Genomic DNA, 55,440 nt, shown 5'->3' with positions numbered 1-55,440 from the left:
TCGTCAAAAAAATACGCTAACTCATCACTTAACATGCTTTATTTCCTGTAAAAAGAAATAAATATGACACACTCAAAAGATCGTTCAAGTACTATATTTCATCTAAAACGATCAGCATTGGAAACGAGTTCAGGATGACGTGGTTGTGTTCAGGATGACGGTGGAGGTGTCTGCCTGACGGGGTACACAGGTAGAATTACGTAATTCTTTTGTCGTCATGCTGAATTTATTTCAGTATCTAGGTTTTGGTTCTAAGTACAGATCCTGAAACGAGTTCACGATGACAGTTTGTGTTTAGGATGATGGTGATTGTTAAGAGTAAAGGGGGTTGTTAATTATAACGTTGCTCGCTTTACTCTTTTTTCGTCATGCTGAATTTATTTCAGTATCTGGGTTTTGGTTCTAAGTACAGATCCTGAAACGAGTTCAGGATGACGGGGGTGGTGTTCAGGATGACGTTGGAGGGTCTGGCTGACGCAGGCACACAGGTAGAATTACGTAGTTCTTTTGTCGTCATGCTGAATTTATTTCAGTATCTGGGTTTTGTAGAATAAGTTCAGGATGACGGTGGAGAGTCTGGCTGACGGGGGCACACAGGTAGAATTACGTAGTTCTTTTGTCGTCATGCTGAATTCATTTCAGTATCTGGGTTTTGGTTCTAAATACAGATCCTGAAACGAGTTCAGGATGACGGTGGTGGTGTTCAGGATTACGGTGTTGGTGTCTGGCTGAATGGGCACACAGGTAGAATTACGTAGTTCTTCTGTCGTCATGCTGAATTTATTTCAGTATCTGGGTTTTGTAGAGTAAGTACAGGTCCTGAAACAAGTTCAGGATGACGGGTATGTATTCCGGATGGTGGGGTTGTTCTTATTTGCTGAACTGGTTTATGTTTGGGTTTTATTCAACAATGTAAAGTCCGATAAAGATCGGACTTTACATTGTTGTTTTGTTAGAAAATCATCTATTTTTAATTTTCATAAAACAAATATTAAAGTCCACTAATGGCCGCTATGGCAACCGCTGTGTTATACATAATGGTTGTCGCTGTTGTCCACAAGGTTAAGTTGTTCATGTACTCTGAATCAAGTGGTACAACAATTGAATCGCCCGGTTTTAAAGCTGAGTCAGCACCGCCGCTAAACCAATTGCTTTCTTCAAACATTTGGATACTACCGTTTGACGAAATAATATAAATTCTCTCATCATCGGCACGTTTTTTTAAGCCGCCGCTTTGCGTTATATAATCTTCGACACTGCTTGATGAATCAAACATGTGTGAGCTATTCACTTGCACTTGCCCCATAACATTAATTGAACGATTCTGAGTTGGGATGTACAGTACATCGCCGCCCTCTATGGCAATATCATAATCATTTTTGGCTATAACTTGCGGTAAATTAATAACTAAACGCCCTAGCGGTTCTACCTTAGATAGGTCTGCTAATAACGATTGAATTTCACTATATGAAGTTACCCCGCTGTTGCTTGATAAAGACTTAGTTGCCATTTCAATACGTAAGTCGGCACTTACTTTCATTAAGTTTTGTCTTTCAAGTTGTTTTAACTTTGTTCTTGAAAAAACAGAGCCATTGGGATCTGCAAAAGCTGTTAATCCTCCCGCTTTAAGAATAATACTTGATAAGCTGTCTCCACGACGGACTGTATATTTACCCGGAAAAAGCACTTCGCCGCGCAACTCTATAACATGGTTTTCACTCCATGAAGGGATACGGTGAATGTTAAGGCGATCTTTACTTTTTAGCAAAATATTATCTTCATCAATATTATTGAGGGCATTCACTAAATGAATATTTTTAGAGGTTTTTACAGAGTTAATACCACTCATTTCATTACGTGTTAACTCAGCCCTTGATAAATAAGCTGACTCTTTAACGCCACCGGCTGCTAAAATTAAATCGATTACCCGAGCCCCTTTACCTAATGGATAAACCCCTGGAAATTTAACTTCACCATCAATTTCAATTAACTTTACCGCTTCACCAGATCCTGCTTGGTATCGAAGTTTGTTAACAATAGGCACCAGTAGACGTTGGCGAGAAAACAATGCCATTTCTCGAATTGTCACATTTTCGTGCTCTGCACCACTGTTAATATTATTAATAGAGGTATAAATTTTTTCATCTTTGGTCTCAGCCATAACATCATTTTGCTCATGGGTTTCCCAAAACTCTTTTTTCTTACTCGTTTCAATCGCTAAATTTCTTTCTTTCGCTAATAACTCTTCTTGAGTGTAGGCGAGCTCGTCTAATAAGAATTGTTCTTCAGAGAATTTAAAGGCTTTCGAGAAGATGATAATTTTATCATTACTGCTGAGTTGGATATTGCTCTTAGAATTTTTATCAGCAAACACATTGGCTAAATTAAACTGTAAAATTTCAATATTACGGGCACTATCGATTTCTCTAACGACAATGCCGTAATTTAAATCGGCGTAAGGTAATAGGTGAGCGTCAGCATTGGTAATAACATCGGATAACAACATGTTTTGTTGTAACTGGTATTTACCTGGACGTGCTACAGCGCCTATTAAAGTAATTGAATCGACATATAAGTCTGAGCTTTTTAACACTCTAATAAAATCACCCGCTTGAACTTTTTCAGCTTTTTGGGTTTTATCAGATAAATCAATATTTAGGATACTACGTAAATCGCTTTTGTTATAACGCTCTACGATAGTAGATTTTGGGTAAGCCGCGGGTAAAAGTCCGCCAGCCATTTTAATGACATTAGAAAAGTCGTCTGATTGGCTCAATTCATAAATAGCAGGACGTCTTACTTCGCCGGCAATTGACACAGACTTGCCTTGAGGAGGAATAAAAACGACATCGCCTGATTGCAACAAAATATCACTTGATGAATCACCTTCAATTAATAAGTCATATAAATCGACTTGTTGAATTAGCTTCCCTGAACGTTTTACTTGAATATTTCTTAATGAGCCAATATCACTGACACCACCTGCAGCAAAAATGGCATGGGTGACTGAAGATAATGAACTTAACGTATAGGGGCCAGGTTTATAAGCTTCACCTAAAACAAATATACGCATAGAGCGTAATTCAGCTAAGCTAACCACCACATTAACACCAATAATTTTTTGTTGAATTTTATTAACAACAAAAGTCTTTAATTCTGAAAATGTTAATCCTGCAACACTAATGGGGCCCAGGTTAGGAAAAACCAACTCACCTTCACGTGTCACCGTTAATTGCATTTCACGATTTTCTTTACCGAAAACCTGTATTGAAACTGAGTCTCCCGTACCTAAGATATACCCTTCTGGAATGGCAATATCCATAACCGGAGAGAATGTTGTTGGCGAATTTGCAAATACATCTAAACCGAACCGTGGCAAGGTCTTAAAAATAGCTTCAGCTTTCTCTGTTTCTTCGGCATCTTTGGCTTTAAGGTTTTCATTGTTCAGGCTATTTATATCGCGTGGCATTACCTGTGTATTAATAGAAGCGTTTTGTGTATTACTTCCTGATAACTGAGCCTCAATAGCATTTAAATCGACGCCCATACTTTTGGCTAATGCTTGTTGTTGAGATTTAGGTAACTTTTTAAATTGTTCAATTTGCTGAGCAGACACTTGCTGGGCATGTAAATTTAAAGAAAGCGCAAAAAGTAAAAAGGTTGCTATAAGATAGCGAGTAATGTTCATCATTGGGGCAATAAATTTCCTATAAATGCGAGGTATAACATTAGCTCAATACTTATAAACCATAAAAATTAATAATGGCCAAATATATCGACTAAATAAGTTCTAAAATTAACGTTTGGAGTTTATCAGTAACAAGCTATTGAATAAAGTAACTTGCTTACCTTTTATAACGTCAAATAATTAATTTTGGGGAGTCTGTTTATTATTTTTCTTTCTAAAAATATCAAAAGTAACTAAAACATTACATCTGCTTAATCAAATCTCGATGCCAAACTATTGCCTTTCATGGCAAGCACAGGTATAACACACGCTGACTTTCGCAAATAAATTTGACAATAATTACAGCGCAAAGAACTTATTTCAATATTTTAAAATGTTTTTAGCGAATTAAAATAATAATATTTATCTGTAATTTACACTTATCTTAGAGGAATTTTTTATGAGCAAACCTGATTCAGGTTCTTTTTTTGGCCATCCGGCAGGGTTACAAACGCTGTTTGTTACAGAAATGTGGGAGCGCATGAGTTATTACGGTATGCGTATGCTACTTGTATTATTTATGACCGCTACTTTACAAGAAGGAGGCTTAAGTTTAACTGTAGCTTCTGCAGCTGCTATATATGGTTTATATACTGGTAGTGTTTATTTTATGGGCTTACCAGGCGGTTGGATAGCTGACCGATTAATTGGTGGTCAAAAAGCAGTTTGGTACGGCGCAATCATTATTATGATTGGCCATATCATCTTAGCTATTCCGAATGACACCACCTTTTTTATTGGTTTAATCGTCGTCATTTTAGGTACGGGTTTATTAAAACCAAATATTGGCGCTATGGTGGGTCAATTATACTCAGATGAAGATGTTCGCCGTGATAGTGGTTATGCCATTTATTATATGGGCATCAATTTAGGTTCAGTTATTGGCTATGCAGTTTGTGGCTACTTAATGGAAAATGTTGGTTGGCATTGGGCGTTTGGCGCCGCAGCTATTGGTATGGCATTAGGTTTAATTCAATACAAATTGACTACCCCTAAGCTTCAAGGTATTGGAGAAAAGCCAGTATATCCTATGTCAGAGAAAGCACAAAAAACCAGCTGGACAATTATTGGTATTGTTTTAGCGGTTATTGCGTTTGTTACCTATGCTACTTTTCAAGGCATTATTACTATTGTTCCTGTAACTGTCGCTCAATACGTTGCCGTAGCATTCTCTGCAATTTTCGTTATTTATTATGCGGTAATATATTTTGGTAGTAACCTAACGCAAAATGAAAAGAAAAAACTCTGGGCATTATTATTGATCTGTATTGCATCAGCTTGTTTTTGGTCGGGCTTTGAGCAAGCGGGTTCGTCGATGAATTTATTTGCGCGCGATTATACTGACCGCGTCATTGGATCATTTGAAATACCTACGGGTTGGTTTCAATCTGCAAACTCGTTTTTTATCGTTTTACTATCACCCTTTTTTGCTGCTTTATGGATTAACTTAGGTAAAAGACTGGTAAGTCCTTCTTATGGTATAAAGTGTGCTGTTGGACTAATCATCATGGCGAGTGGTTTTATCGTGATGTTTTTTGCTGCACAATATGCTGCTTCAGGAATGAAAGTTGCCCCTTACTGGTTAGTAGCAACTTACTTCCTACATACAGTTGGTGAGCTTTGTTTAAGCCCTGTAGCACTTAGCGCGGTAAGTAAATTATCACCTAAACGCTTTGCAGGACAAATGATGGGCGTATTTGTTTTAACTTATTCAATAGGTAATATAATTTCTGGTTTATTAGCCGGTAATTACGATCCAAATAACGTCGCGCAAATACCTTCGCTTTATATTCAAATTAGCTTATTTAGCATTGGTATTGGTTTAATCATTTTGTTGGTTGGTTTCAAATCTAGATTTTGGGAAAACTTGCCTGATGATTCAGAAGCATCTACGACTAACGCAAATGGTTCAACGGCAACGACTAACGCTTAGTTAACTATCGTTCATCGTTAAAGTGATTTTGAAAAGCCAACATTTATTGTTGGCTTTTTTATAGCTAATTTTTACTGTAACTTACTTGTTGTTAGGCTTATTTTATAAGGGGTTAAATATCATGAAAACAAGAGATGTGCTTCGCAAAGAAATTCGCTATCAACGCAGTTTATTGAGCGCTGACCAGCAAGCGGAACAATCACTTTTATTATCTAAAAGACTCATTAAAGAACAAGTAGTCAAAGGCGTTCAACACATCGCGATTTATTTAGCCAATGATGGCGAGTTAAATACTCAGCCTTTTATTGATTGGTGCTGGCAAAATAACATCACCGTATATTTACCGGTAATACATCCTTTTAGTAAGAATAACTTACTCTTTTTAAAATATGCTGAGACGTCTATTCTCGTCAAAAACAAATATGGTATTTTAGAGCCTAAGCTTAACGTGCAAGATATAATAACGGTCGCTCAGCTTGATATTATTTTTACTCCCTTAGTCGCCTTTGACCGATATGGTAATCGCTTAGGCATGGGCGGTGGCTTTTATGACCGAACACTTTCGGCTTGGCATGCTCAATATCAACAAAATAAACAAGCTAAACCCTTACCAGTTGGCTTAGCTCACGATTGCCAAAAAGTTAACACTATTCCCTTTGAAAGTTGGGATATTCCACTGCCTAAAATTATCACTCCAACCACCAGCTATAACTTCGATATTTAATCATCTGCTGATATACTTCTACCTAATTTCCCCTCGCTAATTAGGATTCACATGACACAAGATGAAATGAAGAAGGCAGCAGCCCTTAAAGCACTAGAATTTATTAAAAACGATACCATTGTTGGCGTAGGCACAGGGTCTACTGTTAATCACTTTATTGACGCCCTAGCAACAATCAAAGACGACATTGAAGGTGCAGTTTCTAGCTCTGAAGCGTCGACTCAAAAATTGAAAGCCCATGGTATCGAAGTGTTTGAATTGAATAATGTCGGTAGCGTTGATGTTTATGTTGATGGCGCTGATGAAATTACTGAATATCTGTCGATGATAAAAGGTGGTGGTGCTGCACTAACCCGAGAGAAAATTGTCGCGGCCGTAGCAAAAACATTTGTCTGTATTGCCGATGAAAGTAAACAAGTAAAAATGCTAGGAAAATTTCCTTTACCGGTAGAAGTTATTCCGATGGCACGAAGCTATGTAGCGCGCGAACTTGTTAAGTTAGGTGGTGACCCGGTCTATCGCCAAGGCGTAATTACCGATAACGGTTGTGTGATTCTCGATGTGCATAACTTAGAGATACTTGATCCTAAAAAACTTGAAAGCGATATTAATGCCATTGTAGGTGTTGTTACTAATGGGTTATTTGCACTACGTGGCGCTGATGTTTTAATTTTAGGCACTCAAGATGGCGCAAAACTCATAAAATAAATCTTTAGAGTTTATACACTATATGCTAGTTTAGAAATCTAGCCATCTAAACACTTTATATTTGGTTAAGGCAATGACCACTATAGTCCTACATGAGATATTAGAAAATGAGCAATAATTCATTAGCAAAAGAAAAAATTAAGATTTTATTACTTGAAGGTGTCCACCCGAGCGCTGTTGAAGAGTTAAAAATGAAAGGCTACAGCAACATTGAATGTATTAGTACATCCCTTGCTGAAGAAGATTTGATCAAAAAAATTGCTAATGTTCACTTTATTGGTATTCGTTCTCGTACTCAGTTAACTGACCATGTACTAAGCCATGCTAAAAAACTCGCGGCTATTGGTTGTTTCTGTATAGGTACTAACCAAGTTGAAATTAAAGCGGCACAAAAACGTGGCATTCCAGTATTTAATGCCCCGTTTTCAAATACACGATCGGTTGCCGAACTAGTATTAGGTGAAACCTTATTATTATTACGTGGTATTCCTGAAAAAAGCGCAAAAGCTCATCGTGGTGAATGGAATAAATCTGCGGCTGGCTCGGTAGAAGCTCGTGGCAAAACTTTAGGTATTATTGGTTACGGCCATATTGGCATGCAATTAGGCATTTTAGCTGAAACCTTAGGTATGCGAGTACGCTTTTATGATATCGAAACCAAACTTCCGTTAGGTAATGCGAGCCAAGCATCAAGTTTAAAAGTTTTATTAAAAGAAGCTGATGTAGTTAGCTTACACGTACCTGAAACGGTTCAAACTCAAAACATGATGGCAGCAAAAGAATTTGCACTCATGAAAGACGGTGTTATTTTTATCAATGCTTCTCGTGGTACTGTCGTTGATATTGACGCATTAGCTGAAGCGCTTAAAAGTAAAAAAGTCGCTGGCGCAGCAATCGATGTTTTCCCTGTTGAACCCAAAGGTAATGATGAAGAGTTTATTTCACCATTACGCGCATTCGACAACGTTATTTTGACACCACATATTGGTGGGAGTACCAAAGAAGCCCAGTCTAATATCGGCTTAGAAGTTGCCAGCAAAATGGCAAAATACTCTGACAACGGTTCAACACTTTCGGCTGTAAACTTCCCTGAAGTTTCTTTGCCTGGTCATACGGGAACAAGCCGCTTATTACATATACACCGTAACCAACCGGGTGTGTTAACCCAAATTAACCAAGCATTTGCTAAGCACAATATTAATATTGCTGCACAGTACTTACAAACAGACGATCAAATTGGTTATGTAGTTATTGATATCGAAGCACAAGATAGTGTATTAGCATTACGTGAATTAAAACAAATTGACGGCACAATACGCGCACGTATTCTTCATTAATTTTTCTGAGTATTTAGCGTAAACAATAAAAAACGAGACTTAATAAGTCTCGTTTTTTTTATTGCCACATTAACGAGCCATCATTTGACCGTTTAAAAAAACCGATTACAGCCCCGATAATAATGAAATGAAAGAACTTGTAGTCATACTGATTTTATTTCAGTATCTGGTCTTTAAGTGGTTAGGTACGAGATCCTGAAACAAGTTCAGGATGACGGCGATTGGGTTCATACTGATGGGGTTTGGGTTCACACTAAACTTGTTTCAGTATCCACTCTCGTCATGCTGAATTTATTTCAGTATCTGGGCTTTGGGTTGTTAAAGACGAGATCCTGAAACGAGTTCAGGATGACGGCGGTTGAGTTCATACTGATGGGGTTTGGGTTCATCCTGATGGAGTTTGGATTCATGCTGAACTTGTTTCTGTTCCACTCCCGTCATGTTGAATTTATTTCAGTATCTGGGCTTTGGGTTGTTAAGGACGAGATCCTGAAACAAGTTCAGGATGACGGCGTTTTGGGTTCATACTGATGGGGTTTGAGTTCATGCTGATGGAGTTTGGATTCATGCTGAACTTGTTTCAGCTTCCATTCCCGTCATGCTGAATTTATTTCAGTATCCATTCCCGTCATGCTGAATTTATTTCAGTATCTGGGCTTTGGGTTGTTAAGAACGAGATCCTGAAACAAGTCCAGGATGACGGCGGTTGAGTTCATACTGATGGGGTTTGGGTTCATCCTGATGGAGTTTGGATTCATGCTGAACTTGTTTCTGTTCCACTCCCGTCATGTTGAATTTATTTCAGTATCTGGTCTTTGGGTTGTTAAGGACGAGATCCTGAAACAAGTTCAGGATGACGGAGTTTGGGTTCATTCTGATGGGGGTTGAGTTCATGCTAATGGTAGGTTGGGTTCACACTGAACTTGTTTCAGTATCCATTCCCGTCATGCTGAATTTATTTCTGTTTCCATTCTCGTCATGCTGAACTTGTTTCAGTATCTGGTCTTCGAGTTTTTAGGTACGAGATCCTGAAACAAGTTCAGGATGACGGCGTTTGGCTTCATTCTGACGAAGTTTGGGTTCATTCTGACGGAGCTTGAATTCATCCTGGTGGAGTTTGAGTTCATCCTGAATTTATTTCAATTTCCACTCTCGTCATGCTGAATTCATTTCAGTATCTGGGCTTTGGGTTGTTAGGGACGAGATCCTGAAACGAGTTCAGGATGACGGCGTTTGGCTTCATTCTGACGAAGTTTGGGTTCATTCTGACGGAGCTTGAATTCATCCTAACGAAGTTTGAGTTCATCCTAACGGAGCTTGAATTCATCCTGAAGAAGTTTGAGTTCATCCTAACGAAGTTCTATTTTACTCTAATTGACAATATCCCTTTAGCTCAATTTAATGATACAACTACACCTTCTGGATTAGCTAGTAGTGAACTCACTTTTTTTAACATTTGAACATCATTACCGATAAAATGTTTTACTGCCTTTGTCATCTCTAATTCAACTTCGGCGCCATCATCGGGTGTTAATGGACGATGTACTTCTATCTTTTTGCCATCCTGTTCATAAGACATTTTAATGGGCTGTTCGAATATGCGAATAGGTGTGCCTACGGGAATATTATTATATAACCATTCGATGTCATCATCGTACATACGAATACAGCCAGAGCTTGCTCGCATACCGATACCAAAGCGCTTATTTGAGCCATGAATTAGGTATTCACTTGTGCCAATACGTAATGCATATTTACCAAAGGGATTATTGGGTCCTGCGGGTACTTCTCTGACCATCTCTTTGCCATGTTCGGCAAAATAACGTGCGCGCATCTCTGCTGTTGGACGCCAACTCGGGTTTTTACGTTTGTCGCCAATAGTACTGGTTAAATGTGGTGTTTCTAGTCCTTCTCTACCAATACCCACAGGGAAAACGTAAACTAATTTCTCTCCTTTCGGGTAGTAGTACAAGCGTAACTCAGCGAGATTAATGACAATACCTTCACGCTTACCGAAGGGTAGAAGCATCTGCTTAGGAATAACTATATTATGGTCAAGAGGCAATAAAAAAGGATCAACACCGGGGTTAGCGGCAAGTAAGGCAAAAAAACCTACGTTATAATTTTCAGCTAAAGCTTGAAAGTAATCACCTTTTACTGCTTTATGGATAATATCTTCGCCCACTAACCTTGAATTGGCGGCAGGGAGGTTATAAACACTCGCCAAACTTACACAAGTAATAAAACTACTTAACAATAAACTTAATTTAACAACCCACTTCATTAATTTATTACCCTACGAATTATCTTCAACATTATTTAAAACCTTTTTCTATTCGAACCAATAAACAGCTATGATTCATCTAACCAGTACGGCTTTGTTAATAACGCCATATTTCTAGAGCTGTCTAATGCGATGAGTAACCCTTCAACTTTGCTTCCTTGCCATAAAACGAGTTTTTTAGGTTTTTCATCTAACGTTTGTAGTTGCTGGTGAATAATCCACAATGTTTGTAATTCACTGATCCCTTGCTGAATGTCCAACCAAGGTGCTCGATATTGTTTACGTTCTTCTTCATCAAACAATAAACCAAACCAAGTCCCTGTCAGTAAACTTCGGTTTAACAGTTTTGCTTGTGATAAGTATTGCTCACTGCTCAGCGACTGCGATGGCGTGCTATCAGCAAATAACACCGCCATACTTTTCGTTAAACTTTGCTGCGCAAAAGGTAATAACAAGTCAATAAACTGTGTATCTTCAGTTAATAGCATTTCCAGCAAATGAGCTTGCAGGGTATTAAAACGCTGGCCATGCAATAATTCGATGACATTTTCGCTCGTTGGAAGACGACGTTTCTCCATTCTTAGTTGTTCTACCAATTGTTCGCTGTAATTTAACTTGCGTCTATAATTACCCGTTTTATTAGTAAGCTCTTGTAGATTAACGGCATTATCAACCCACGAAAGTAAGTGGACAAAATAGCTTAGTTCATCACGAATTTTTACAGCTTCTTCGGGCAGATAGTCTGCAAATAGCCAAAAACCGTGGCGAATTAACGCTAAAGTTTCTGTTATTTTTTCTAACTCGACTAAGCTTGGCGACGTTATATAGTATTCAATATGATCATGTAGGTTAACTAGGCAATAATTGATACCGGTAGAAAAGGCATTAGAAATAGAGTGACTACGGTCGATGGGAAGAGTATCGGTAATATTTTTTTTGTAATTAACGGGGATGTTTTTCCATAAACCATAGCCACGAGCTGCTTTACTTTGGCTACTTGGCCTAACAAGCAGTACAGAAAATAATAACTTGGCAAGCAACAGTAAATCTGAGGTTATGCCACTGACAAGTTCCAATTCGAGTTCACAAATTTTAACACTGCGACCATCACTACTAATATCGCCTTGATCGAAGGCAACTTCTACCACAGTACCCGACGATAAAGTAACTAACCAAATAATACGGGTAAAGTCCGTTGAAAAAAGGGGAATTAACGATTCTTGTAGCTGCTCTACCTTTTGGGTTGACTGCCAAATTTCATTTGGGAACAAGGAAAGTTCAGGGAAGTTATTAACAATATTAACGTTATACTCTGGTCGCTGATGCAAGCCCGCAATTACCACCCCAGCTGTTTTTATGGTTTGCTCTAACTTTCCGTCACAACCTCTAATTCTTAGCCCCATATCATGACGGCGAAAATCTAAATTAGTTGTATCGTAATAGCAGTTCGATAATTGCTTTGTTTCACAGCTAAATGACAGCTGTTTTGTGGTGAATAACTGGGTGATTTTTTCTTGAGTATTATCACTTGTAACAAAATACTTAAGCTCAATTTCGGTAACCATATTCTTCCAATAATTTGTTTTATTATGTCAACATAGTGAGTTTACAACAGCGACATATGAAAACAAATAGCGAATGCAAATTCCCATAAGTTTCTTTCATATAATATAGCGATATACAAAAAATTTAACTGACTGCTGATGCCCTAACAAACTTTTAGTAAAAACTATCATAATGAATTAACTATGTAATATCTTGTTTACAAAATATTGAGAACACTTATTTATTTTATCAATAAAACCTTAATGTTCGTAAACTTAACTTGCTATCAATCCGCCAAACCCCTAGTATTTTGCTATGCATAATTTTATAAAGGTTAATGGTAGTTTCATGAAAATAATAAAAGCTTTATTGGTTGGTTTAGTCCTCAGTTCATCTTCCCCACTTTTTGCAGAAGACAGCCCAACCAACCTTCCTTCTGGCTATATTTCAGACGATTTATTTATTTATATGCATTCAGGAGCGGGTAATAATTATCGAATTCTAGGCAGTATAAACTCAGGCACTGAAGTGAAAGTAACCGGTAAAAATGAAAATGATTACTCTGAAATCATTGATGATAAAAATAGAAATGTCTGGGTTGAAAGTAAGTATCTATCATTAAAACCCGGCTTACGCTTTGTTATTGCCGAGCTGAATGAAAAATTAGCCAATACCAGCAGCAATACTGACAGCATGTCAGAGGAACTTTCCCAGAGTAGAAATACTATTCAAAACCTTAGCAGTGAAAAAGCCCAACTTAACAATGAAATAAGCCAGCTTAATAAAACACTTATAACGATACGAGCCAAATTAAAAGACCAAGATACCAATATCAAAAAAGAATGGTTTTATAATGGCGCTATAGTGTTAGTTATTGGCTTACTTTTAGGTTTGATTCTGCCAAGATTAACTTCTCGCCGCAAAGGCTCAATGGATAATTGGAAGTAACCCCTATTATGTTAGAAAAACTCACGTATAATCACCGCGATTTTTAGATTATATGATGGCTTTTTTTGTGCACAAAACTAAATACTTATTTTTTATCGCTTTATTTATATTATTTTATACAAAACAGGCTAATGCCGATGGTGTTAGCCCTTATTTACCGTTAAAAACTGATGCTCTTATTGAACTTGAAATCGCACGTCTAGCGACAATTTCTCGAATGCCAATGTTGAGTAAACCCTACCATATTGTCACGGTTGTTGATTATCTAAACAAAATTAAAGGTTCTCATCCTGAGCTTTTTTATAGAATTTCTGCTTATATAAAACGTTATAAAAAGCAGAGTGCGATCACTCATTTATCAACCACGCTTTCAACATCTAACAATAAAAACTTCACCATAGCCAATAATCGTGGTGTTGCCATGGACAGCACGGCCCAAGCAAGTGCTTCTGGATTTTATCAGTTCAATCAATACGCCATCGCAAATTTAGGGGGAACCATCGTCGAAGGTAAGAATATTATTCCCCATAACAGCTACTTTTCATTGGGTTATGAATATGCTCAATTTGATATTGGCTACCGCGAACATTGGCTATCACCCTCACAAGAAAGTGCATCATTACTGTCTACTAACGCTGCTCCGACCTTTTCTATTACCATGAGTAATGTAAAACCTATCACCTCTTGGCATGTTAAATACGAATTTTCATTAGGACAGTTAGAGGAAATGGCGGGTATAAAGTATAAGGGTTCTACATCATCAGGAAAGCCATTATTAATGACTATGCATATGAGTTTTCAACCCTTTAGCTGGTGGACGATAGGTGCTAATAGAACCTTTCAATTTGGTGGTGGCGAAAGAAGCACTGGCCTAAGTGATATTTGGAATGCGATTATTGACCCCGTTAACTCAGATAACTGTGGCTCAGGTTTAACAGGTTGTGCCAATTCTGATGAAGAAGTGGGTAATCAAATTGCTTCGTTAACCAATAAATTTGACTTGTCTTACCAGGGTTTCCCTTTTACCTTTTATATGGAATATGCAGGTGAAGATACCAAAGAACACAAGAACACTCAGTTAGGTAACATAAGTCAAACCTACGGGTTATTCTTTCCATATATTAACAAGGACTTTTCATTGTATGCTGAGCATTCTAAATTTCACAAATCATGGTATGTTCACAAAATTTACGGTGAAGGTTACCGTAATGATGATGTTGTTATGGGTCATTGGTGGGGTAATAACAAAGAGCTGGAAGATAGATCAGCCGGGAATTCTTCGTTAATTCGACTAAACTGGGACTTTTCACCCAAGTATCATTTACAAACACTATTTCGAACCGCTGCTATAGATTCTTTGACACAAGATAAGTACTCTAGAGCCCAAGAGATAGAATTAAGTTTAAAACAAGTATATAAAAATGGATTTCTTAATTATTCGTTAACAGCTGGTAGTGATATTTATGGAGAGTCTTTCTACCGTGCAACTTTGGGTTATAACTGGTAATTTATGAATGTTTTTTTTGATATTCAACACCTGTATTATTTACCACAATATTTACCGGTAAAAGATGTGCTTGAAAAAAATTCAGTGTCATGCCACTTTATTTTATACAATCAAAAACAGCTGCAGGATATATTAATAAATTATGTTGAAAGTGAAAAATTAAACTACACCCTTGTAAATAATTCAAATGAAGCAAAAGAATTTTATTTTAATAAAAAACCTGACTGGATAATTTTTGGTAATGCGTTTCATCATCTAGAAAATGTTCATCAATGTTCTAAAACAGCTATGATGAATCACGGGGTTGGCCCAAAGTCGTGTTATTATGATTGGTCAGATTGTGACATTCAGCACCGGTTTGTCGAAGGGAAACACCGATTGAAACGTTTGAAAGAACGATTTCCCTCTAAAAGCTTTATTGATACGGGTTATGCAAAATTAGACCCTATCATTAATAACGAATCTTCTAGTTTAGACTTAAAACAGTTAGGTTTAGATCCAGAAAAAGAAACGATATTATATGCACCGACCTATTACCCAAGCAGTATTGAATGTTTACCTCATGATTTCCCTGAACTTTTAGAAGAATATAACCTTATAATTAAACCTCATTATTTTTCCTTAACTAAAGAGAAATACAAGAATCATCAAACGATTTTTGAATCTTGGTCTCAGTACAATAACGTATATATCTCTTCTATAGAGGAAGCCTGTATTATCCCTTTTATGAATACCGCAAGCTTGTTAATCAGCGATGCATCCTCTACTTTGTTTGAATTTACTGCGCTTAATAAACCAGCTATTTGGTGTGATTTTTTTAAAGTGCGTTGGAGCTACAGAGGTATATTCAAGTGGCGTTTAAATAAGCGTCTTGATGATGATTTAAAATACTTTGCAAAAGTAGCCCAACAAGTAATCAATACTGAGCAATTAGTTCAACAAGTTGAAATTCAACTCAAGAGCCCTCAATTAAAAGAAATGCAGAGGTTTGAATTAACTGAACTTCTTATTGGTAAAGTTGATGGTAATTGTAGTAAGCGAATTGCGGATTATTTGATAAATCATACTGATTAATAAACATTTACTCTGTAGGTTGTACATGTAAAAATATATAATATTTTTTTACTAAGTTAGGTTAATAATATGAGTTCTGTAGTTTACGTTTCTGGCACTTTCGACTTGTTTCATCGCAACCATCTGAAAATGATTGAATATGGAGCAGGTTTGGGCGACACACTAATTGTAGGTGTGAGTACTGATGAATTAGTATGCAGCTACAAAAACCCTCCAGCAATACCTTTTGAAGAACGCATAGCAATTGTTAGTGCCTTAAAATACCCTGATGTCGTTATCCCGCAAAGGTCTCTAGAACATACAGACAGAGTAAAAGATCTTAACATTGATATATTTGTTATTGGTGATGACTGGAAAGGAAAATATGACTACCTCAGAGATCTTGGTGTTAAAGTGTTCTATTTTCCCTATGGCTCCGGTATCAGTAGCTCAAATTTAAAAGCTCAAATTGTTGATCAGTATAAAGAATTAATAACTAATGCCGACAAACATATCAATCCAGATGTGAAAGCATAATGAAATCTATATTAATTACCGGTGGTGCGGGTGACTGGGCACAAAGCTTTTATCAACAGTTCAAAAATGCCTTCAAAATCTCTACACCAAGCAGAACTGAATTAGATATAAGTAATGAATTGAGCGTCAATAATTATTTTAAGAGCCATTCATTTGATATTGTTATAAACAATGCTGGCACAATCCATCCAAAAAGAATATTAGAGAGTGACACACATCTTTGGATTAATGATATTCAAGTCAATTTAATTGGCACTTACCTTACCGCTAAAGCGGCATTAACCAAAAACCCTGACACAGTTATCATTAACATATCATCAACGGCTGCGTTTAATGCCTACCCTGATTGGTCATCTTATTGTGCTTCAAAAGCAGGTGTTGTTACCCTATCTAAATGTTTAGCTAAAGATGGTTTTAATTCTTATTGTTTGTGTCCTGGAGCAATAATGACAAAGTTCAGAGACAAATTCGACTTACCCAACGACAATATTTTAACATGCGAAGATCTTTCAAAACATGTATTAGATATCATTGATGAAAAATACACATCAGGTGATATTTTGTTTGTCCGTAAAGGTGAGTTCATATTAAATCCCAGTTAGTTTATATCAATGAAAGCATCTAAATACCTTTTCTATATTTCACAAAATTATTCTTTTGAAATTTTGCGACCTTTACAGCGAGAAATACTAAGCCAAGGCAGCCAAGTTGCCTGGTTTGTTGCTGGTAGTGATGTTAATCTGAGTAATTTTGCTGCCGATGAAGTGGTGCTTAGCAGTGTTGCTGATGTGATTAGTTTTAACCCTGTCGCTAGCTTTGTGCCGGGTAATATCATCCCACGATTTATTCCCGGTATTAAAGTACAAGTTTTCCATGGTTTAGAGTGGAAGAAAAAAGGCCACTTTGTTATTAGAGACTGCTTTGATCTCTATTGTACTCATGGGGCAGCGACCACCAATCGCTTTAATGAATTAGCTAACCAGCATAAGTTTTTCGATGTTAAAGAAACAGGCTGGCCAAAATTAGATAATTTATTTAATACCCCCAAAGAGCAATATTTTAGTAATAACCTGCCTACAATCCTCTTTGCACCCACTTTTTCACCCGCGTTGACTTGCGCACCTTTTTTATATGAAGAAATTGCCGCTTTAGTGGATGATAAAAAATATAATTGGCTGATTAAGTTTCACCCAAAAATGGATAAAAAGTGGTTAGAGCTTTATGCTCAACTCTCTTCAGAAAACCTAAAAATAATAACATCGTCAAATATAAATAGCTTATTGCAGTCGGCTGATATTATGGTGTCGGATACTTCATCGGTTATTGGTGAGTTTGCTTTACTGGGTAAGCCGGTTATCGCGTTCAATAATAGCCAACCCGGTAATTATTTAATTAACATTACCGATGCAAAAGAATTACCCCAAGCATTAACTGTTGCATTATCGCCTTCAGAAACACTTATATTGGCGATAAATCGTTATGCCCAAGAGTTACATCCTTATAGTGATGGTAAGTCGTCATTTCGGATATTAGAGGCTGTAGAAGATATTAGACTCAAGGGCAAACAGGCAATAAAAACACTACCGCGCAATATCATCAGAAACTTAAAGCAACGCAAAATTCTTAATTATTGGAAGTTTTAAACGCCTTATATTCATTAGCGCCACCATTATACTTTTTAAATATTAATAATTAATTGACATTATTTGAGTAAATACGCTATTAATAGATGACTGTTTGCTCTAGCGAGCTAAACTAACTTAATAAGACGACTTTAATGACAACAACCATTACCATAAAAAATATTATTCGCATTAACCTCCTCCTCACATTATCAATGCGCGGATAGGTTTTTTATTGTTGTAAATTAAAGATAAACATTAAAACCCGCGCATATTACCGCGGGTTTTTTTATACCCGTATTTTATGTAAGTAGCCAATACCCTAAGCACAATAAATATTAAGGAATAAACATGGACAGCAAGGTAATTATTTTCGACACCACCTTACGTGACGGAGAGCAGGCACTAAATGCAAGCCTTTCAGTGCATGAGAAGTTACAAATTGCGCTAGCCATTGAACGCTTAGGAGTCGATGTAATGGAGGTTGGCTTCCCTGTTTCTTCGCCAGGCGATTTTAAGTCAGTGCAACAAATTGCCCGCACCATTAAAAACTCCCGAGTTTGTGCTTTAGCTCGAGCTGTTGAAGGCGATATTCAAGCCTGTGCCGATGCGTTAAAAGTCGCTGACCAATTCCGTATTCATACGTTTATTTCAACGTCAGATGTTCATGTTCAACAAAAATTGAAGAAAGATTTTGCCGATGTTGAAGCAATGGCAATCCATGCAATTAAATTTGCCCGAAAATTTACTGATGATGTCGAGTTTTCTTGTGAAGATGCTGGCCGTACCCCTATCGACAATTTATGTCGCATGGTTGAAAACGCCATAAAAGCCGGTGCCACCACCATTAATATTCCTGATACGGTTGGCTATACCCTACCCAATGAATTTGGCGGCATTATTACCCAATTATTTAATCGTGTGCCTAATATTGATCAAGCAGTAATTTCGGTGCATTGCCATAACGATTTAGGTTTAGCCGTTGCCAACTCAATGACTGCAGTACAGGCAGGCGCTAGACAAATTGAATGTACCATTAATGGTATTGGTGAGCGCGCCGGTAATTGTTCATTAGAAGAAGTCGCGATGATCATGAAAACCCGACATGACTTCTTAAATGTACACACCAATATTAATCATCAAGAAATTGCCCGCACTTCAAAGTTAGTCAGCCAATTATGTAATATGCCCGTGCAATTAAACAAAGCGATTGTTGGCGGTAACGCTTTTAGTCATTCGTCAGGTATACACCAAGACGGCATGTTAAAAGCCAGTAATACTTATGAAATTATGACCCCAGAAAGTGTCGGCATCAGTAAAACAAAATTAAACTTAACCTCACGCAGTGGTCGTCACGTTATTAAGCACCGCATGGCAAGTTTAGGTTATACCGAAGCTGAGTTTGACTTAGAAGAGTTATACAGTGACTTTTTGGCGCTAGCCGATAAAAAAGGTCAAGTCTTTGATGATGATTTAGAAGCGTTGCACTTTAATATTCAACAACAAGGTGAAGAGCAAGAATTTTATCATCTAGAAACATTAAACGTGCAGTGTGGCGGCGGAGAGTTTTCCACGTCAAGTATTAAATTATTAGCCGGTAAAGAAAGCCATATTGTTTCTGAAACCGGTAATGGCCCGGTTGACTCATTATATAGAGCGATTAAAAAAGCGGTTGATATTGACTTTGAAGTCGCTGATTACAAAATATCAAATAAAGGTGAAGGTGAAGACGGTTTAGGTAAAGCTGATTTAGTGGTTACCTGGCAAGACAGAAAATTTCATGGCTACGGCTTAGCGACCGATGTTATCGACGCTTCAGCAAAAGCCTTGATACACGCACTGAATAGTATTCATCGCGCCATCACCATTAATGAAATAAAAAGCGAACTAAAAAACGACGTTCAAGCTTCATTATAATAAATTCAAACATATAAGATTGATTAAAGGTATAAAAGACATGTCGAACATAGCAATATTAGCCGGTGATGGCATCGGACCAGAAGTAATGGTTGAAGCTAAAAAAGTATTAAGTACCATCGCAACAATATTTGATATAAAAATATCGACACAAGATTACGCTATAGGCGGTGCTGCTATTGATAGCCACGGTCACGCCCTTCCTGATGAGACCATGAAAGGTTGTGAACAAGCCGATGCTATTTTATTTGGCTCGGTTGGCGGTCCAAAATGGGCTAACTTACCTCCTACACAACAACCTGAACGTTGTGCATTATTAGGCTTGCGTAGCCGTTTTGATTTATTTTGTAATATGCGCCCAGCGACCTTACAACCGGCTTTATCATCATTATCGACATTGCGCAGTGATATTTCACAGCAAGGCTTCGACGTACTGGTTATTCGCGAGTTAACCGGCGATATCTACTTTGGTGAGCCAAAAGGACGTCGCGGTGAAGGTGAAGAAGAAACAGGCTTTGACTCGATGTTTTATTCTCGTCGAGAAGTTAAACGTATTGCTCACTTGGCGTTTCAAGCGGCGCAAAAACGTAACAATAAGGTAACGTCTGTTGATAAGGCCAATGTTTTAGCGACCAGTCAGTTATGGCGCCAAGTAGTTGAAGAAGTCGCGAGTGAATATCCCGATGTCGCCTTAGAGCATTTATATGTAGATAACGCCGCCATGCAACTTGTTCGCGATCCCAACCAATTTGACGTTTTGTTATGCCCTAATTTATTTGGCGATATTCTTTCCGATATCTGCGCAATGATAACCGGCTCTATGGGGTTATTACCTTCTGCAAGTTTAAATAGCGAAGGTTTTGGTATGTATGAACCTGCCGGTGGCAGTGCGCCTGACATTGCCGGAAAAGGTATCGCTAACCCTATCGCGCAAATTTTATCAGCAGCATTAATGCTACGTTACAGCTTAAATGAAAGTGCAGCGGCACAAGCGATTGAAGATGCCGTAGCAAGCGCATTAGACAATGGCGTGTTAACCGCTGATTTACTGCCCGCAAACCAAAGACACCAGGCTAAAAACACCACTGAAGTGGGTGATTATATTTGCCAACAGATTATTGCGCAACATAGTAGTGCACAAAATAGTGCTAATCAAAAAATAACAGAGGCATAACCGATGAGTCCTAAAAATTCTGCTACCACCTTATATGAAAAATTATGGCAACAGCATGTTGTTGAAGAAAAAGCGGGTGAAACACCTTTGCTTTATGTTGACCGTCATTTGATCCACGAAGTTACCTCACCACAAGCGTTTGCTAACTTAAAGTTTCATAACCGCCCTGTTCGTCATCCTGAGCGTACGATTGCCACGATGGATCACAACATTTCAACCCGTTCAATAGAAATTGATGCTGCGGGTGAAGGCGCAGCCAATCAATTAAGAACATTAGAAAAAAACTGTAAAGAGTTTGGTATTGAACTATTTGGTATGGGTCATAAAAATCAAGGTATTGTTCATGTTATTGGGCCAGAACTTGGCTTAACATTACCGGGTACAACAATTGTCTGTGGTGATTCTCATACCGCAACTCATGGCGCATTTGGCGCATTAGCCTTTGGTATTGGTACTTCTGAAGTTGAACACGTTTTTGCCACGCAAACCTTACGCCAAACAAAAGCAAAAACCATGAAAATTGAAGTTAATGGTCAAGTAGGCGCAGGAATTAGCGCAAAAGATATTATTTTAGCGATTATTGGCAAAACAGGTAGTGCGGGTGCGACCGGCTATGTCGTTGAGTATTGCGGTAGTGCTATCGAAGCACTGAGCATGGAAGAGCGCATGACCGTTTGTAACATGAGCATTGAATTTGGCGCGAAAGCGGGCTTAATCGCTCCTGATAAAACCACCTTCGATTATCTAATAGGTAAAGAATATGCGCCAAAGGGCGACGTATGGCTTGAAGCGTTAAATGATTGGAAAACCTTCAAAACTGATGAAGGCGCTGAGTTTGACACGATATTAACCCTTAAAGCCGAAGAGATTAAAGCGCAAATCACCTGGGGAACCACACCAGGACAGGTTACTTCAGTCGATAGCGTAGTGCCATCGCCCGATGACTTTACCGAGCAAGTAGAAAAAGATTCTTGTGCGGCGGCCTTAACCTACATGGGCTTAACGGCGGGTACAAAAATTACAGATATTACTATTAACAAAGTCTTTATTGGTTCATGTACAAATTCACGTATCGAAGATTTACGCGCAGCCGCAGGTGTTGTTGCAAGTTATCAAGCACAAGGCAAATCAGTCTCTGCAAATGTTGATGCCATCGTTGTTCCCGGTTCATATCGCGTAAAAGCGCAGGCAGAAGCTGAAGGTTTAGACAAAATATTTAGTAATGCCGGCTTTGAATGGCGTTTACCTGGTTGTTCAATGTGTTTAGGCATGAACGATGATGTGCTAACAGAAGGTGACCGCTGTGCTTCAACCAGTAATCGTAACTTTGAAGGCCGACAAGGCCGTGGCAGCCGAACGCACTTAGTGAGCCCTGAGCTAGCTGCTGCGTCTGCAATTACCGGTCATTTTGTTGACTTGAATTCACAAGGAATATAATCATGGAAAAATTTACAACACATACGGGGTTAGTTGTTCCTTTAGATGCAGCAAACGTAGATACCGATCAGATAATCCCAAAACAGTTTTTACAAAAAACAGAGCGAGTAGGCTTTGGGCAGCATTTATTTCATGACTGGCGCTATTTAGACGTATCAGGGAAAGTAAACAACCCTGAATTCATTTTGAATAAACCTCAGTACCAAGGTGCAAGCATTCTACTAACCCGTGAAAATTTTGGCTGTGGTTCAAGTCGAGAACATGCACCATGGGCATTAGAGGAATACGGTTTCAAAGCCATTATTTCACCGAGTTTTGCCGATATCTTTTATGGTAACTGTATTAATATTGGTTTACTGCCAATAAAACTTAGTGATGAAGAAATTGACACGTTATTTAAAATGAGCAGCCAAGAAAACCTCGAGTTAACCGTCGACTTAATCAATAACACAATCACTTGTGGCGAATTAAGTTTCACCTTTAGTTTAGATAAGTTTCATCAATATTGTTTAGAACAAGGCATCGACAGTGTTGGCTGGACATTAAACAAGCTAGACACGATAAAAGCTTTTGAAGCAAAAATGCCAAGCTGGCAATAAGTAAAGTATTACGTCCTAAAGCCTCATCTGCTCTTTACCGATAAATTGTAGATGAAGCTTTATTTTTTCACCCCTCCCCCCTTTCACCCATCAATTGCACTAATGACTAAAATTAATCTAAAGTATTGTTTAGTAATAAGCTATTATCAATTATAGCTTTGTAACTAGCCGCCTAACAATATGTCCAAAATAACAACGAGCGAAATCACCGAAATTATTTCTATCGATCAGCTCAAACCTGGCATGTATGTAAAATCATTTTCCGATAACAATCATCTTTCGATCAAATCTGAAGGTTATATTTCGTGTCTTGAAAGTATTACTCAATTACGTAACGCTGATATTGTTCAGTTCGTTATTGTGCCTGATAAAGAGAAGCAAACCGTTAATGTTGAAAAGGTTTTTGCTGACATTAAAACCAGGCAACTTATTGAACTAAAAAATAATTCGCTAGAAAAGTTAGCTATATCATTTGACAGCGAAATGAAAAAAGCCAGCGACTTGTATAAAAACGCAAAATTACTGCAAGAAAAAATCCTCTCGCAAATTAGACAAAAAAAATCAATTAATATTGCCGAGGTTGAAGAATCAGCTAACGCTATGGTTGACTCTATTTTTCGAAATCAAGATGCCCTAACCTGCATGTCCCGTTTTCAAACTAAAGACTCTTATCTTATTGAACACTCACTCAATGTTTCAATTTTGATGGCTGTTTTTGCTAAACATTTAGGCTTTGACAAACGTTTGATCCAAGAAATAGCGCTGGGTGCCTTTTTGCATGATATTGGTAAAGTATTATTACCTAGCGATATTTTAAATAAACAAGGTACGTTAACCGCTAAAGAGCAAAGTATTATTCGCAGTCACGTTGCGCTTGGCTTAAAGATATTAGAAGACAGTCCTAGCATTTCTCATGTCGCGATGACCATGATACAAGAGCATCATGAACGTTTAGATGGTTCGGGTTATCCTAATAACCTTAAGCGAGATGACATATCAAAATATGGCAAGATGCTTGCTATCATCGACAGCTACGACGCCATGACCTGTGATCGCCCATATAGAAAGAGTGTTCACCCTATTAATGCTTTTAAGAAACTTATTGCTGAGTCCCCCGAATGTTATGACGAAGAATTAGTTGAAAGCTTCATTCAGTGTATGGGCGTTTATCCCGTAGGTACCTTAGTCAAACTTAACAGTGGTAAATTAGGGCTAATTAGCCGCTTAAATAAACAAAAACCCTTACACCCATACGTACGCGTTTTTTATAATATACGCCTCAATCAAGCGATACCGATTAAAGAAGTTAACTTGAGTGAATCAAAATACAAAGATCAAATTGACTGCTGTATTCGACCTGAAGAATTTAACCTTAATTTATTAGGTTTCTTCAAAACCGCCTTTATCGACTAACGTTTAGCGCTTAAAGATAAACATTAGTCAGACCACTTAAAACGATGATATTACCAAGAAGAAAGCGCCGGCAAACTAAACTGCTGGCCTTTAAAGGTTAAAATAACTTTCTGACCATAAATATGATTTAATACTAATTTCTCAGAAATAGTGTCGCCTTCATAGCGATCTCTGCCATTAACTTTTACCCAACTTTCACCTTCACTGGTATAAATATGTTGTTGAAAATTTAATGAAGGTAACTCACTTTGCACCCAAGCAGGCATATCTGATAATGTCGGTGCATTAACCTCAGGTTCGACAGCTTGGTTTGCGCTATTTTTGAATTGTGGGTCTTGCTCGGTATCATCTATTGCGCTTTGAAAAAGCGCCAGCAAATCATCAGAAACACCGTCAACCGCCTTCACCGAAAGCTTTTCTTTAACCTTGTTTATCGCTTTATCTTCAGTTAATTTACTGTCTGCTAATGTAGACAGTTGCTCTGAAGAATTATTGTCCGGCATAAGTACGTTTGCTGTGTTATCGGCTGTTACGATACGCTGCTCAACAGCACGTTTTTTGTCACCATCGCTTTCTATTTCAAACACTTTAGAAGCATTGTCTGTTGTTACTGCAACTAAATTTTCATCCGGTGTTTTTTTATTGTTCGTCGCTAAACTTTCATTAGCCGCAACAATAAGCGCTGGAGCGCTAGTGTCACTTATAAGGTTATTAACCGCAGGCTCAGTAATATTGAGCGCCGACGTTTCGTTAATATCTTCACCAAAGAATTGGCCTAGGAAATACGAGCTACTGACAATAACTGCTAACACTGTACATGCGGCTAGCGCCTTAACCGCTTTGTGTTGCCACCAATAGGTCGCTTGATATTCATCGCCTAATGCTTCTTGTGCAGATAATAAAACAATTTTTTTAGTCACCAAAGCATTATTACTGCAATAGGCGTTGGTCAATGAACGCTCACATAACAAATTAATTATCCGCGGTATACCTTGTGAAATGCGATGAATTTCCGCTACTGCGGCACGTTCAAATAACATACGTTCACATTGTGCTACTGACAAGCGGTGTTGGATATAATGTCCTACTTCGCCCTTAGTTAACGGCAGCAAATGATAGCGAGCAGTAATGCGTTGTGCCAATTGTCGCAAGTCTCGACGTTGCAACAATTGTTTTAATTCAGGCTGACCAATTAAAATGACCTGTAGTAATTTTTTAGTATCTGTTTCTAAGTTTGTTAATAAACGTAACTGCTCTAAAACTTCTGGCGCTAAATGCTGCGCTTCATCAATGATTAATAGCGTATTAAGGTTAGCTTGGTGATTTTTATTGAGTTTTTCATATATTTTATCGGTGAGTGTTTTTAACGTTGCCCCCGTCTTTCGGTAACGAATCTTTAGCTCGTCACAAATAGTAGCCAGTAGCTCTTGGCTTGATAATGTTGGATTAAGAATAAAAGCCGCTTGCGTATTTTCGGGTAACTGCTCCATTAATCGCCGACTGATCGTGGTTTTTCCGGTGCCAACTTCCCCCGTTAACAGTGCAAAGCCTCCTGTTTCACCCAAGCCATAACTTAAATGAGCCAAAGCCTCTTTATGGCGTTCACTCATAAATAAAAAGCGAGGATTAGGTGCGATTGAAAAAGGGCTTTCTTTTAAACCAAAATAACCTTTATACATAATAGATTTAAGTAATTTTTAAAGTCAATAAACTGTCATAGAAACTACCCTGTAGTCCGTCATAAGTCAAAACTAGCTGGTAAATAATTTATATAAATATGCTAAGCTTTCTGAAAATATGTCAGCTTTAATAAATAAAGAGTAATAATGATCAACAATGACCTTTCAGTACTTAACCGCTATTTAGTCGGCGGTGCCGTTCGCGACAAACTTTTAGGACACAAGGTCTATGATCATGATTATGTTGTTGTTGGCGCAACGATTGAACAGATGCTGACATTAGGCTTTACGCAAGTAGGTAAAGACTTTCCGGTATTTCTGCATCCCAAGACTAAAGAAGAGTATGCCTTAGCAAGAACTGAACGTAAGCAAGGCCAAGGCTATACCGGTTTTGTTTGCGATGCCAGTAGCGCTGTTACCCTTGAAGAAGATCTACTTCGCCGCGACCTCACTATTAATGCAATGGCGATGCCCTTTAACGATAGCGTTGATAACACCACTATTATTGACCCTTATAATGGCCAAGTTGATTTAAAAAACCGCATACTGCGACATGTTTCATTAGCTTTTGTTGAAGACCCGCTTCGTGTTCTACGGGTAGCTCGATTTACTGCCCGTTATCATGATTATGGTTTTACCATTGCTCGAGAAACAGTAGACTTGATGACTAAAATCAGTGAAAGCGGAGAATTAGCTACACTGTCAGGTGAACGTATTTGGCAAGAAATGCAGCGCAGTTTGACTGAAAATAACCCCGAAGTATTTTTTCAAGTGTTACGTGAATGTGGTGCATTAGCGAAAATATGGCCTGAACTTAACTCGCTATGGGGGATCCCTAATCCAGAAAAATGGCACCCAGAAATTTGCTCGGGTATTCATACTATGATGGTACTGCAACAAGCGGTTAAGCTTTCCCTTAAAACATCTGTACGGTTCGCGGCACTTTGTCATGACTTGGGTAAGTCTTTAACCTTAGAAGAAAATTGGCCCAGCCACCGGGGTCATGAAAACTCAGGTTTAGCATTAGTTGACAAAATATGTGAGCAATTAAAGGTGCCTAAAGATCACAAAATATTAGCGCGTAAAGTCTGTGAATTTCATTTACATTGCCATAAAGCATTTGAATTAAAAGCCAACACGCTAGTTAAGTTATTTAATAGTTTAGATGTATGGCGCAAGCCTGAAGAGTTTACTGATTTTTTGACCGCCTGTACGGCTGATTTTCGCGGTCGATTGTACAATGAGAACAAACCCTATCCGCAAGTCGATTACTTACGTAGTGCTTTTGAAGCGGCCTTAACGGTAACCGCTAAAGAGTTTATCGAACAAGGAATACAAGGTGCAGATATTAAAGAAGCCATAAATAAAAAACGCATTGAACTTGTTCAGAGCTTTAAAGTAGGTCATGTACAAGCTAACAATCTTTAACCTTTGGCTGAAAAATCAAAAAATCATTCAAGTACCAAGTAAATCTACCCAGCCCGCACGCTAATTTAGCTTCACTGTGAGCAGGTTATTATTCTCGACATAGTTAACTAACCTATTCAACTCCTCAATATTTTTATATAAAAAAGTCAGCTAAATTAGCTGACTTTTTTAAGTAAGACGATTAGTGTTCTAACCGCTATTTACAACTCAATTAAAAGCTATAGGTTGCTTTTACGTAGTAGAAGCCACCGTTAAAGCCAAATGGAGATGTTTCGTAGTACTTACCGCCCCATTGGTTATTAGGTGTGAAGCCATCAGGATGATTACGTGAAGCTTCTTCAAACTCTAACTCTTCAGCTTGTTGATCAAAGATGTTCTGTGCACCAGCTGCTATTGTAAATGAGTCATTAATAAAGTAACTCACTTCAGCATCAAAAGTAATTGCTGCATCAGCATCTTGAGCGGCTAGGTCATAATCTACGTGTACCGCATGGTATTCACCGAAGTAGTTACCACGAACGTACATACTGATATTATCCCAGCTTTGAGAAACAGTGAATGAACCTCTATGCTTTGGTAAACCTTCTTCTAAGCGTTTAACTTTAAAAGCACCTGTAATATCAGAACTACCCGTAACATCGGTTTCATTCCAGTTGTAAGCTAAGCTAAGTTTAGTATCACCTTCAAACAACTGCATACCGTAGTTTGCAACAATATCAACACCTTGTGTTGTGGTATCAAAGTCGTTAGCAAAGAAACTTACTGTACCGACTGAACGAGGGTTAGCTACATTTAATGCTTCTAATTTAGCATAGTCAGCTTCTTCTAATTTTGTACGGTCAGATTGTGTAATACGGTCATCAACTTCAATATGATAGTAATCAGCCGTAAAGAAAAAATCTCCATTTTGATAAACAGCACCAAATGCATAGCTGCTTGACTGCTCTGGCTCTAATTCTTTACCACCAAATAATTTTGAAAATTCACTTGTTGGTGGTAATAACGCTGAATCGGTTAATTCACCATCTTCTAATGCGGTAGAAACGTTACTTACATTAGCTTGACCAACGGTAGGAGCTCTAAAACCAGTACTTACAGAACCACGTATTGATAACTCATCATTAATAGAATATTGAGCCGTTAATTTATAATTTAACGTATCACCAAATGATGAGAAGTCTTCATAACGTAAAGCTGCGCCAAGTAAAAAGTCGTCAGTAATGTATGCTTCAACATCTACGTATGCAGCAACACTGCGTCTAGAGAATACACCGGCTTGTGATGGTTGAAAGCCAGGGAAACCATGTGAGCCTAGGTTAAACCCTTGGTCGATTAATGGACCAGCAAGGAATGAGTATTGATCACCCGCGCCAATTTCAAATGTCTCTTCGCGCCATTCTAAACCACCCGCAACATTCATTGGTGAATCTAGACCAACTTCAACGCCCTTAGATAAATCTAAGTTAAACGTTTTTTCTAATTGTGTGTAATCACCTAAATCAAAATCACGTGGAGATTCAGGACCCATTGAAGAGTTAATGGTATTTACAATACTAAAGCTTGATTTATTACGACCAACAGAACCACTGATATCAAAGAAAACTTCGTCTAGCATTCCGCCGTTAATTTCACCTTCAACACCCATAGTTAATGATGTATCGACTACATTACCACCAAAGTTTGGCGTATAGCCGCCTGGGTATGTTTCGTTAACCGCAAAACAGTTTTTACCTAAAGCCGTACTATTGTCGGCAATAGACTGATAATCAGCTTGGTCTAAAACATTAGCGCCAATAGCTATGGTAGGACAAGTAATACCGTTATCTACGCCATCTAAATCGCCAACAAGTAGTGTGTCACCACCATCATTTGAATAAATGCTTGAACGGTTATGTGGATTTCTCCAGTAGAAGCCACCTTTTACATCACGTTCTGAATAGTTACCGAACATGTAGAATTTTTTATCATTGCCTAAATCAAGGCCAATATTACCAAAAAGTGTGGTGTCATCATTAACTTCTGGAGAGCCCCAAACTTGAGCTTCTTCAGCGATGAATGAGTTACCTGCCGCTGCAATGGTCGCAGCATTGGCTACTTGAACACTGCGGCTTGTCGCATCAGCATTTTTATATTGAAAACTTAAGTTAACGAAACCATCTTTAGTTAATGGCATACCAACGTTACCTGCGTAGGTTGTTGTAGCGCCGTCGCCTTCGTAATATTCACCGTGCTTAACAGAGAAACTACCGCCTTCTGCAGCATCTTTTAAAACAAAGTTCATTACACCAGCGATTGCATCTGAACCGTATTGTGCTGCTGCACCGTCACGTAGTACTTCAACTTGCTTTAACGCTATGCTTGGAATAACAGAAATATCTGGACCTTGTGCACCATCATTAATGCCGCCACCTTGGAATGCAATAACTGAAGCGCGATGACGACGTTTACCATTTAATAACACCAATGTGCTATCTGAAGACAAACCACGTAAGTTTACCGGACGAACTAATGTCGCCGCATCACTAATTGGGTTAGCGTGTACGTTAAATGAAGGAACACTGCCGACAAGTTGATCAAGCATGTCACTTGAACCCATTTTCTCTAAATCTTCACCACCAATAATATCAATTGGAACAGGAGAGTCAGCAACAGAACGAGGCGCTGAACGTGAGCCAACAACCGCTATTCTTTCTACATCTTTTACTTTTACTTTTGAGCTGTTTTCTTCTGCATATGCTGGGGCAGTACCTAGTGCAATACTTACCGCTAACGTTAACGTTGCTGTACGAAATAATTGAGTAGACATGTTACTTCCTTCATAGATTTATGTTTATATTTTTATATTTTTATGTTTTTTTAGACTAGGTAGTCAATAGGTGAAACTACCTAGACTTGCAGGTACTTTATAAAACAGCCTAAAAGTGTTTACAAGGGCGAAATTAATTGAAAATAGCGCGAAAATAGATGTTCTTCATTAAATAACGTTTAATTACGAAAAGAAGTCTAGTAATTGATAAAGAGGTTTTCTCTATAAGGACTATACAGGCTAGTGACTGTGGACTTATTAACCAGAAATTAATATCCGAATATTTTCGTAATCAAATAGACCTAAATAGACCTAAAAGAATTTTCTTATTCCAAATTGACATAAAAATAAATTATAAAAATATTGCACTATTTAGTGAAGTCACAGTCAAAGCACTAAAAATTAACACTAACTTCACAGTGCATACAATATACAAAGTAATCCATCGTCTTTTTTTAGCATTTCGTCGCTTATTTATGCACACTTATTGAATAATTTTGTATTCGCAGGGCTGATTTATAAAAAAGATAATCTAGATCAAAACAAAATTTAATGAGAAGTAGTGGGGAATAAAATAGATTATTACTATTGAAATTTAGTGATAAAAAAAGCGCTGATCATAAACAACCAACGCTTTGCGATTAACTCAATGAGCAATTAGCTAATTTAGCCGTTAACTCGCTGGTAAAATTGTCGCTGATACGGCACCAAAACCAATGCGCACTGCACCTTCTTTTTGACACCAACCTTTCATTATGACGTTGTCACCATCTTCTAAGAAAGTACGTTTTTCACCATTAGGTAAAGTAATAGGATCGGCACCCGCATTTGAAAGCTCTAACATTGAACCGGCTTCTTCAGGCTTAGGTCCAGATTGCGTACCACTGCCAAACATATCACCCGCGCGAAGGTTACAACCATTAACGGTATGATGAGCGACCATTTGTGCCACTGTCCAGTATGAATCTTTAAAGTTAGATTGTGACATTTCAACCGCTTCTTCACTTTTTTCACGCATATTTTGGGTTTCAAGCAAGGCTTGTAACTGGATATCAAATGAACCGACCGCACGATTATTTTCTGACTCTAGGTATGGCATTGGTTGAGGATCTGTCTCAACACGTGTCCAAGCCGAGCGATAAGGTGCTAATGCTTCTGTCGTCACAATCCAAGGTGAGACTGTTGACGCAAAGTTCTTCGACAAAAATGGCCCTAAGGGTTGGTATTCCCAACCTTGAATATCACGCGCAGACCAATCGTTGAATAAACATAAACCAAAGACATGATCTTCGGCGTTATCGATAGAGATAGCATCGCCTAAGTCATTACCTTTACCAATGAATATGCCTACTTCTAATTCATAATCGAGACGCTTACAAGGGCCAAATGATGGTTCAGTTGCTGTCGGCGCTTTAGTTTGTCCAGAAGGACGCTTAAAATCTCGACCAGAAACATCAATAGAAGATGAACGACCGTGGTAACCAATCGGTACCCATTTATAGTTAGGTAATAATGGGTTGTCTGGACGGAACTTCAAACCCACTGACGTAGCATGGTGAATTGAGGTATAAAAATCAGTGTAATCACCAATATTACAAGGTAGTGCATATTCAACGTCAGCTTGAGCAATTAAACAAGCGGCCACTTTATCTTGTAAAGCTGAGCCTTCTTTCAAAGCATTAGAGAGTGCTAAACGTAAAGCGCTCCATGTCGCTTTACCCATCGCCATATAATCATTTAACTGTGGTGCATTACAGGCTTTTACGCCTGCTTGGGCTAGACCGTCAAAAACATTTGCGTTAGCCAAGGCAGCTAAGTCAATAACTTGATCACCAATTGCTACACCACCACGGAATGCTTCTTCGCTATTTGCACGTTTAAAAACCGCAAAAGGTAAGTTCTGAATAGGAAAGTCGGTATCTGCTTTATTCGCAGTGACAAGCCAACTAACTCGGGCTGAATTGTGGGTTTCGTTTAATAAATTCATAGTAGACATTGCTTGAAGAACTCCTGAAATTTATGGCTTACTTTGATAAAACGTCAAAATACGTTTTAAAATACAAGTAAGTATAGAAGATAACGATATAAGATAGCGGCATTATACCAGCGAGAACAATAATTGGTATTAATGATAGCATTGAGTTATTTTTCTGAGGGTTAAGCTGTCAACAAATAGTTGCACTAAAGAGTTTACAGCCCATAATCTGATTAAAAAAGATATCTCGGTAAGTAAATCATCATCACGATACAAAATATAACAATACCCCAGAAGGCTTTGACAAAAAATCGTTGCCGCGCATTTTCACCGTCAGGATGATCTTTTGCTAACGGCATTCCACAATTTTGACAATTTTCCCTATTAATCTCATTTTTTGTTTGGCAATAAAGACAAGGTAACTGTTTCGCAGACATAATTAATGACTCGTTAATTGATGATAAAGTTGCGGCAAACGTATCGGTAATTGTGCTGGTCGTAAAATAACGGTGAAGCCATCACGACCAAATAAATAAGGTAAATACTCTTCTGCTTCTTGGTCAATGGTAATACAAAACGGTTTAATGCCTAACCTATTTGCTTCAGCAATCGCTTGGTGAGTATCCTCGATACCAAAACGCCCTTCATAATGATCTATATCATTAGGTTTTCCATCGGTTAAAATCAGTAGCAATTTTTGCGTACTACGCTGCTCTTGTAAAACCTTGGTTGCTTGGCGAATAGCCGCTCCCATTCGTGTATAAAAACCGGGGCGAATAGATTGAACGCGGCCACGAATTTCATCATTGTATGGTTCATTAAAGTTTTTTAGCATAGTAAGACGAACATTTGAACGTCTTACTGAAGAGAAACCATACATAGCAAAGTTATCACCAACACTATTTAACGCCTCACCAAATAACAGCATACTATCGCGAACCACGTCAATAACACGGTTATCATCATCTAAATAAGCATCAGTAGACATAGATAAATCAGCCAGTAATAAACTAGAAATGTCGCGATTGTTACCTCTAAAACTTTGGTAAAGTCCTTTTTCTTGAGTCGGCGCTATTTTACTTTCTACATAAAAGTCTAACCAAGCAGACAAATCAAGTTCTTCGCCTTGCGGTTGGGCTTTTAGCCAGTAACGTACACTGGTTAATTGTTCAAATTGAGCTTGAATAGCCTTTGCCGTTTTTTGAAGCTTAATAGGCAAAGATTGAGCTGTATAATTTTTTGGCAGCATTGGTTGTAGTAAACAACGGTCGGCTTCTAACTGCTGCGTTCTGTAATTCCATTCGGGTAAAGAAATGCCTTTCCCAAGCGGAATATCATCTTCGGACGCGGAAGGTAAATCTAAATCAATTTTTATATTGGCACTTTTTTGGTCTTGTTGTTGCGATAAAGTAATATTGTCGAGATCTTCTGCTGTACGTAATAAATCTTCTTCATCTTCATCGGTATCGTCAGAGCCTCGATCTAGTTTTGAAAATTCGCTCCATGAAAAAAGGCTTTCTAAACGAAAAATCATCATGCCATCGTTACTTTCATCTGCTTGTTCGCGATCTGCTTTTTTACGGCTAATTTTATTTTTTGTTGATTGCTTACTTTCTTGAGCTTGGTTTTCGTCTTCAGTAATGTCTTGATAATCAGGCAAGAGTAATGGATCAACATGAGCTGAAGGATATAACCAAAGGAATACCGCTTTCGGCGCGTAATTAACCGTAGGAAATATTTTAACAGTGCCCGGTTCTAGAATCGCTTGGACAATCGCCTGCTCCATTATTTTTTCTTGCTCGGGTAGTTTTTTTAACGGGGGTCTGCTTACTAAAAAAGCTTGGGCTAATCGTTGATAACGGGGAGTTAATGCTGGAAATTTTGTTAAGACTTCAACAACGAGTTGCTGATTATCTATCGCCCAATGCTGAAAGCGTCCACTATGATGCGCAGCTAAAATAGCTAGCCAAATATAAAGGTCACGATTGAGTTCAGTCGTTGGAAATACCGCTAAACGTTCAGGTAAACGTAAACTCTCAGGGTCTTGCCACGCAAGACTGATTTGTTGATTTTCACCCGATACTTTTTGCAGAAAGGTGCGACGAACGAGATAATCTCTTGAACTCGCCGCCTCTATACGCTTAACAACGTCGCCACCTAAGGCACGAAAAACCATACCAACAGATTTACTGACCTCACTAAAGCACACGCTTGCTTGCTCATATTCGGTACTGGCTTTACGGGTAATATACTTATGCCAAATCCCACCAACCCATTCTTCCATTATCACTACCGCATTAAAGTATGTCTTTAATTTATAGTAGCAAGTTGAAAAATAAATAGGCTGATATGTATCAAGTAACCCGTCATTTAATCAAGGTTTTAAAAAGAAGTGACCAGACACTAAAACTCGACGTTCTGTGCTATGGATTAAAAGATAAGGTGCATGCAAGCCAGTGCTGCTAAGCCCGCAAGAATATCATCAACCATAATACCTAGACCGCCATGTAAATTTTTATCTACATAGGAAATAGGCCAAGGTTTAAAAATATCAAAAATTCTAAATAAGATAAAACCAACAACAATACTTTGCCATGTCAAAGGAACAAGAAACATAGTGATTAAAAAACCAACAATTTCATCCCAGACAATTGCGCCATGATCAGGTACACCTGCATCTTCTGCGGCTTTTCCACAAATATAGATACCGGCAATGCTCATGATAATAACAATAGCTAAATAAGTACTGACTGAAGTAGGCGCTAACAGCAGGTACAAAGGAATGGCCGCAAGCGTGCCATAAGTACCTGGTGCTTTAGGTAATAAACCACTACCAAACCCTAAAGCAAGAAAATGGATGGGGTTAGTTATACGAAAGTTCTCGGTAGATTTACTCATTACATTTAACTTACATTATTTAGTAGAAGGAGTATCAGAGAAATGTTGATAGCTCTGAACCTTAATATTTACTGCTTTTTTATTTAATGTCGTGGTAATTTTTCCTGAACCATTCAATTGGCCAATACAGGTGATCTTATTGCCTGAGTTAGCTAAGGCTGTTTCCATGCCTACGCGGTTATCTTCAGTAACACTAAATAATAGCTCGTAATCATCGCCACCTTCTAAAGCTATATCGTACGCTGCGTCTATACCAACAGTATCACTTAATGCGGCAGAAAGTGGTAAAGCATCAAGAACAATATTAGCACCAACACCCGAAGCATTACAGATATGAGCTAGGTCTGCGACTAAACCATCAGATAAATCTATCGCAGAAGTCGCATATTTACGTAAAGCTTGTCCAGCCAAAACCCTTGCTTTAGGAAAGTCTAAGCGTTTTTGTATTTCTTGCTGATATTTAGCTGCTACTTTCACTTTACCTTGGATATGTTGTAAAGCGAGGTTCGCTGCACCTATCTCACCGGTAACATATAACCATTCTCCGGCTTTAGCACCTGAACGGGAAATATGTTGTCCAAAAGGAATTTGTCCTTGCGCTGTAATGGTTATACTCAATGGTCCTTGCGTCGTATCACCACCAATAAGCTGGACATTATAAAATTCACAAAGGTCAAAAACACCAAGGCAAAATTCATTGATCCAATTTTCATCAATCTCAGGAAGCGTGATTGCTAAAGAAACCCAACTAGGCTCTGCCCCCATAGCGGCAAGATCAGACAAATTAACCGCTATCGATTTATGACCAATAGCACGTGGCGATGTATTTAAAGGAAAATGAACACCTGCCACTAAGGTATCTGTCGTTACTGCAATGTGTTGGCGTTCACCCGGAGTAACCAGTGCACAATCGTCACCAATACCTAAATAAACGTCTTTGCGCTTCACTACCTGTTCAGTAAAATAACGTCGAATGACTTCAAATTCTTTCATACAACAACCAATCCTTTGCTTTGCTTTGAGAAAATGAACGCAAATTATTCTTCTGGACGAATCAGTTTAACGGCTTTATCAAGCACACCATTAACAAATTTATGACTATCGTCAGCAGCAAAAGATTTTGCTAATTCGATAGCTTCATTAATAACAACTCGGTATGGCACATCTTTACAATCTTTCAATTCATAAATGGCTACACGTAAAATAGCTTTTTCTACTGGGTCAACGTCGTTTAAAGGACGGTCAACATGCGGAGAAATAGCTTCATCGATAGAACCAACTGATTTGGTTACACCGTGGAGTAATTGTTGAAAATATGGAATATCAAAACGGCGCGCACTGTTATCAGTTAAAAAGTTAACTTCGATATCAGTTACTGAGTTTTGGCTAAGCTGCCATGAGTAAATAGCTTGAACAGCTAACTCACGAGCTTTCCTTCTAGGAGTTGGTTTCACAAAAATTCCCGCTTATATTTTATCTAAAACATTAACCATTTCTAAAGCACTTAAAGCCGCTTCTGCGCCTTTATTACCTGCTTTAAGTCCGGCACGATCTATTGCTTGCTCAACGGTATCGGTTGTAATAACACCAAAAGCAACAGGAATAGTGTATTCCATTGAAACTTGCGCTAAGCCTTTATTACATTCGCCCGCAACAAAATCAAAATGTGGAGTTCCGCCACGAATAACGGCGCCAATAGCTATTATGCCATCGAACTCGCCTTTACTTGCAATACGTTTAGCGGCAAGGGGTAATTCATATGCGCCAGGAACACGAACAATAGTAATGTCGTTATCTGCAACATTGCCATGGCGTTTAAGTGCATCAACTGCACCTTCTAATAAATTTTCAACTACAAAACTGTTAAAACGTGAAACAACGATGGCAAACTTTTTACCTGCTGCGTCAAAATTAGCTTCAATGATATTCATTTATATTTCACTCACAAAAAATTTGCCGCAATTCTACCAAACCCAGAGACAATTCGGTACTTGTTTGCTTAATTAAGTGTAAAAATACTGTAGAATACTGCTATTACTCACTAAAAATACGATACCTATGGCTTTTATATTTTCAACAAATAAACTTCCCGAACTCGAAAGCTATACGCTTGGGCAAAGACAGCAGATTTTAACACTCGCTGCCGCTAAATTGACCGCACCAGAGAAGTTCGTATTAAATATTTTGAAGTTAATCATGTTGGTGCCACCTTTTATATTTATGGCACAATTAGATGGGCTGCTCTTTGTGGTATCTTTGTTTAGTTTTCTAGCCGTGTATTTTATTTTACTTCGGCCAGTATCGTTAATTTTTACCCGTAAATATCTCAGTGTTGCGATCAAGCAGTATAATAAATTAGCTTAATCTTTAATTATCACATCAAAAAAACCGCGATTTACATTAACACCACAGCTTTTTTTTAATTAATAGTTTTGTAAAAATGAGTGAAGCTTGAAGTATTCTAAGCTTCACTCTGCAAAGCAAGTTTATTGATCAACGTCTGCCATGTTATCGAGTTCTTCTAAAAAGGCATTAATTTCGTCTTCACTGTCTTCATCAATCACGATGGGCGGGTTACCATCATAAACTTTAAATTCCATATTTTGAAAGTAAGCATTTTTTACAAATTCGTATGAATCAATAGATTCATTAATAATTTGCTCTTGATCAACAAGCGCAGCTCGTTGTTCAAGCCCGAGTACGGCTTGGCGAAGTAAGTTAGGCCAAAAATCAATAATAGCTAATGGCCAGTAGTATTTATCAACATAGTCACCCACTTCTTCACGAACTGAGCTTGGCCCAAGAGCCGGTATAACTAGATAAGGTCCATCTCCAACACCATATGAGCCTAAGACTTCACCAAACTCTTCTTGTGCTCTGATCCATTCGAAGTCACTTGCTGGGTCAAAAAATCCAAATATGCCAATAGTAGAGTTAAGGATAAAACGCCCCGTACTTTTACCCGCTTCACTAAACTTTCCTTGCAGCAGGTTATTTATAACCGTTGATGGCTCGTTTAGGTTTAAGGCAACATTATGTATCCCGGACCTAAAGTCTGTTGGCATATATTCAACATACGCCTGGGCTGTCGGTTTAAGCACATATTTGTCTGCATAATCCCAGGTAAAAGTCCAAAACGGTCGGTTAATTGATTCTAATGGATCTTTAGGATCTGAAACACTAGCACTATTTTCAGCAGGTGTTGATGAACAGGCAGAAATAACTAATGCCAGTAGAATGACAACAATTTTTTTTGTTGGATTATTGAACAAATAAGAAAATATAGCGGCTACTTTCACTTAGCGTCCTTGATATTGAGTAAAAAAATAATGACGCAGTTTACCACGCAAAAATGCAATGCAACATAAAAGCTTTCACTATTTATCTGCGGAAAAACCATAAAATGATTGGTTTTAAGAAGGCGATGTTTTATTTCTGTGGACAGATATTAACATCTCAGCTTCAGCAAGTGGGATGTCACATTCTCGAACGACCTCATCGATCTCTGCGCCTAACTCAACGAGTTTAAAAGCACGTGAATAGAGTTTATCTTGCGGTTGCTGATTTTGAAATTGATCTATTAATTGCTTTTGTAGCCCACTCTCTTGTTGCAGTATTTTAATACGATGTTCAAGTTGTTTACTGACTTGCTCATTTTCTAACTGCAGACTTTCAAGCTTATTATTAAACTCAAGCAATTGTTTATTTACGCTATTTTGCGACGACTGTAGCTCATTTATAAACAACTCTTGCGTTTCAAGTTGTGTTTTCAGCACTTTATTAGTTCGATGAAAATAAGTTTTTTGGCGATAAATATAACCCATTAGCACTATAAAAAGCACAAAACTGCTGACTAAAATCAAAAGTGGCGAGATAATAAACATAAACGCTTCTTAAACCATTACAACTAGATAAAGCCTGATAAGCCAGGCTTTATTTAAAGAGACTCAGCAAACAGCCTAGAACTGTTTAAGTTCATCCCATTCGTCGTCAGAAAGTAACTGATTTAGGTCGACTAAAATCAATAACTCACCTTCTCTGTTTGAAACACCTTGAATGAATCGTGCACTATCGTCATTACCAACATTCGGAGCATCATCTATCTCAGAATTTTTTAAGTAAACAACTTCAGCGACACTATCTACCAAGATACCAATAACTTGTTTTTCGGCTTCAATGATAACAATACGTGTATTATCAGAAATATCCGCAGGTTTAAGCCCAAAGCGTTGTCTGGTATCAATGACAGTAACAACGTTCCCTCGCAGATTAATGATACCTAATACATATGTAGGTGCTCCTGGCACCGGTGCAATTTCACTATAACGCAAAACTTCTTGCACTTGCATTACATTAATACCGTAGGTTTCACTATCAAGCTTAAAGGTTACCCATTGCAACACTTCATCGTTGTCTACGTTTTCATTTGCATTACGTCTATCATCAGCCATACAGCCTGCCTCTTAAATATCTTATTGAAAATCAATCTGTTTGATTATTCGTCTAGTGTACATAGTATAATACTATCTGGAGATCTAGCCATTAATCTTGGTTAATATTTGCGCCTGCGTCAAGTAACTTAATCAAAGACTCGACATCAAGTAGTGCACACATACGTTCTTTGACTAAACCGGCTAACCAAGGTCGTTTGTTCGGTAGGTCTAACCATTTTACATCTTCTTGCTCTAACGTCACTGTATCGACTAATGTTTCAGCCGATAATCCCCAATGACTATTACCTAGCATGACAATATATTGATAGTTTAGCGAATTTATTAACGCTTCGTCACATTTTTCTGGCATTACCCATAAAGCGGTATTCACTACATTAATTTTTTCATCTCGATGTAACATAACACCAGTAAACCATTTAGGCTTACCCATTAGACTCGTTGTCTTGTCTTCGTTATGTATGCCACCCAATTCAATCAACGGCACTGCAATCGTTAAACCCGCAACATTAAAGAACATCGCTTGAAAACTACCCTTTCGATAATTTTTACTCTGATGAACAATTAATGGCTGATCACTTTTTCTTGTCTTAAGCGGTTCATCAAGAGTCAATTGCGTTTTTTCTTCGACTTTGTCCTGAATTTTTTCTTCAACTATTTTAGGTCGTTCATTTTTTACTGAGCTTTTTACAGTATAAACAGGTTCATCTATTGGGTCGGCAATACGTTCAGTAATATCAACTTTTTGTAAAAGTTTTTCTAACGGTTGCTGATATTTTGCTTTTACAGAAATAATTGGCAGGTCCGATTCTTGCTGATCTTCAGTCAACAATTCTGATAAATAATTCTGCATTAATTTCTTACTTGCAGCGAGTGACTTTGCCATTGGACAATTAACCTAATTTTTGCAGTTCTAATAAACTGCTTAGTAGTTTTTTATATGCACTAACACCACGTGTTAACGGTGCGTAATCTGAAGGTACCTGCATTGCATAACTGGCATTTCTAAAATTAGTATCTACCGGTATAACACCGGCCCAAACACTATCATCGTATAGCTCTTGTAACTTTCTATAGGTCAGTAATGATGCTTTAGTACGTTTATCAAACATAGTCGGCACTATGGTATATTTAAACGGCTTATCTTGCTCAACTTGCATAATATCCATTGTTTTCATCATGCGGTCTAAGCCTTTCAAGGCTAAGAACTCAGTCTGCACTGGCACAATAATACGTTGCGATGCCGCCAAAGCATTCACCATCAGCACACCTAAAATCGGTGGGCAATCAATTAAGACATAATCATATTCATCGGCTATTTTTATCATCGCTTTTTTCAACACTAAGCCCATACCACCTTTATTACCGAGTGAACGGTCTAAAGTAGCTAAGCCCATAGTTGCCGGGAGTATATCTATATTGTCGTATTTCGTTGGACATAAACTTTGCATTATTTGTTCTTTCGTTGAAACTTGAACAAATAAATCGTAAACACTTAACTCAAGATCTTCAGATTCGATACCAAAATAATAACTCAAAGAAGCATGGGGATCAGTATCTACCAACAACACTTTATAGCCCTGCTCAGCTAATAAGCCACCTAAGGAGATTGTTGTTGTGGTTTTACCAACGCCACCTTTTTGATTTGCTACGGTCCATACTACCAAGTTGCTAACCTACTTATTTCGTTGTACTAATTATTGTTCTGCTCAGAAGAGGGGTTATCATCTTCTCGTGTTGTAATTCTAATGCCACCATTATCAAGTCTTATGATACGTATTTCATTATCCTCATCATCACCATTATCTATCTGCTTTATGGCTTCGACGTCTTTAATGCTGATGGTAGGGGTCGCAAGTAAATTTGACTTTTCTAAACCATATTTTGATATAGCGATAACAACACGACGGTTTTGCGCGCGGCCTTGTGCTGTTTTATTGTCTTCTCGTGGATAATATTGCCCATACCCCTCAATAGCCATACGAGCAGGATCAAGGGATAAGTCTTCAAGCACTCGTAAAATAGCCGTTGCTCTAAAAACTGATAATTCCCAATTTGAAGAAAATATCTCAGTATTAATCGGTTGGTTATCAGTATAGCCTCTTATGCGAATAAAATTGCTGGATGAACCAATTACATCATAAATAACCGCAAGTATTGTTGTTGCATTGTTGGTTGCTGATGATGAGCCGCTGGGGAAAAGCATACCACTGTTTAATTCTATTTCTAACCAATCACCATCAATCTGCAGTTGCGCATAACCTGATTCGATTAATTCATACAAGGCGGTATGTAATTCTTTTTCTAGTGACGTTAGATTAGTGCCTACCTGACTGTCAGAAACATTAGAAAGTGTTTTCTCACCGTCAAAAAGTTCAGGGCCAGCGACATCTAAAATGCCATTACCATACAAGCGCTTATTAGTTTTTGAGCTGTTAACATCGAGGATATCGTCACCATGCCCCCGATTTTTAGGTAGTTTATTATTGGCTTGAAAAACTTTACCTATTGATTCTGTCGCGGTTTCATAGGGCTCTTCATCAACCATTGCCATTGCATATAAAACAACAAATAACGCAAAGAGCAAGGTCATATAATCGGCGTATGAAACTAACCATCTGTCGACATTATCATTTTCGACTGAATGTCGACGTTTCCTTAAGTGGTTCATTGCTCTAACCGAAAGGCCGACAACTTATTTTCAATGGCATGTGGATTTTCTGCTAATGCAATAGAAATAAGGCCTTCAGCAATCATTTCTCGGTACATGGTTTGCTGGTGAATAATAGCCTTTATTTTATTAGCAACGGGTAGGTATATTAAATTGGCAAAACCAACGCCGTAAATAGTCGCAATAAAAGCCGTTGCAATGCCTTGTCCAAGTAAAGTGGGATCGGTAAGGTTACTCATCGCATGAATGAGGCCAAGTACCGCTCCTAAAATACCTATGGTAGGACTGTAACCGCCCATAGACTCAAAAACATGAGCAGAGCGCAAATTATGCTCGCGATAAAGATCTAAATCTAATTCTAATGAGATACGCAAGTTGTCTACTTCTATACCATCAACTAATAAGTTAAGCGCTTTATTGGTATAAAAATCTTGTTCTTCTTCGGCAATATTTTCCAGTGATAAATATCCAGATTCTCGTGCTTTTTCAGACCAAGAAACTATCGAATCAATGCCTTGGTCAATATCATACTTGGGTGGATAAAATATCCACTTTAATAAAGACAACGCATGAAAAAATTGCGCTGAAGATGACTGTAACATTACAGCCCCTAAAGTACCGCCAAAGACAATGATAAAGGCAGGTAACTCAAATAACGCAGCGAGGGAGCCTCCATCGAGAATAAAACCTAAATATATGGCCGTAATTGCGACAAAAAGCCCGGCAATGGTTAACTTATCCATGGTCCACTTCCTTGATAATACTTTGGCTGATATCTTCTAATGCTAAAGATAAAACAGAAATACCTGCAACGGTAACGGCTTGCGGCATACCATAAACCACACAAGAAGCTTCGTCTTGTGCCCATATTGTCGCCCCTTTACCTTTTAACATGCGAGCACCTTCTCGGCCATCAGAGCCCATACCGGTCAATACAACACCCAATACTGAGCCACCAAATACCTTAGCTGCTGAGCCAAAACTCACATCAACACTTGGTTTAAAAGCAATTTTTTCAGACTTATCTTCTATAATTTTTAACTTGGCTAATTTTGGCGTACCGTCAATAATCATTTGCCTGCCACCAGGCGCTAGGTAAGCACAACCAGGTTTTAAAATATCCCCATCTGCTGCTTCCTTAACATTAATATTGCACAAGGTATTTAAACGATTGGCAAAAGCAAAAGTAAAAGCAGCGGGCATATGCTGTATTAGAATAATGGGTAGCGGAAAGTTTTGCGGCAATTGCGTTAATATTTTTTGTAAGGCAATTGGTCCCCCCGTTGATGTACCTATAGCGAGTAGTTGGTAACTTTTACCTGAGCTTCTTTTAACAACCTGACTGCGAATACTTTCGCTTTGACTCGGTTCAGTTTTAGTTGTTCGCAGCGGAGTTCTCGATTGAATGTCGAATTTATTTACGGGTTTACTCACCGGATTAGTGGCCGTTGAAGATAGGCTAATTCGTGACGCGTGAGCTTTTACTGCCAATTTTCTTTTCAATAAACCGTTAGTCTTCGCTAATTGAACCACTCGTTGACGCAGCAAACTACCTGCATCATCAGTTGTTTTGGCTATTTCACTGAATTTTTTCGGGAGAAAATCAAGTGCTCCGGCTTCTAAGGCCTCGAGGGTAGCATTAGCACCTTGATGAGTGAGCGATGAAAACATTAAGATTGATGTTGGCGCTTTCGCCATTATTTGTTTCACAGCTTCAATACCATTAAGCAATGGCATTTCTATATCCATGGTGATCACATCAGGCTTTAATGACACAGCCTTTTCAACAGCATCTTTACCATTTACAGCAACATCAATAACAGTAAGGTTCGGATCTTTATTTAAAATATCGGTAACTCGACGTCTAAAGAAACTCGAGTCATCAACAACCAACACCTTATAGGGCATTTATTATCTCATTTGTTATTATGAATGAAAAAGCCCTAATAAAATTTAATAGGGCTTTATTATACGTTAAGAGCGTAATTTTTTATTAACAACAGATTTTTTTGCGTAAAACTTCAGCATATTAGGCACATCGATAATTAACGCTATACCACCATCGCTGGTAATTGTTGCGCCGGCCATACCTGGTGTGCCGTGTAATAGACGGTCGAGTGGCTTTATCACCACCTCTTCTTGACCAATTAGACTGTCGACCACAAAGCCAATTTGCTGATTGCCCAATTGAACAATAACCACATGACCTTTTTCTCTTGGCTTCTCAACAAAATCACGTACTAACCACTTATCTAAGTAGAAGAGTGGAATCGCCTTTTTACGAACAATAATGGTTAATTGTCCATCAACAACGTTGGTGGTGGTTAAATCAAGATGAAATATTTCATTCACGCCAGCAAGTGGTAAAGCAAATGTTTGCTTACCAACAATAACCATTAATGTCGGTAAAATAGCTAACGTTAACGGTACTTTAATCTCTAAGATTGTACCTACGCCCATTTCAGAATCTATACTTACCGTACCGTTTAACTGGGTGATCTTAGTCTTGACTACATCCATGCCAACACCACGGCCTGAAACTTCTGAAATTTCAGTCTTGGTAGAGAACCCTGGAGCAAAAATTAAACTAAAGGCTTCTTTATCTGTCATTCTAGCCGCAGAGTCAGCGTCAAGAACACCACGAGTAATCGCGATTTCTTTGAGCTTTTCTGCATTCATGCCTGCACCATCATCTTTGATGGTTAATAATATATGGTCACCCTCTTGAGAAGCAGAAAGCACCACGACACCTTCTCTTGGTTTCCCCAATGCTTCGCGCTTATCAGGCATTTCTATACCGTGATCTACAGAGTTTCTCACTAAATGCACTAATGGATCAGCGAGTGCCTCAACAAGGTTTTTATCTAGATCGGTTTCTTCACCTTTGAGCACTAATTTAATTTCTTTGTCTAAACTGCGCGCTAAATCTCGAACAACTCGAGGAAATCGTCCAAAGACTTTCTTGATTGGCTGCATACGGGTTTTCATTACCGCACCTTGCAAATCAGTCGTTACCGCATCAAGGTTAGAAACAGCTTTCGTTAAATCTTCATCCTCTTTGGTTAAGCCCAAACTTGTTAAGCGATTTCTCACTAAAACAAGCTCACCAACCATATTCATAATTTGATCAAGACGTTTAGTGTCAACCCTAACAGTCGTTTCACCCTGCATTGCTTTAGCGGGCGCTTTTTCTGGCACTGGCGCTTTAGCGACAGGTTTAGCTGCAGGAGCTACCGGTGCTGGCTTCGCGGCTGGTGTTTGAGCAACAGGTGTTGGTGCTGGTGTTGGTGCACTAGGTGCTGGAGTAACAGATAATTTCGGCGCTTGACCTTGACCATGTAATTCGTCTAATAAAGCTTCAAAGTCATCGTCACTTATTTCATCTGATGAACTGCTATTCGATGAAGATGGTTTACTTGAATTATTAGCAGCGACTTCAGGCGAAAAAGCACCTTGACCGTGAAGTTCATCGAGTAAGGATTCAAATTCGTCATCTGAAATATCATTGCTGTCTGAAGACGTTGCTGTTTCTACAGGTGCTGGGGCTGGCGTAGAAGCTGAGCCACCACCATGGAGTTCGTCGAGAAGTCGTTCAAATTCATCTTCTGACATTTCATCGCTAGAAGAACTTTCGCTTTCATGAGTAGCTACTGCTTCAACAACGACTGGCGCAGGCGCTTGCTCTTTGCCTTCTGGTTGGCTTAAACGATGCAATTCTGCAAGTAGTTGAGCATCAGCTTTATCAAGTTTCTCGCCGTTTTGAACTTGTACAAACATTTCATTTACAACATCAAGCGCTTGTAAAATAACATCCATTAAGCTTGCACTAACACTACGTTGGTTGGTACGTAACAGATCGAAAATATTTTCCGCGCCATGACATACGTCAACTAAATTATGTAATGCTAAAAATCCGGCTCCACCTTTAACGGTGTGAAAACCTCTAAAAATAGCATTTAATAATTCGGCATTATCGGGGTCGTTTTCAAGTTCTACGAGTTGTTCCGAAAGCGTTTCAAGTATTTCTCCAGCTTCTATTAAAAAATCCTGAAGAATCTCTTCATCTTGCTCAAATGACATCCAGCAACTCCTATTAAAATCCTAAACTTGATAAAAGGTCATCAACATCATCTTGGTCAGCGACAACATCATCACGTTGTGCTGCATTAACGATCGGGCCTTCAACTAAGTTATCACCTACTTTAGGTTTACTTCGCTCTGCATTACTATCTGTCGTAATACCAAAAGCGGTTAGCATACCAATCAAGCTATCCTCTACTTCACGAACTAGATCAATAACTTTACGAATAACTTGTCCGGTTAAATCTTGAAAATCTTGCGCCATCAAAACATCAGTCATTAAATCATGCATACGCACTGATTCTCTATCTGTCGTTTTTAATAATAAATCTATATCAACACATAAACTTTTAAATTCGGTTAATTCCAATTTGTTATGCATTAATTTTTGCCATAACGGATTAACAGCCTTTATTTGCTTTTGTATCGTATCCACAACGGGAAAAATAGATTCAACAGCATCCATGGTTTTATTAGCGGCTTCTTCCGTTCGCGTTATAACGTAGTTTAGACGTTCTTGAGCATCGGGGATATCTGCTGTCGCTAAATCATTTAACCTGGAATCTAATTGAAAATTATTTAATGAGTCATGTAGTTGGCGAGTCAGCTTGCCTATTTCAGCAAACAATTCAGAATTAATTGGATTTTGAATTTCAGCAATTAATTCATCTGCCTTGTCTTGTTGACCACTTTCTAAATATTCGACCAGTAGCTTTGCTTCTTCCAAAGAAACATGCACATTTGTATTCGCACTCATGCAAAAACCTCACGTTTAGATTAATTAATTATCTATCTAATTAAGGAATTAACCTAAGCGTTGAAATATTTTATCTAATTTGGCGTTTAACGTCGCTGCGGTAAATGGTTTTACAATATAGCCATTAACACCCGCTTGAGCCGCCATCACAATTTGTTCTTTCTTTGCTTCAGCAGTGATCAGCAATACTGGGATATGTGATAATTTCGCATCGGCACGGATGGCTTTGAGCAAATCAATACCTTGCATACCTGGCATATTCCAATCAGTTACAACAAAGTCAAAAGAGCCTTCTTTTAACATCGGTAAAGCAGTGCTACCGTCATCTGCTTCTGAAATGTTAGTGAAACCTAAATCTCGTAACAAGTTTTTGACGATACGTCTCATCGTTGAAAAATCATCAACAACAAGAACTTTCATATTTTTATCCAAGGCACCCTCCGGTGAGAACATTTTAAAATTGTGATTATATGTATATTCTACTCAACTTTGCCAAGATTGCATACGTCCTTTTAACCTATGCATCGCTTGACTGTGAATTTGGCTAACACGCGACTCACTTACATCAAGCACTTGACCAATCTCTCGAAGATTTAATTCTTCGTCGTAATATAGTGACAGTACTAGAGCTTCGCGTTCGGGTAAAGTGGAAATGCATGCTGTTAACGATTTTTTAAAAACTATTTTTTCAAAATTATCATAGGGATCGTTATTATTCACATCTTCCATATTCGATATAGCATCTGTCCCCGTACTTAAGTCTTCAATACCAATTATTTTACCGGTACTTACCTCACTTAGAATATGATGGTAGTCATTTAACGAAATATCAAGTTTTTCAGCAACTTCAATATCAGTTACATCACGACCTAAACTTGCTTCAAGCAATTTTATCGCTTCACTGACCATGCGGCTATTTTTATGAACAGAGCGGGGAGTCCAGTCACCACGGCGTATTTCATCAAGCATAGCACCACGGATACGAATACCAGCAAAGGTTTCAAAACTTGCACCTTTGCCGTGATCAAAATTATTAGACGCTTCAAGCAGGCCTATCATGCCTGACTGAATAAGGTCATCAACCTGCACGCTCGCAGGCAACCTTGCTAATAGGTGATAAGCGATTCTTTTCACTAAAACTGTATGCTGCGAAATTATAGCAGATTTATCAGTTTGAATACTGTAAGCATTTGGTTTTACCACTATCGCTCACTCGCTAAATTATAGGAAAGATATAGAACTTTCAACAAAGTACTCATATCTGATTACTATTGTTATTAATGTTCTAACAATTGTTCAATAAAAAACTCTAAATGACCTGACGCTTGTTTAGGCACCGGCCATTTAATTAAATTACCTGCTAAAGATTTAAAAGCAACCGCTGCAGGCGATTGTGGATAAGCTTCAACAATTGCTTTTTGTTTTCTAACGGAATTTCTTATATTTTCGTCAAATGGAATGACAGCAACGAGTTCAAGTGCAACATCTAAAAATCGATCGGTAACTTTAGAAAGCTTACCAAAGAGTTGCTGTCCTTCTCTTGGCGTTCTCACCATGTTGGCAACAACTTTAAATTTAAATACGCCATGATCTCGACTTAATAATTTCATTAGGGCGTAGCAATCAGTAATAGATGTAGGTTCATCACAGACCACTAACATCACATCTTGTGAGGCACGGCAAAAGCTTAGTACCATGTCGGAAATACCGGCTGCAGTGTCAACAATAAGTACATCAAATTTTGTGTTCATATCACTAAAAGCGCGAATTAAACCCGCATGTTCAGCAGGCGTTAAATCGACCATAGATTGTGAACCTGACGTAGCAGGAATGATATTAATACCAGCGGGACCTTCAATAATTATATCGTCTAATTCACATTCGCCAGAAAGCACATGTGATAAGTTACGTTTTACCCGCAAACCTAGCATAACATCGACATTAGCCAAGCCTAAATCGGCATCTAAAACTAAAACTCGTTGTCCTAATTGTCCAAGTGCAATAGCGGTATTAAGCGAAACGTTAGTTTTACCTACTCCGCCTTTACCGCCAGAGACAGCAATGACTTTTACCGGAGCTGAATTTTGCATTTTTCTTAAGCCACTTGCTTGATCATTCATTTATCGTCTTTCTCTACTTTCTTACGAATAGCCATCAATTAATTTAGTATAACCCTATAATCATTTAATCTGCATATTTTTATAGGGTTAAAATTCACATATTTAGAACAAGTTATGGAAATACAGCTGTATTAGCACTCATCGGTGCTGTTCGCCAATTTATTGGATTATTAATTTGATTTTTCGCGCTCATTTTATCAGCTAGCGTAACGAGTTTTTCAGCATTTGCAACTTTAATATCTTCAGGAACTCTTTGTCCATCCGTTAAGTAGCCTATAGCTAAACCGTTTTGAATCGAAGTGGAAATTATTTCTCCTATGCTAAGGCTTTCATCAAGTTTAGTATAAATACAGCCAGCTAAAGGTACTTTTTTAAAGCGATCAACATTTTCTTGCATAACTCGTTGCTGAGTATTAGCAGCTAACACTAAATAGTTGCGAATTCTGACCCTTGCATTAGAAACTAAAGTAGTTAGGTGTTTAGCTAAACGCATATCACGTTGCCCCATACCTGCAGTATCAATAAGTATCAGTTTCTTTTTGGAGAACTGTTGCAACAATGTATCTAAGGTTTTTGCATCACCAGCAAGCTTTACATCACAACCAATAATTCGGCCGTAAGTGGCTAATTGTTCAAATCCAGCAATACGGTAGTTATCTGTTGAGATCATCACCACTTGGTCTGCGCCATGAATCTGAGCAAACCGCGCCGCGAGTTTAGCTACAGTAGTTGTTTTACCTACGCCGGTAGGTCCCACTAATGAAACCACGCCACCACGATGAATAATGTCATTATTAGTGGTATTAATTTGTTGGCTGATAAATTTCTTCGCTAATAACCAAGTATCTTGGTCATTTTTTTGCGCTGGAATATAACCTGCAATTTGATCTGAAACTTGTTCGCTCATACCCAAAGACATTAGTCGATTAACCAACATCGCACGAGCGGGATCTTTTTGCGCCATATCCTGCCACATTAACCCCGAAATTTGATGTTCTAGTAATTCACGAATAGAAGACATTTCGTGTTTCATTTTCTCTAAGTCGGCGTTATTTACATTTTGTGGCGGTAAGCCATCGCTTACTAAAGACTGTGCTTGGTTCATCACCGGCTGTTGATATGAGTCGCTTGATTGTTCATCACCTTGTTCTTGGCTATTTTGCTCTAAACGGTCGGTGAAGCTTTTAAATTGCTGCTCAATATTGCTTGACGGTGTTGGCGTTGAAACTTGCGCTGAGTTACTAGGGTTATTTAGCTTAGCGGCTGCCTGGACGATTTTATCATGCTGAGCTTGATTAATACCTTGACCAATATTTGCAGGTGCTTGCTGAACTTGACGGCTTAATAAAGCCGCTAAACTGTCTGAGGGTAAGCGGCTATCTTCTGCTGCCGAGTTGTGCGAAACACTAGGACTGGTCAAAGGATTATTTTGTCTAATATTGACCACATCATTGTCAATCGAACGGTCAAAACTGTTTGTTGCTTGCGCTGTTGAGTTGTTTTCAGGAGAATTTTGCATTATGGGTTGTGCTGCCTTAATTTCTACGTTGTTGTCAACCGCAGCCATTAGTTCAACGCCTTCAGGTACGCGTTTATTTGACATAATCACAGCGTCAGCACCTAGCTCGTCTTTGATTTGTGTCAGCGCACTTCTCATATCTTTTGCTACAAAACGTTTAATTTTCAAAACTAACCCCTTATCAACTGCAATCGCTGTTAATGACTTATTCATTTAACCGCAAATATTTTCTGCTGCTCATTACTGATATCGTAATTATTGACCTATGGCGCTTACTATTTTTATCTGCTTATCATCAGGAATTTCTTGGTATGAAATCACCCGCAAGCCTGGAATAGTATATTTAACAAATTTAGCCAGTACCGCTCTTAAAATCCCTGAGGTTAACAATATTGGCGTATCACCCGCCATTTCTTGTTGTTGAGCACCATCAGCTAATGATTTTTGTAACCGTTCTGCTAAACCTGGTTCAATGCCAGCACCATCGTCGCCAGCCATTTGCATAGACTGGTGCAACATCTGTTCCAACTCTGGCGCCAAAGTTATGACAGGTACCTCAGTCACGGGTCCCACTAACTCTTGAACAATGAATTTACGCAAGGTAATACGAACAGCTGCGGTTAAAATCTCAGGGTCTTGGGACTTAGGACCATACTCAACTAACGTTTGAATAATACTGCGCATATCACGAACAGCAACACCTTCATTCATTAGGTTTTGTAGTACTTTAACCAAAGTACCCAGTGATAAAACATCAGGTATGAATCCTTCAATTAATTTAGGATAATTTTTGCCTAGCATATCAAGAAGGTTTTGTACTTCTTCATGACCAAGTAACTGTGCCGCGTTATTTGTTAGTATTTGACTTAAATGAGTGGCAAGGACAGTCGATGCGTCAACCACGGTATAGCCTAAAGACTGAGCATGTTCGCGTTGTGCTGGTTTTATCCATACTGCTTCTAGTCCAAAAGCAGGATCGATTGTTGCCACGCCGTCAAGTTTGCCAAACACTTGCCCTGGATTTATCGCTAATTCATGATCGTGTCTAATTTCAGCTTCACCGATAGTCACGCCCATTAATGATATTTGATAAACATTAGGGTCTAAATCAAGATTATCGCGAATATGTACCGCCGGCACTAGAAAGCCAAACTCTTGGGATAGTTTTTTACGAACACCTTTAATACGGTTAAGGAGTTCCCCACCTTGAGATTTATCTACTAGAGGTATTAGGCGATAACCAATTTCTAAGCCGATAATGTCAACATGGTTAACATCGTCCCAACCTAAGTCTTTTACTTCTGCTTCTTGTTGCTGGGTTTCAACCTGTTCAGCATCTGACTTATCCGCTAATTGTTTTTCTTTGGCAATTTTGTACTTTCCACTTAAAAAGGCGGTTCCAGCGATCATAAAAGCAAAGAATAAAAACGCAAAGTGTGGCATGCCCGGAATAACCCCCATGACAAACATAACGGCAGCAGCAATATACAAAGAACGTTCTTGACCTAATTGGCTGCTGACTTGCTCGCCCATGTCCTGAGAGGTATTTTGTCGCGTAACAACAATCGCCGTACCTACCGATAAAAGTAGACCTGGAATTTGCGCTACTAGGCCGTCTCCAATCGTTAATAAGGTGTATATTTCAACCGCTCTGTCAAAGCTTAAATCGTGTTGTACCATACCGATAACGAGTCCACCGATAATATTAATCAATAAAATTAATATGCCGGCAACCGCATCACCTTTAACAAACTTACTGGCACCATCCATTGAACCATAGAAATCAGCTTCACTGGTGACTTCGATACGTCTTTCTCTTGCTTGGTCAGCGGTAATAAAGCCAGCATTCAAATCAGCATCGATTGCCATTTGCTTACCGGGCATAGCATCGAGGGTAAAACGCGCGGTTACTTCAGCAATACGCCCAGCACCTTTAGTAACAACCACAAAGTTAATAATGATTAAGATAACAAAAACCACTAAACCAACCGCATAGTTACCACCAATAACCACAGAGCCAAAGGCTTCAATAACTTTACCCGCAGCATCAGGCCCTTCATGGCCTTCAAGTAGCACCACTCGTGTACTTGCGACATTTAGTGCTAAGCGTAAAATAGTGGCAATTAACAGTACGGCAGGAAAAGAACCAAATTCAAGAGGTTTTAAGGTATAAACGGTGATCAGTAATACCACCAAAGATAAGGCAATATTAAAAGAAAAAAGTATATCGAGTAAAAATGCCGGCATAGGTAAAATAACCATACCAAGCGCCGCCATAATTAATATTGGCGTACCTAAACCAGAAAATAGGTTTATTTTACTTTTTTTGAACTCTTTAAATGAAGTAATTAACTGCATATTACTCTTATGATATTTTTTTGACGCATACCATGAAATAGCAATAAGTAGACCAACGTCGATTAAATATAATTAGAGTGATGGATAAATCGACAAAAAAACACTTAACTCAATGATTGTAAAGATTATTAATATTTGAATTCATCGGGGATAGGGAGATTTTTTGCAATCGGTGTCGGCCTTTTGGCTTTACCTTTTTTATGTTCGTTAAGTTGAAAAATAAAAGCTAACACTTGAGCAACCGCAGCGAAGAGCTCTTCTGGGATTTCTTGATTGGCGTCTGCGCTATAATATAAAGACCGTGCTAATGCCGGAGAAGCAATAATTTCAACATTATTTTCTTTAGCGATAGTACGAATATGCATCGCCATTTCATCAATACCTTTTGCCACTAACATTGGCGCACCACCGGCGGTGACATCATATTTCAACGCAACCGCATAATGCGTCGGATTGGTGATAACCACATCAGAGTCTGGCACTTCTTGCATCATTTTACGCTGCGACATTTCATATTGAGTACGACGAATACGACCTTTGATTTCAGGACTACCCTCAGAATTTTTCATTTCGTCTTTAATTTCTTGCTTAGTCATTTTTAACTGACGGTTGTGATCCCAAGTTTGATAGGGCGCATCAATCGCAGCAATAATACCTACCGATAAGGCTAATGCTAAAAACATCCATTGTAATAAAGTTACCGAGTGCTCTAAACTCAGTGGGATCAGCTCCAAACTAAGACCTAATATTTCTGGAAACAAACTACTCAACAACAGATACGCGACAATAAAAACCACAAAAAACTTCATTAACGACTTGAATAACTCGACTAAAGCTTTTATGCCAAACATACGCTTTAAACCGGCTAAAGGTGACAATTTACTAGCCTTTGGCGCCATAGCCTCAGCAGAAAAACTCATCCCTCCCAACATAGTATTACCAATAAAAGCGGCGACGATAATAATAGAGAATATCCACAACATTGGTGCCACTAACGTGCCTACCGAGCCCCTAAGCACATTGTATAACGCATGAATGTCCATGACTTCTTCACGGCTCAAGCTAAATGACCGTTTCATAATTCCGGCTAAGCTTTCAGTCAACATACCGCCGACCAGCATTATTGCAACAGCACTCCCCACCAACACAAACATAGTGCCTAAATCTTTTGAACGTGCTATTTGACCTTTTTTTCTCGCATCAGCAATTTTCTTAGCCGTAGGTTCTTCTGTTTTTTCACCGCTACCTGCATCAGCCATTAGTTTGCCTTACAATTTATGAGGTAACAGCTAAAGTCGAGTGCACGTTGCCATTGCAATTCATAATGCGTAAAAAAGTTACCCATAGTTAACCACATAATTAACAAACCAGCACACATAGTTACCGGAAAACCTATCGCAAAAATATTTAATTGTGGAGCTGCTCGCGTCATAACTCCAAAAGAAAAGTTAATCAGTAACATAGCCGTTAGTGGCGCTAATGCTAACGATAACGCAGTAGCAAACATCCATTCGCCCCACTCAACCACTTCTTTAAATTTATCGGCCGTAAACTTGTACTCCCCGATGGGCAAGGTTTCAAAACTGGCAACAATAAATTGTATATAGGCTAAATGTCCGTCCATCGCCCAAAACATCAGGGTAGATAAAATCAAGAAAAACTGGCCAACAGCAGGAACATTCATGCCACTAACCGGGTCAACGAGTGAAGCAAAACCTAAGCCCGTTTGCATGGCAATAATTTGACCCGCTAAGGTAAAAGTATTAAGTACCATAACGGTAACTAGGCCAAGCGCAACACCAATAACCATTTGTTCAAACATAAGCAGCGCTGTTTCAAAAGAAATCAGGCTGCCAACTTGTGTTGGCGGGATTGCCGGCATAACGGCGACTGTTAATGTTACGCACAGAAAAATTTTAACTTTACCTGGAATGATTTTAGAACCAAAGCCAATCATTGCCATAATAAGCGCAGAAATGCGCGCGAAAGGTAAAATAAAGTCAGCAATATATTGCATCACAACTGACTCGGTGAATTCCACTAGCTCACCACACTGGGTATACTTGCAATCAGTCGGATAGTAAAATCCATGAGTTTTTGTACTAACCAATGCCCTCCAAAGATAAGGGCTAAAAGTGTCACGATTAGTCGAGGTAAAAAGCTTAATGTTTGTTCATTAATCGATGTTGCCGCTTGAAATACAGCAACGATTAAGCCGACACACAAACCCGGA

The 55,440-nt window shown here is 38.5% G+C and carries 46 protein-coding genes (1 of these 46 cut by a window edge); 17 read left to right on the top strand and 29 right to left on the bottom strand.

The features are described from left to right. Positions 1 to 991: 991 nt before the first annotated feature. Positions 992 to 3,691 (bottom strand): SLBB domain-containing protein, encoded by a 2,700-nt coding sequence (locus H4J76_RS02625; protein ID WP_182230055.1) that lies wholly within the window; start codon positions 3,689 to 3,691, stop codon positions 992 to 994. 436 nt (positions 3,692 to 4,127) lie between these two features. On the opposite strand from H4J76_RS02625, the gene H4J76_RS02620 reads away from it, so the two are divergent. From H4J76_RS02620 to serA, 4 genes are all read left to right on the top strand, one after another. Next, the gene (locus tag H4J76_RS02620) at positions 4,128 to 5,660 is read left to right on the top strand and encodes a peptide MFS transporter (RefSeq protein WP_182230054.1); all 1,533 of its coding nucleotides are present in this window, start codon (positions 4,128 to 4,130) and stop codon (positions 5,658 to 5,660) included. 121 nt (positions 5,661 to 5,781) lie between these two features. Then, positions 5,782 to 6,384: a 5-formyltetrahydrofolate cyclo-ligase gene (locus H4J76_RS02615; protein WP_182230053.1), complete on the top strand. Its 603-nt coding sequence runs from the start codon at positions 5,782 to 5,784 to the stop codon at positions 6,382 to 6,384. Positions 6,385 to 6,435: 51 nt separating this feature from the next. Next, complete coding sequence (rpiA, locus tag H4J76_RS02610; protein WP_182230052.1) at positions 6,436 to 7,092, top strand: ribose-5-phosphate isomerase RpiA; 657 nt, start codon at positions 6,436 to 6,438, stop codon at positions 7,090 to 7,092. A 107-nt stretch (positions 7,093 to 7,199) separates the two neighbouring features. Next, a complete protein-coding gene (gene serA, locus H4J76_RS02605) occupies positions 7,200 to 8,429 on the top strand; it encodes a phosphoglycerate dehydrogenase (protein ID WP_182218522.1) in 1,230 nt (409 codons plus the stop codon). A 1,393-nt stretch (positions 8,430 to 9,822) separates the two neighbouring features. Here the strand turns inward: serA and H4J76_RS02600 are convergent. Both H4J76_RS02600 and H4J76_RS02595 read right to left on the bottom strand, forming a co-directional pair. After that, complete coding sequence (locus tag H4J76_RS02600; protein WP_182230051.1) at positions 9,823 to 10,713, bottom strand: L,D-transpeptidase family protein; 891 nt, start codon at positions 10,711 to 10,713, stop codon at positions 9,823 to 9,825. A 68-nt stretch (positions 10,714 to 10,781) separates the two neighbouring features. Further along, entirely contained in the window at positions 10,782 to 12,278 is a 1,497-nt protein-coding gene (locus H4J76_RS02595) for a CYTH domain-containing protein (protein WP_182230050.1), read from the bottom strand. Positions 12,279 to 12,606: 328 nt separating this feature from the next. On the opposite strand from H4J76_RS02595, the gene H4J76_RS02590 reads away from it, so the two are divergent. The 11 genes from H4J76_RS02590 to H4J76_RS02540 all read left to right on the top strand — a co-directional run bounded on the left by H4J76_RS02590 (position 12,607) and on the right by H4J76_RS02540 (position 24,465). Continuing rightward, positions 12,607 to 13,206 carry a TIGR04211 family SH3 domain-containing protein gene (locus tag H4J76_RS02590; RefSeq protein WP_070374591.1) on the top strand — a complete coding sequence of 200 codons (600 nt, stop codon included), beginning with the start codon at positions 12,607 to 12,609 and terminating at the stop codon, positions 13,204 to 13,206. A gap of 67 nt (positions 13,207 to 13,273) precedes the next feature. Beyond that, entirely contained in the window at positions 13,274 to 14,713 is a 1,440-nt protein-coding gene (locus tag H4J76_RS02585) for a capsule assembly Wzi family protein (protein ID WP_182230049.1), read from the top strand. Between the two features lie 3 nt (positions 14,714 to 14,716). Beyond that, a complete protein-coding gene (locus tag H4J76_RS02580; RefSeq protein ID WP_182230048.1) occupies positions 14,717 to 15,787 on the top strand; it encodes a CDP-glycerol glycerophosphotransferase family protein in 1,071 nt (356 codons plus the stop codon). A gap of 69 nt (positions 15,788 to 15,856) precedes the next feature. After that, positions 15,857 to 16,303 carry an adenylyltransferase/cytidyltransferase family protein gene (locus H4J76_RS02575; RefSeq protein WP_182213558.1) on the top strand — a complete coding sequence of 149 codons (447 nt, stop codon included), beginning with the start codon at positions 15,857 to 15,859 and terminating at the stop codon, positions 16,301 to 16,303. After that, the gene (locus H4J76_RS02570; protein WP_182213556.1) at positions 16,303 to 16,905 is read left to right on the top strand and encodes an SDR family oxidoreductase; all 603 of its coding nucleotides are present in this window, start codon (positions 16,303 to 16,305) and stop codon (positions 16,903 to 16,905) included. The genes H4J76_RS02575 and H4J76_RS02570 overlap by 1 nt, the downstream gene beginning before the upstream one ends. A 9-nt stretch (positions 16,906 to 16,914) precedes the next feature. After that, entirely contained in the window at positions 16,915 to 17,946 is a 1,032-nt protein-coding gene (locus H4J76_RS02565; RefSeq protein ID WP_182230047.1) for a CDP-glycerol glycerophosphotransferase family protein, read from the top strand. A 330-nt stretch (positions 17,947 to 18,276) separates the two neighbouring features. Then, positions 18,277 to 19,842 carry a 2-isopropylmalate synthase gene (gene leuA / locus H4J76_RS02560; protein ID WP_182213553.1) on the top strand — a complete coding sequence of 522 codons (1,566 nt, stop codon included), beginning with the start codon at positions 18,277 to 18,279 and terminating at the stop codon, positions 19,840 to 19,842. Positions 19,843 to 19,882: 40 nt separating this feature from the next. Continuing rightward, a complete protein-coding gene (gene leuB, locus H4J76_RS02555) occupies positions 19,883 to 21,016 on the top strand; it encodes a 3-isopropylmalate dehydrogenase (RefSeq protein WP_182213551.1) in 1,134 nt (377 codons plus the stop codon). 3 nt (positions 21,017 to 21,019) lie between these two features. Further along, positions 21,020 to 22,453, top strand: a complete 1,434-nt coding sequence (gene leuC, locus H4J76_RS02550; RefSeq protein WP_070374598.1) for a 3-isopropylmalate dehydratase large subunit — start codon at positions 21,020 to 21,022, stop codon at positions 22,451 to 22,453. A gap of 2 nt (positions 22,454 to 22,455) precedes the next feature. Further along, positions 22,456 to 23,052 carry a 3-isopropylmalate dehydratase small subunit gene (gene leuD, locus H4J76_RS02545; RefSeq protein WP_182213549.1) on the top strand — a complete coding sequence of 199 codons (597 nt, stop codon included), beginning with the start codon at positions 22,456 to 22,458 and terminating at the stop codon, positions 23,050 to 23,052. A gap of 180 nt (positions 23,053 to 23,232) precedes the next feature. Further along, entirely contained in the window at positions 23,233 to 24,465 is a 1,233-nt protein-coding gene (locus H4J76_RS02540) for an HD-GYP domain-containing protein (RefSeq protein ID WP_182230046.1), read from the top strand. Between the two features lie 50 nt (positions 24,466 to 24,515). Here H4J76_RS02540 and H4J76_RS02535 read toward each other — a convergent pair whose 3' ends face one another. Continuing rightward, positions 24,516 to 26,144 (bottom strand): AAA family ATPase, encoded by a 1,629-nt coding sequence (locus tag H4J76_RS02535; protein ID WP_182230045.1) that lies wholly within the window; start codon positions 26,142 to 26,144, stop codon positions 24,516 to 24,518. Between the two features lie 147 nt (positions 26,145 to 26,291). Here H4J76_RS02535 and H4J76_RS02530 point away from each other — a divergent pair, with 147 nt between their 5' ends. Continuing rightward, positions 26,292 to 27,572, top strand: a complete 1,281-nt coding sequence (locus tag H4J76_RS02530) for a multifunctional CCA addition/repair protein (RefSeq protein ID WP_182230044.1) — start codon at positions 26,292 to 26,294, stop codon at positions 27,570 to 27,572. A 211-nt stretch (positions 27,573 to 27,783) separates the two neighbouring features. On the opposite strand, the gene H4J76_RS02525 is transcribed toward H4J76_RS02530, so the two are convergent. The 7 genes from H4J76_RS02525 to ribE all read right to left on the bottom strand — a co-directional run bounded on the left by H4J76_RS02525 (position 27,784) and on the right by ribE (position 37,182). After that, entirely contained in the window at positions 27,784 to 30,378 is a 2,595-nt protein-coding gene (locus H4J76_RS02525) for a TonB-dependent siderophore receptor (RefSeq protein ID WP_182213543.1), read from the bottom strand. Between the two features lie 673 nt (positions 30,379 to 31,051). Further along, entirely contained in the window at positions 31,052 to 32,365 is a 1,314-nt protein-coding gene (gene fahA, locus H4J76_RS02520) for a fumarylacetoacetase (protein WP_182230072.1), read from the bottom strand. Positions 32,366 to 32,792: 427 nt separating this feature from the next. Next, a complete protein-coding gene (locus H4J76_RS02515; RefSeq protein ID WP_182230043.1) occupies positions 32,793 to 34,637 on the bottom strand; it encodes a nitric oxide reductase activation protein NorD in 1,845 nt (614 codons plus the stop codon). Positions 34,638 to 34,783: 146 nt separating this feature from the next. Then, positions 34,784 to 35,251, bottom strand: a complete 468-nt coding sequence (locus H4J76_RS02510) for a phosphatidylglycerophosphatase A (protein ID WP_182213539.1) — start codon at positions 35,249 to 35,251, stop codon at positions 34,784 to 34,786. Positions 35,252 to 35,266: 15 nt separating this feature from the next. After that, positions 35,267 to 36,244 (bottom strand): thiamine-phosphate kinase, encoded by a 978-nt coding sequence (gene thiL / locus H4J76_RS02505; RefSeq protein ID WP_182230042.1) that lies wholly within the window; start codon positions 36,242 to 36,244, stop codon positions 35,267 to 35,269. 44 nt (positions 36,245 to 36,288) lie between these two features. Next, entirely contained in the window at positions 36,289 to 36,705 is a 417-nt protein-coding gene (gene nusB / locus H4J76_RS02500) for a transcription antitermination factor NusB (RefSeq protein ID WP_070374606.1), read from the bottom strand. Between the two features lie 12 nt (positions 36,706 to 36,717). Next, entirely contained in the window at positions 36,718 to 37,182 is a 465-nt protein-coding gene (gene ribE / locus H4J76_RS02495; protein ID WP_070374607.1) for a 6,7-dimethyl-8-ribityllumazine synthase, read from the bottom strand. A gap of 127 nt (positions 37,183 to 37,309) precedes the next feature. Between ribE and H4J76_RS02490 the strand changes: the two genes are divergently transcribed. Continuing rightward, entirely contained in the window at positions 37,310 to 37,615 is a 306-nt protein-coding gene (locus tag H4J76_RS02490) for a DUF6170 family protein (protein WP_182213536.1), read from the top strand. A gap of 122 nt (positions 37,616 to 37,737) precedes the next feature. On the opposite strand, the gene H4J76_RS02485 is transcribed toward H4J76_RS02490, so the two are convergent. From H4J76_RS02485 to fliQ, 18 genes are all read right to left on the bottom strand, one after another. Beyond that, a complete protein-coding gene (locus H4J76_RS02485; protein ID WP_310733495.1) occupies positions 37,738 to 38,550 on the bottom strand; it encodes a VacJ family lipoprotein in 813 nt (270 codons plus the stop codon). A 114-nt stretch (positions 38,551 to 38,664) separates the two neighbouring features. Next, positions 38,665 to 39,135: a DUF2802 domain-containing protein gene (locus H4J76_RS02480; RefSeq protein WP_182230041.1), complete on the bottom strand. Its 471-nt coding sequence runs from the start codon at positions 39,133 to 39,135 to the stop codon at positions 38,665 to 38,667. A gap of 75 nt (positions 39,136 to 39,210) precedes the next feature. After that, complete coding sequence (locus H4J76_RS02475) at positions 39,211 to 39,702, bottom strand: chemotaxis protein CheW (protein ID WP_146799106.1); 492 nt, start codon at positions 39,700 to 39,702, stop codon at positions 39,211 to 39,213. Positions 39,703 to 39,793: 91 nt separating this feature from the next. After that, positions 39,794 to 40,588 (bottom strand): chemotaxis protein CheW, encoded by a 795-nt coding sequence (locus tag H4J76_RS02470; protein ID WP_220465978.1) that lies wholly within the window; start codon positions 40,586 to 40,588, stop codon positions 39,794 to 39,796. Between the two features lie 7 nt (positions 40,589 to 40,595). Then, the gene (locus tag H4J76_RS02465; RefSeq protein WP_182176122.1) at positions 40,596 to 41,369 is read right to left on the bottom strand and encodes a ParA family protein; all 774 of its coding nucleotides are present in this window, start codon (positions 41,367 to 41,369) and stop codon (positions 40,596 to 40,598) included. A gap of 26 nt (positions 41,370 to 41,395) precedes the next feature. Continuing rightward, on the bottom strand, positions 41,396 to 42,373 hold the full coding sequence (locus H4J76_RS02460) for a flagellar motor protein MotB (RefSeq protein WP_182213533.1): 978 nt from the start codon (positions 42,371 to 42,373) through the stop codon (positions 41,396 to 41,398). Then, the gene (locus tag H4J76_RS02455; RefSeq protein WP_182213531.1) at positions 42,370 to 43,116 is read right to left on the bottom strand and encodes a flagellar motor protein; all 747 of its coding nucleotides are present in this window, start codon (positions 43,114 to 43,116) and stop codon (positions 42,370 to 42,372) included. Before H4J76_RS02455 ends, H4J76_RS02460 begins: the two co-directional genes overlap by 4 nt. Beyond that, on the bottom strand, positions 43,109 to 44,281 hold the full coding sequence (locus H4J76_RS02450) for a chemotaxis response regulator protein-glutamate methylesterase (RefSeq protein ID WP_182213529.1): 1,173 nt from the start codon (positions 44,279 to 44,281) through the stop codon (positions 43,109 to 43,111). The genes H4J76_RS02455 and H4J76_RS02450 overlap by 8 nt, the downstream gene beginning before the upstream one ends. 66 nt (positions 44,282 to 44,347) lie before the next feature. Next, complete coding sequence (locus tag H4J76_RS02445; protein WP_182230040.1) at positions 44,348 to 46,453, bottom strand: chemotaxis protein CheA; 2,106 nt, start codon at positions 46,451 to 46,453, stop codon at positions 44,348 to 44,350. 13 nt (positions 46,454 to 46,466) lie between these two features. Continuing rightward, entirely contained in the window at positions 46,467 to 47,210 is a 744-nt protein-coding gene (locus H4J76_RS02440) for a protein phosphatase CheZ (protein WP_182213526.1), read from the bottom strand. A 48-nt stretch (positions 47,211 to 47,258) separates the two neighbouring features. Further along, positions 47,259 to 47,642, bottom strand: coding sequence for a chemotaxis response regulator CheY (cheY, locus tag H4J76_RS02435; RefSeq protein ID WP_182176128.1), 384 nt, complete (start codon positions 47,640 to 47,642; stop codon positions 47,259 to 47,261). A 51-nt stretch (positions 47,643 to 47,693) separates the two neighbouring features. Next, positions 47,694 to 48,413, bottom strand: coding sequence for an RNA polymerase sigma factor FliA (locus H4J76_RS02430; RefSeq protein ID WP_182230039.1), 720 nt, complete (start codon positions 48,411 to 48,413; stop codon positions 47,694 to 47,696). 74 nt (positions 48,414 to 48,487) lie between these two features. Continuing rightward, positions 48,488 to 49,330, bottom strand: a complete 843-nt coding sequence (locus H4J76_RS02425) for a MinD/ParA family protein (protein WP_182213525.1) — start codon at positions 49,328 to 49,330, stop codon at positions 48,488 to 48,490. A gap of 112 nt (positions 49,331 to 49,442) precedes the next feature. Then, positions 49,443 to 51,017: a flagellar biosynthesis protein FlhF gene (gene flhF / locus H4J76_RS02420; protein ID WP_182230038.1), complete on the bottom strand. Its 1,575-nt coding sequence runs from the start codon at positions 51,015 to 51,017 to the stop codon at positions 49,443 to 49,445. Positions 51,018 to 51,104: 87 nt separating this feature from the next. After that, the gene (flhA, locus tag H4J76_RS02415; protein ID WP_182213523.1) at positions 51,105 to 53,207 is read right to left on the bottom strand and encodes a flagellar biosynthesis protein FlhA; all 2,103 of its coding nucleotides are present in this window, start codon (positions 53,205 to 53,207) and stop codon (positions 51,105 to 51,107) included. 128 nt (positions 53,208 to 53,335) lie between these two features. Next, positions 53,336 to 54,466 carry a flagellar biosynthesis protein FlhB gene (gene flhB, locus H4J76_RS02410; protein WP_182230037.1) on the bottom strand — a complete coding sequence of 377 codons (1,131 nt, stop codon included), beginning with the start codon at positions 54,464 to 54,466 and terminating at the stop codon, positions 53,336 to 53,338. After that, positions 54,466 to 55,248 (bottom strand): flagellar biosynthetic protein FliR, encoded by a 783-nt coding sequence (gene fliR, locus H4J76_RS02405; RefSeq protein WP_182221065.1) that lies wholly within the window; start codon positions 55,246 to 55,248, stop codon positions 54,466 to 54,468. The genes flhB and fliR overlap by 1 nt, the downstream gene beginning before the upstream one ends. Next, on the bottom strand, positions 55,248 to 55,440 hold the 3' portion of the coding sequence (fliQ, locus tag H4J76_RS02400) for a flagellar biosynthesis protein FliQ (RefSeq protein WP_070374623.1). 77 nt of this gene lie beyond the right edge of the window; the window shows 193 of its 270 coding nt (coding positions 78-270); its start codon lies beyond the right edge, outside the window; its stop codon occupies positions 55,248 to 55,250. Before fliQ ends, fliR begins: the two co-directional genes overlap by 1 nt.

It is taken from the genome of Colwellia sp. BRX9-1 (assembly GCF_014077195.1).
Lineage (GTDB): Bacteria > Pseudomonadota > Gammaproteobacteria > Enterobacterales > Alteromonadaceae > Colwellia_A.
This window is presented reverse-complemented; position numbering and strand designations above follow the sequence as displayed.

Coding starts and splice junctions, on each gene's coding strand:
- H4J76_RS02625 (WP_182230055.1), bottom strand. CDS start 3,691: ATGATGAACATTACTCGCTATCTTATAGCAACCTTTTTACTTTTTGCG.
- H4J76_RS02620 (WP_182230054.1), top strand. CDS start 4,128: ATGAGCAAACCTGATTCAGGTTCTTTTTTTGGCCATCCGGCAGGGTTA.
- H4J76_RS02615 (WP_182230053.1), top strand. CDS start 5,782: ATGAAAACAAGAGATGTGCTTCGCAAAGAAATTCGCTATCAACGCAGT.
- rpiA (WP_182230052.1), top strand. CDS start 6,436: ATGACACAAGATGAAATGAAGAAGGCAGCAGCCCTTAAAGCACTAGAA.
- serA (WP_182218522.1), top strand. CDS start 7,200: ATGAGCAATAATTCATTAGCAAAAGAAAAAATTAAGATTTTATTACTT.
- H4J76_RS02600 (WP_182230051.1), bottom strand. CDS start 10,713: ATGAAGTGGGTTGTTAAATTAAGTTTATTGTTAAGTAGTTTTATTACT.
- H4J76_RS02595 (WP_182230050.1), bottom strand. CDS start 12,278: ATGGTTACCGAAATTGAGCTTAAGTATTTTGTTACAAGTGATAATACT.
- H4J76_RS02590 (WP_070374591.1), top strand. CDS start 12,607: ATGAAAATAATAAAAGCTTTATTGGTTGGTTTAGTCCTCAGTTCATCT.
- H4J76_RS02580 (WP_182230048.1), top strand. CDS start 14,717: ATGAATGTTTTTTTTGATATTCAACACCTGTATTATTTACCACAATAT.
- H4J76_RS02575 (WP_182213558.1), top strand. CDS start 15,857: ATGAGTTCTGTAGTTTACGTTTCTGGCACTTTCGACTTGTTTCATCGC.
- H4J76_RS02570 (WP_182213556.1), top strand. CDS start 16,303: ATGAAATCTATATTAATTACCGGTGGTGCGGGTGACTGGGCACAAAGC.
- H4J76_RS02565 (WP_182230047.1), top strand. CDS start 16,915: ATGAAAGCATCTAAATACCTTTTCTATATTTCACAAAATTATTCTTTT.
- leuA (WP_182213553.1), top strand. CDS start 18,277: ATGGACAGCAAGGTAATTATTTTCGACACCACCTTACGTGACGGAGAG.
- leuB (WP_182213551.1), top strand. CDS start 19,883: ATGTCGAACATAGCAATATTAGCCGGTGATGGCATCGGACCAGAAGTA.
- leuC (WP_070374598.1), top strand. CDS start 21,020: ATGAGTCCTAAAAATTCTGCTACCACCTTATATGAAAAATTATGGCAA.
- leuD (WP_182213549.1), top strand. CDS start 22,456: ATGGAAAAATTTACAACACATACGGGGTTAGTTGTTCCTTTAGATGCA.
- H4J76_RS02540 (WP_182230046.1), top strand. CDS start 23,233: ATGTCCAAAATAACAACGAGCGAAATCACCGAAATTATTTCTATCGAT.
- H4J76_RS02535 (WP_182230045.1), bottom strand. CDS start 26,144: ATGTATAAAGGTTATTTTGGTTTAAAAGAAAGCCCTTTTTCAATCGCA.
- H4J76_RS02530 (WP_182230044.1), top strand. CDS start 26,292: ATGATCAACAATGACCTTTCAGTACTTAACCGCTATTTAGTCGGCGGT.
- H4J76_RS02525 (WP_182213543.1), bottom strand. CDS start 30,378: ATGTCTACTCAATTATTTCGTACAGCAACGTTAACGTTAGCGGTAAGT.
- fahA (WP_182230072.1), bottom strand. CDS start 32,365: ATGAATTTATTAAACGAAACCCACAATTCAGCCCGAGTTAGTTGGCTT.
- H4J76_RS02515 (WP_182230043.1), bottom strand. CDS start 34,637: ATGGAAGAATGGGTTGGTGGGATTTGGCATAAGTATATTACCCGTAAA.
- H4J76_RS02510 (WP_182213539.1), bottom strand. CDS start 35,251: ATGAGTAAATCTACCGAGAACTTTCGTATAACTAACCCCATCCATTTT.
- thiL (WP_182230042.1), bottom strand. CDS start 36,244: ATGAAAGAATTTGAAGTCATTCGACGTTATTTTACTGAACAGGTAGTG.
- ribE (WP_070374607.1), bottom strand. CDS start 37,182: ATGAATATCATTGAAGCTAATTTTGACGCAGCAGGTAAAAAGTTTGCC.
- H4J76_RS02490 (WP_182213536.1), top strand. CDS start 37,310: ATGGCTTTTATATTTTCAACAAATAAACTTCCCGAACTCGAAAGCTAT.
- H4J76_RS02480 (WP_182230041.1), bottom strand. CDS start 39,135: ATGTTTATTATCTCGCCACTTTTGATTTTAGTCAGCAGTTTTGTGCTT.
- H4J76_RS02475 (WP_146799106.1), bottom strand. CDS start 39,702: ATGGCTGATGATAGACGTAATGCAAATGAAAACGTAGACAACGATGAA.
- H4J76_RS02470 (WP_220465978.1), bottom strand. CDS start 40,588: ATGGCAAAGTCACTCGCTGCAAGTAAGAAATTAATGCAGAATTATTTA.
- H4J76_RS02460 (WP_182213533.1), bottom strand. CDS start 42,373: ATGAACCACTTAAGGAAACGTCGACATTCAGTCGAAAATGATAATGTC.
- H4J76_RS02455 (WP_182213531.1), bottom strand. CDS start 43,116: ATGGATAAGTTAACCATTGCCGGGCTTTTTGTCGCAATTACGGCCATA.
- H4J76_RS02450 (WP_182213529.1), bottom strand. CDS start 44,281: ATGCCCTATAAGGTGTTGGTTGTTGATGACTCGAGTTTCTTTAGACGT.
- H4J76_RS02445 (WP_182230040.1), bottom strand. CDS start 46,453: ATGTCATTTGAGCAAGATGAAGAGATTCTTCAGGATTTTTTAATAGAA.
- H4J76_RS02440 (WP_182213526.1), bottom strand. CDS start 47,210: ATGAGTGCGAATACAAATGTGCATGTTTCTTTGGAAGAAGCAAAGCTA.
- H4J76_RS02425 (WP_182213525.1), bottom strand. CDS start 49,330: ATGAATGATCAAGCAAGTGGCTTAAGAAAAATGCAAAATTCAGCTCCG.
- flhA (WP_182213523.1), bottom strand. CDS start 53,207: ATGCAGTTAATTACTTCATTTAAAGAGTTCAAAAAAAGTAAAATAAAC.
- flhB (WP_182230037.1), bottom strand. CDS start 54,466: ATGGCTGATGCAGGTAGCGGTGAAAAAACAGAAGAACCTACGGCTAAG.